The sequence below is a fragment of the Rhodophyticola sp. genome (assembly GCF_965284195.1).
In the GTDB taxonomy this organism is placed as follows: domain Bacteria; phylum Pseudomonadota; class Alphaproteobacteria; order Rhodobacterales; family Rhodobacteraceae; genus Rhodophyticola.
The window spans coordinates 949935-1004320 of record NZ_CBDIRM010000001.1; the positions used below are offsets into that span (position 1 = coordinate 949935).

The 54386-nt window shown below is 61.4% G+C and carries 58 protein-coding genes and 4 pseudogenes (2 of these 62 cut by a window edge); 16 read left to right on the forward strand and 46 right to left on the reverse strand.

Annotation, left to right across the window (positions count from 1 at the left end; translation table 11 throughout):
* The 3 genes from ACQ651_RS04770 to ACQ651_RS04780 all read left to right on the forward strand — a co-directional run.
* Window positions 1–236: the 3' end of an alpha/beta fold hydrolase gene (locus ACQ651_RS04770; RefSeq protein ID WP_430448557.1), read on the forward strand. It extends 556 nt beyond the left edge of the window; 236 of the gene's 792 nt are visible here — the last part of the coding sequence; its start codon lies off the left edge, out of view; it ends in the stop codon at window positions 234–236.
* Between the two features lie 204 nt (window positions 237–440).
* Window positions 441–632, forward strand: coding sequence for a hypothetical protein (locus tag ACQ651_RS04775; protein ID WP_430448559.1), 192 nt, complete (start codon window positions 441–443; stop codon window positions 630–632).
* A gap of 56 nt (window positions 633–688) precedes the next feature.
* A protein-coding gene (locus ACQ651_RS04780) for an IS3 family transposase (RefSeq protein ID WP_430448561.1) occupies window positions 689–1860 on the forward strand; the annotation gives its coding sequence in 2 pieces (ribosomal slippage) (window positions 689–941 and window positions 941–1860; 1173 coding nt in all).
* A 120-nt stretch (window positions 1861–1980) separates the two neighbouring features.
* On the opposite strand, the gene ACQ651_RS04785 is transcribed toward ACQ651_RS04780, so the two are convergent.
* Window positions 1981–2532 carry a TetR/AcrR family transcriptional regulator gene (locus ACQ651_RS04785; RefSeq protein WP_430448562.1) on the reverse strand — a complete coding sequence of 184 codons (552 nt, stop codon included), beginning with the start codon at window positions 2530–2532 and terminating at the stop codon, window positions 1981–1983.
* A 394-nt stretch (window positions 2533–2926) separates the two neighbouring features.
* Here ACQ651_RS04785 and ACQ651_RS04790 point away from each other — a divergent pair.
* From ACQ651_RS04790 to ACQ651_RS04800, 3 genes and pseudogenes are all read left to right on the forward strand, one after another.
* A pseudogene (locus ACQ651_RS04790) lies at window positions 2927–3262 on the forward strand (NAD(+)--rifampin ADP-ribosyltransferase); the annotation flags it as partial.
* A 15-nt stretch (window positions 3263–3277) separates the two neighbouring features.
* Window positions 3278–3652: pseudogene (gene arr, locus ACQ651_RS04795) on the forward strand (NAD(+)--rifampin ADP-ribosyltransferase); the annotation flags it as partial.
* 10 nt (window positions 3653–3662) lie between these two features.
* Window positions 3663–4661, forward strand: coding sequence for a LysR substrate-binding domain-containing protein (locus tag ACQ651_RS04800; RefSeq protein ID WP_430448564.1), 999 nt, complete (start codon window positions 3663–3665; stop codon window positions 4659–4661).
* Here ACQ651_RS04800 and ACQ651_RS04805 read toward each other — a convergent pair.
* The 11 genes from ACQ651_RS04805 to trbB are packed head-to-tail and all read right to left on the reverse strand — an operon-like array spanning window position 4570 to window position 14097.
* A complete protein-coding gene (locus ACQ651_RS04805; protein WP_430448565.1) occupies window positions 4570–4833 on the reverse strand; it encodes a DUF2274 domain-containing protein in 264 nt (87 codons plus the stop codon). The two genes, ACQ651_RS04800 and ACQ651_RS04805, sit on opposite strands and share 92 nt — an antisense overlap.
* Entirely contained in the window at window positions 4833–6032 is a 1200-nt protein-coding gene (locus ACQ651_RS04810) for a TrbI/VirB10 family protein (RefSeq protein WP_430448567.1), read from the reverse strand. Before ACQ651_RS04810 ends, ACQ651_RS04805 begins: the two co-directional genes overlap by 1 nt.
* Window positions 6022–7008, reverse strand: a complete 987-nt coding sequence (gene trbG, locus ACQ651_RS04815; protein ID WP_430448568.1) for a P-type conjugative transfer protein TrbG — start codon at window positions 7006–7008, stop codon at window positions 6022–6024. The genes ACQ651_RS04810 and trbG overlap by 11 nt, the downstream gene beginning before the upstream one ends.
* Complete coding sequence (trbF, locus tag ACQ651_RS04820; protein WP_430448569.1) at window positions 7005–7688, reverse strand: conjugal transfer protein TrbF; 684 nt, start codon at window positions 7686–7688, stop codon at window positions 7005–7007. The genes trbG and trbF overlap by 4 nt, the downstream gene beginning before the upstream one ends.
* Window positions 7688–9004 (reverse strand): P-type conjugative transfer protein TrbL, encoded by a 1317-nt coding sequence (trbL, locus tag ACQ651_RS04825; protein WP_430448570.1) that lies wholly within the window; start codon window positions 9002–9004, stop codon window positions 7688–7690. Before trbL ends, trbF begins: the two co-directional genes overlap by 1 nt.
* Window positions 9005–9007: 3 nt before the next feature.
* Window positions 9008–9271, reverse strand: a complete 264-nt coding sequence (gene trbK-alt / locus ACQ651_RS04830; RefSeq protein WP_430448571.1) for a putative entry exclusion protein TrbK-alt — start codon at window positions 9269–9271, stop codon at window positions 9008–9010.
* 2 nt (window positions 9272–9273) lie between these two features.
* Complete coding sequence (gene trbJ / locus ACQ651_RS04835) at window positions 9274–10047, reverse strand: P-type conjugative transfer protein TrbJ (protein ID WP_430448572.1); 774 nt, start codon at window positions 10045–10047, stop codon at window positions 9274–9276.
* Window positions 10044–12566 carry a conjugal transfer protein TrbE gene (gene trbE, locus ACQ651_RS04840; protein WP_430448573.1) on the reverse strand — a complete coding sequence of 841 codons (2523 nt, stop codon included), beginning with the start codon at window positions 12564–12566 and terminating at the stop codon, window positions 10044–10046. Before trbE ends, trbJ begins: the two co-directional genes overlap by 4 nt.
* A gap of 3 nt (window positions 12567–12569) precedes the next feature.
* Window positions 12570–12839, reverse strand: a complete 270-nt coding sequence (locus ACQ651_RS04845) for a VirB3 family type IV secretion system protein (protein ID WP_430448574.1) — start codon at window positions 12837–12839, stop codon at window positions 12570–12572.
* Window positions 12839–13171: a TrbC/VirB2 family protein gene (locus tag ACQ651_RS04850; RefSeq protein WP_430448575.1), complete on the reverse strand. Its 333-nt coding sequence runs from the start codon at window positions 13169–13171 to the stop codon at window positions 12839–12841. The genes ACQ651_RS04845 and ACQ651_RS04850 overlap by 1 nt, the downstream gene beginning before the upstream one ends.
* The gene (gene trbB, locus ACQ651_RS04855) at window positions 13171–14097 is read right to left on the reverse strand and encodes a P-type conjugative transfer ATPase TrbB (protein ID WP_430450309.1); all 927 of its coding nucleotides are present in this window, start codon (window positions 14095–14097) and stop codon (window positions 13171–13173) included. Before trbB ends, ACQ651_RS04850 begins: the two co-directional genes overlap by 1 nt.
* Window positions 14098–14449: 352 nt before the next feature.
* Between trbB and ACQ651_RS04860 the strand changes: the two genes are divergently transcribed.
* The 3 genes from ACQ651_RS04860 to ACQ651_RS04870 all read left to right on the forward strand — a co-directional run bounded on the left by ACQ651_RS04860 (window position 14450) and on the right by ACQ651_RS04870 (window position 16287).
* Window positions 14450–15079, forward strand: coding sequence for a DUF2026 family protein (locus ACQ651_RS04860; protein ID WP_430448576.1), 630 nt, complete (start codon window positions 14450–14452; stop codon window positions 15077–15079).
* A gap of 55 nt (window positions 15080–15134) precedes the next feature.
* Complete coding sequence (locus ACQ651_RS04865) at window positions 15135–15608, forward strand: hypothetical protein (RefSeq protein ID WP_430448577.1); 474 nt, start codon at window positions 15135–15137, stop codon at window positions 15606–15608.
* A gap of 91 nt (window positions 15609–15699) precedes the next feature.
* Window positions 15700–16287 (forward strand): hypothetical protein, encoded by a 588-nt coding sequence (locus ACQ651_RS04870; RefSeq protein ID WP_430448578.1) that lies wholly within the window; start codon window positions 15700–15702, stop codon window positions 16285–16287.
* Between the two features lie 253 nt (window positions 16288–16540).
* Here ACQ651_RS04870 and ACQ651_RS04875 read toward each other — a convergent pair whose 3' ends face one another.
* From ACQ651_RS04875 to ACQ651_RS04930, 12 genes are all read right to left on the reverse strand, one after another.
* Entirely contained in the window at window positions 16541–17014 is a 474-nt protein-coding gene (locus tag ACQ651_RS04875) for a CopG family transcriptional regulator (protein ID WP_430448579.1), read from the reverse strand.
* Entirely contained in the window at window positions 16977–18962 is a 1986-nt protein-coding gene (locus ACQ651_RS04880) for a conjugal transfer protein TraG (RefSeq protein WP_430448580.1), read from the reverse strand. The genes ACQ651_RS04875 and ACQ651_RS04880 overlap by 38 nt, the downstream gene beginning before the upstream one ends.
* Before the next feature lie 29 nt (window positions 18963–18991).
* Window positions 18992–20731, reverse strand: coding sequence for a relaxase/mobilization nuclease domain-containing protein (locus ACQ651_RS04885; protein WP_430448581.1), 1740 nt, complete (start codon window positions 20729–20731; stop codon window positions 18992–18994).
* A gap of 250 nt (window positions 20732–20981) precedes the next feature.
* Window positions 20982–21734 (reverse strand): lytic transglycosylase domain-containing protein, encoded by a 753-nt coding sequence (locus ACQ651_RS04890; RefSeq protein WP_430448582.1) that lies wholly within the window; start codon window positions 21732–21734, stop codon window positions 20982–20984.
* A 4-nt stretch (window positions 21735–21738) separates the two neighbouring features.
* Entirely contained in the window at window positions 21739–22077 is a 339-nt protein-coding gene (locus ACQ651_RS04895) for a DUF736 domain-containing protein (RefSeq protein ID WP_430448583.1), read from the reverse strand.
* A gap of 12 nt (window positions 22078–22089) precedes the next feature.
* The gene (locus ACQ651_RS04900; protein WP_430448584.1) at window positions 22090–22668 is read right to left on the reverse strand and encodes a S26 family signal peptidase; all 579 of its coding nucleotides are present in this window, start codon (window positions 22666–22668) and stop codon (window positions 22090–22092) included.
* Complete coding sequence (locus tag ACQ651_RS04905; protein ID WP_430448585.1) at window positions 22665–23141, reverse strand: DUF2840 domain-containing protein; 477 nt, start codon at window positions 23139–23141, stop codon at window positions 22665–22667. Before ACQ651_RS04905 ends, ACQ651_RS04900 begins: the two co-directional genes overlap by 4 nt.
* On the reverse strand, window positions 23138–23392 hold the full coding sequence (locus ACQ651_RS04910) for a ribbon-helix-helix protein (RefSeq protein WP_430448586.1): 255 nt from the start codon (window positions 23390–23392) through the stop codon (window positions 23138–23140). The genes ACQ651_RS04905 and ACQ651_RS04910 overlap by 4 nt, the downstream gene beginning before the upstream one ends.
* Window positions 23389–24027 carry a ParA family partition ATPase gene (gene parA, locus ACQ651_RS04915; RefSeq protein ID WP_430448587.1) on the reverse strand — a complete coding sequence of 213 codons (639 nt, stop codon included), beginning with the start codon at window positions 24025–24027 and terminating at the stop codon, window positions 23389–23391. Before parA ends, ACQ651_RS04910 begins: the two co-directional genes overlap by 4 nt.
* Window positions 24024–25115 (reverse strand): replication initiator protein A, encoded by a 1092-nt coding sequence (locus ACQ651_RS04920; protein WP_430448588.1) that lies wholly within the window; start codon window positions 25113–25115, stop codon window positions 24024–24026. The genes parA and ACQ651_RS04920 overlap by 4 nt, the downstream gene beginning before the upstream one ends.
* A gap of 20 nt (window positions 25116–25135) precedes the next feature.
* Complete coding sequence (locus ACQ651_RS04925; RefSeq protein WP_430448589.1) at window positions 25136–25417, reverse strand: helix-turn-helix transcriptional regulator; 282 nt, start codon at window positions 25415–25417, stop codon at window positions 25136–25138.
* Window positions 25418–25529: 112 nt separating this feature from the next.
* A complete protein-coding gene (locus tag ACQ651_RS04930; RefSeq protein ID WP_430450357.1) occupies window positions 25530–25838 on the reverse strand; it encodes a hypothetical protein in 309 nt (102 codons plus the stop codon).
* Here ACQ651_RS04930 and ACQ651_RS04935 point away from each other — a divergent pair.
* A pseudogene (locus tag ACQ651_RS04935) lies at window positions 25740–26447 on the forward strand (endonuclease/exonuclease/phosphatase family protein); the annotation flags it as partial. The gene ACQ651_RS04930 and the pseudogene ACQ651_RS04935 sit on opposite strands and share 99 nt — an antisense overlap.
* Window positions 26448–26622: 175 nt before the next feature.
* Here ACQ651_RS04935 and ACQ651_RS04940 read toward each other — a convergent pair.
* The 3 genes and pseudogenes from ACQ651_RS04940 to ACQ651_RS04950 form a co-directional block, all read right to left on the reverse strand.
* Window positions 26623–27228 carry a DUF2285 domain-containing protein gene (locus ACQ651_RS04940; RefSeq protein ID WP_430448590.1) on the reverse strand — a complete coding sequence of 202 codons (606 nt, stop codon included), beginning with the start codon at window positions 27226–27228 and terminating at the stop codon, window positions 26623–26625.
* A gap of 28 nt (window positions 27229–27256) precedes the next feature.
* Window positions 27257–27394 (reverse strand): annotated as a pseudogene (locus tag ACQ651_RS04945) (transcriptional regulator domain-containing protein); the annotation flags it as partial.
* Between the two features lie 114 nt (window positions 27395–27508).
* Window positions 27509–27772: a DNA -binding domain-containing protein gene (locus ACQ651_RS04950; protein WP_430448591.1), complete on the reverse strand. Its 264-nt coding sequence runs from the start codon at window positions 27770–27772 to the stop codon at window positions 27509–27511.
* A 220-nt stretch (window positions 27773–27992) separates the two neighbouring features.
* Here ACQ651_RS04950 and ACQ651_RS04955 point away from each other — a divergent pair, with 220 nt between their 5' ends.
* Window positions 27993–28205 carry a helix-turn-helix domain-containing protein gene (locus ACQ651_RS04955; protein ID WP_430448592.1) on the forward strand — a complete coding sequence of 71 codons (213 nt, stop codon included), beginning with the start codon at window positions 27993–27995 and terminating at the stop codon, window positions 28203–28205.
* Between the two features lie 180 nt (window positions 28206–28385).
* On the opposite strand, the gene ACQ651_RS04960 is transcribed toward ACQ651_RS04955, so the two are convergent.
* The 6 genes from ACQ651_RS04960 to ACQ651_RS04985 all read right to left on the reverse strand — a co-directional run bounded on the left by ACQ651_RS04960 (window position 28386) and on the right by ACQ651_RS04985 (window position 31245).
* On the reverse strand, window positions 28386–29000 hold the full coding sequence (locus ACQ651_RS04960; protein ID WP_430448593.1) for a hypothetical protein: 615 nt from the start codon (window positions 28998–29000) through the stop codon (window positions 28386–28388).
* Window positions 28981–29391, reverse strand: coding sequence for a VOC family protein (locus ACQ651_RS04965; protein WP_430448594.1), 411 nt, complete (start codon window positions 29389–29391; stop codon window positions 28981–28983). Before ACQ651_RS04965 ends, ACQ651_RS04960 begins: the two co-directional genes overlap by 20 nt.
* A 13-nt stretch (window positions 29392–29404) precedes the next feature.
* Window positions 29405–29725, reverse strand: coding sequence for an ArsR/SmtB family transcription factor (locus tag ACQ651_RS04970; protein ID WP_430448595.1), 321 nt, complete (start codon window positions 29723–29725; stop codon window positions 29405–29407).
* A gap of 370 nt (window positions 29726–30095) precedes the next feature.
* Window positions 30096–30410: an MmcQ/YjbR family DNA-binding protein gene (locus ACQ651_RS04975; RefSeq protein ID WP_430448596.1), complete on the reverse strand. Its 315-nt coding sequence runs from the start codon at window positions 30408–30410 to the stop codon at window positions 30096–30098.
* Entirely contained in the window at window positions 30407–30808 is a 402-nt protein-coding gene (locus tag ACQ651_RS04980; RefSeq protein ID WP_430448597.1) for a nuclear transport factor 2 family protein, read from the reverse strand. Before ACQ651_RS04980 ends, ACQ651_RS04975 begins: the two co-directional genes overlap by 4 nt.
* Window positions 30805–31245 carry a VOC family protein gene (locus tag ACQ651_RS04985; protein ID WP_430448598.1) on the reverse strand — a complete coding sequence of 147 codons (441 nt, stop codon included), beginning with the start codon at window positions 31243–31245 and terminating at the stop codon, window positions 30805–30807. The genes ACQ651_RS04980 and ACQ651_RS04985 overlap by 4 nt, the downstream gene beginning before the upstream one ends.
* A 54-nt stretch (window positions 31246–31299) precedes the next feature.
* Here ACQ651_RS04985 and ACQ651_RS04990 point away from each other — a divergent pair, with 54 nt between their 5' ends.
* Window positions 31300–31899 (forward strand): TetR-like C-terminal domain-containing protein, encoded by a 600-nt coding sequence (locus tag ACQ651_RS04990; RefSeq protein WP_430448599.1) that lies wholly within the window; start codon window positions 31300–31302, stop codon window positions 31897–31899.
* A 200-nt stretch (window positions 31900–32099) separates the two neighbouring features.
* Here the strand turns inward: ACQ651_RS04990 and ACQ651_RS04995 are convergent, their stop codons facing one another.
* Window positions 32100–32420 (reverse strand): DUF736 domain-containing protein, encoded by a 321-nt coding sequence (locus ACQ651_RS04995; protein WP_430448600.1) that lies wholly within the window; start codon window positions 32418–32420, stop codon window positions 32100–32102.
* Between the two features lie 664 nt (window positions 32421–33084).
* On the opposite strand from ACQ651_RS04995, the gene ACQ651_RS05000 reads away from it, so the two are divergent.
* A complete protein-coding gene (locus ACQ651_RS05000) occupies window positions 33085–33576 on the forward strand; it encodes a putative immunity protein (protein WP_430448601.1) in 492 nt (163 codons plus the stop codon).
* Between the two features lie 291 nt (window positions 33577–33867).
* Here ACQ651_RS05000 and ACQ651_RS05005 read toward each other — a convergent pair whose 3' ends face one another.
* A complete protein-coding gene (locus ACQ651_RS05005) occupies window positions 33868–34500 on the reverse strand; it encodes a glutathione S-transferase family protein (RefSeq protein ID WP_430448602.1) in 633 nt (210 codons plus the stop codon).
* 147 nt (window positions 34501–34647) lie between these two features.
* Here ACQ651_RS05005 and ACQ651_RS05010 point away from each other — a divergent pair, with 147 nt between their 5' ends.
* Window positions 34648–35283, forward strand: coding sequence for a TetR/AcrR family transcriptional regulator (locus ACQ651_RS05010; RefSeq protein WP_430448603.1), 636 nt, complete (start codon window positions 34648–34650; stop codon window positions 35281–35283).
* Between the two features lie 19 nt (window positions 35284–35302).
* Here the strand turns inward: ACQ651_RS05010 and ACQ651_RS05015 are convergent, their stop codons facing one another.
* The 8 genes from ACQ651_RS05015 to ACQ651_RS05050 all read right to left on the reverse strand — a co-directional run bounded on the left by ACQ651_RS05015 (window position 35303) and on the right by ACQ651_RS05050 (window position 49021).
* Window positions 35303–36244, reverse strand: coding sequence for a DUF2493 domain-containing protein (locus ACQ651_RS05015; RefSeq protein ID WP_430450310.1), 942 nt, complete (start codon window positions 36242–36244; stop codon window positions 35303–35305).
* A gap of 300 nt (window positions 36245–36544) precedes the next feature.
* A complete protein-coding gene (locus ACQ651_RS05020) occupies window positions 36545–37627 on the reverse strand; it encodes a DUF7146 domain-containing protein (RefSeq protein WP_430448604.1) in 1083 nt (360 codons plus the stop codon).
* Complete coding sequence (locus ACQ651_RS05025; protein WP_430448605.1) at window positions 37627–41961, reverse strand: strawberry notch-like NTP hydrolase domain-containing protein; 4335 nt, start codon at window positions 41959–41961, stop codon at window positions 37627–37629. The genes ACQ651_RS05020 and ACQ651_RS05025 overlap by 1 nt, the downstream gene beginning before the upstream one ends.
* A gap of 264 nt (window positions 41962–42225) precedes the next feature.
* Entirely contained in the window at window positions 42226–44325 is a 2100-nt protein-coding gene (locus tag ACQ651_RS05030) for a ParB/RepB/Spo0J family partition protein (RefSeq protein ID WP_430448606.1), read from the reverse strand.
* Between the two features lie 180 nt (window positions 44326–44505).
* A complete protein-coding gene (locus tag ACQ651_RS05035) occupies window positions 44506–45471 on the reverse strand; it encodes an ArdC family protein (RefSeq protein ID WP_430448607.1) in 966 nt (321 codons plus the stop codon).
* Window positions 45472–46581: 1110 nt separating this feature from the next.
* Window positions 46582–47334 carry a LytR/AlgR family response regulator transcription factor gene (locus tag ACQ651_RS05040; protein ID WP_430448608.1) on the reverse strand — a complete coding sequence of 251 codons (753 nt, stop codon included), beginning with the start codon at window positions 47332–47334 and terminating at the stop codon, window positions 46582–46584.
* Between the two features lie 2 nt (window positions 47335–47336).
* On the reverse strand, window positions 47337–48392 hold the full coding sequence (locus ACQ651_RS05045; RefSeq protein ID WP_430448609.1) for a sensor histidine kinase: 1056 nt from the start codon (window positions 48390–48392) through the stop codon (window positions 47337–47339).
* Window positions 48389–49021, reverse strand: a complete 633-nt coding sequence (locus ACQ651_RS05050; protein WP_430448610.1) for a class I SAM-dependent methyltransferase — start codon at window positions 49019–49021, stop codon at window positions 48389–48391. The genes ACQ651_RS05045 and ACQ651_RS05050 overlap by 4 nt, the downstream gene beginning before the upstream one ends.
* 185 nt (window positions 49022–49206) lie before the next feature.
* Here ACQ651_RS05050 and ACQ651_RS05055 point away from each other — a divergent pair, with 185 nt between their 5' ends.
* Window positions 49207–49863: an SOS response-associated peptidase gene (locus tag ACQ651_RS05055; RefSeq protein WP_430448611.1), complete on the forward strand. Its 657-nt coding sequence runs from the start codon at window positions 49207–49209 to the stop codon at window positions 49861–49863.
* A 1-nt stretch (window position 49864) separates the two neighbouring features.
* Window positions 49865–50806, forward strand: coding sequence for a hypothetical protein (locus tag ACQ651_RS05060; RefSeq protein ID WP_430448612.1), 942 nt, complete (start codon window positions 49865–49867; stop codon window positions 50804–50806).
* A gap of 56 nt (window positions 50807–50862) precedes the next feature.
* Here the strand turns inward: ACQ651_RS05060 and ACQ651_RS05065 are convergent, their stop codons facing one another.
* The 3 genes in view from ACQ651_RS05065 to ACQ651_RS05075 are tightly spaced (at most 5 nt apart) and all read right to left on the reverse strand, a layout consistent with a single transcriptional unit that may run on beyond the window.
* Entirely contained in the window at window positions 50863–51066 is a 204-nt protein-coding gene (locus ACQ651_RS05065) for a hypothetical protein (RefSeq protein ID WP_430448613.1), read from the reverse strand.
* Between the two features lie 5 nt (window positions 51067–51071).
* Window positions 51072–54344, reverse strand: a complete 3273-nt coding sequence (locus ACQ651_RS05070; RefSeq protein ID WP_430448614.1) for an error-prone DNA polymerase — start codon at window positions 54342–54344, stop codon at window positions 51072–51074.
* On the reverse strand, window positions 54341–54386 hold the final stretch of the coding sequence (locus ACQ651_RS05075) for a Y-family DNA polymerase (RefSeq protein ID WP_430448615.1). 1478 nt of this gene lie beyond the right edge of the window; only the last 46 of its 1524 coding nucleotides appear in the window; its start codon lies beyond the right edge, outside the window; its stop codon occupies window positions 54341–54343. Before ACQ651_RS05075 ends, ACQ651_RS05070 begins: the two co-directional genes overlap by 4 nt.

A 54386-nucleotide genomic window follows, 5' to 3' on the forward strand; every position in this document is an offset into this window, starting at 1 on the left:
ACGACTGCCGTTTGTCTGACGCGATGGGGCCAGAGGTTTTGAGTGCCGTCTCAGTACCGACCCTCATCCTAGACAGCGAGGGGAGCAGCGACGACCTCACAGGCTCCGCCGCTACCGCCGCACGCCGGATTCCGGGTGCGCGCCACAAAAGCCTGCCAGGTGAGTGGCACGTTGTCGCCCCGGACCTTATTGCGGCGGAGATTAAGGAATTCTTGCTTGACGAGGCCATGGTGTGACCGCGCCGCATCTTGTCAATTTTGAGGCGTTTGGATGGTCGACCGCGTGACTTAGGAAAGGAGCGTCAAGTTAGCGCAATTCCTCGGACATTCCTGTTACTCGGAATGCCTTACGGGGTGTCTGCATTGCAGGTGCCATTTAAGATGGTTGTGTCTGAAGAACTCGATCAAATTGCTGACTGCGCGTGACCTAAGTCCAAAATAATGGGTGAATTTCGTTCCAGCAAAGGAATGATCGAGATCCCGAACAAGGTTTACGGAAGATCAGATGATCGGAATGAAGCGAGAGCAGAAGGCCGGGATATCGGCGGACTGAACACCTTCGGCTTGGCACTGCCTTTTGAATGGGCGCTCGTTTCGACACGACAAGCAAAATGTGGATCGCTCGTGACGTGACCCCCTGATTTTCCTCCACGAGCGATTAGAGTCTGGCCTTGAAGGAAGGACAGACGATGAAGCGTGTGAGGTTTTCAGAAGAGCAGATTATTGGCGTGCTGAAGGAGGCGGAGGCGGGCGCGAAGACCGCTGATCTGGCCCGGCGGCATGGTGTGTCGGAAGCGACGATCTACAACTGGAAGGCCAAGTATGGTGGGCTGGAGGTATCCGAGGCCCGGCGCCTGCGAGAGCTCGAGAGCGAGAACGCCAGGCTCAAGCGGCTGCTGGCCGACACGATGCTGGACAACGTTGCGCTGAAGGATCTTCTTTCAAAAAAGTGGTGACGCCCGCCGCGAAGCGGGAAGCTGCCGCTCATCTCCAGGCGTGCCACGGGATGAGCGAGCGGCGGGCGTGCCGTGTCATCGATGCTGATCGCAAGAGCGTGCGCTATCGTTCCATCCGGGATGATGACGGTGCTCTGCGCGAGAAGCTGCGCGATCTGGCCAACCAGCGTCGCCGGTTCGGCTACCGTCGCCTGCATATCCTGCTGCGCCGGGAGGGCGTGATGATCAACCGGAAGAAGACCCAACGGCTCTATAAGGAGGAAGGGCTTGCAGTGAGGCGGCGACGCAGCCGCAAGCGTGCTGTGGGCATCAGAGCACCTGCTGCGGTGCTGGCTCTGCCCAACCAGCGCTGGAGCCTGGACTTCGTGCACGACCAGATCATGACGGGCCGCCGGTTCCGTGTGCTCAACGTGGTCGATGACGTGACGCGCGAGTGCCTGGCGGCTGTGCCGGACACCTCGATCTCCGGGCACCGTGTCGTGCGCGAGCTGACCCAGCTGATCGCCCAGCGCGGCAAGCCGGGCATGATCATTAGCGACAATGGCACCGAGCTCACCAGCAATGCCGTGCTCGCATGGTGCGGCGAGATCGGGGTGGAGTGGCATTACATCGCGCCGGGCAAGCCGATGCAGAACGGCTACGTCGAGAGCTTTAACGGCCGCATGCGCGACGAGCTGCTGAACGAGACCCTGTTCCTCAGCATGGCTCACGCACGGGTCGAGATCGCTGCTTGGGTCGAGGATTACAACCAAGAGAGGCCACACTCGTCCCTTGGCTACGCAACCCCGGCGGCGTTCGCCGCTGAACTGCATAAGCAATGGCCTGCTTCGCTACGCCCTACGGGCTCCGCTACGCAGCCCATTGCTTCAACCGCGCTGATGCGCAAAACAACCGCCCGGCTCTAATCCCAGCTGGGGGAAAGCTGGGGGTCACGTCACTCGGGCGGGTATCCGCTTCAAGGAAGAAGCTTCATTTAACGTCTTTCCTCAGACCCTTCGTGAAAGAGCTTTCACTATACACCGCAGTTAGGAGCATAGTCCGTCAATGAAAATGTCGAGGTGTCGATGGGCGATTTCGCGTTCTTCGTTCAAGGAAAGACCAATTGCGAGCGGTCTCGAGAAGCGGATCATAGCGAGCACAATATCCCGCTCAGAGACGTCGCTACGAAAAGGGCCATCTTGTTGGGCGCCTGCAACGATGGTTTTCATAAATGTCTCGGCGCGGGAGCGAAGGTCTGGCCAATCATGCTTTTCTAGAAGCGGGTGAATTATGTTGACTACCCCGATCCCGTTATCAAGTGCGGAGTGCATGTATTGGCGAAGCGCATCCACCCCGTCGGGCGTGCTTTCTACAATATTCTCTCCAGAACTAATGCTCCTTTCCAATACGCAGCGGACAACAGCATGCAGTAGAGACTGCTGATCTGGGAAATGTCGGTAGAGCGTTCCAATGCCGACGCCAGCACGCCTTGTGATCGCGTCCCGAGAAGGTTCACCGCCCACCTCAAGAATCAATTCAGTCGTAACGTCAAGTAGGTGCTGCCGGTTCCTTAAGGCGTCCGCCCGCATCTCGTTCATTTCCCTCTTAATCTTGATCTACGAAACATCCATCATATCGCTCATAAACGCCGACACAGTCTTCGCATTTGTCGCATCTGCCAGATGTCCAGGCTAGTCGCGCTGACGTTTTCTTTGCGGTGTTGTGAACCACGTTGCGCCACCTTGACTAGTCACTAAACGGAGGATTATACTCCGTTTAGTGACTAGTCAAGGTCTTGGAGGTAGAGCGCCATCATGAAACAGCCGCTAGGCAGTCTCCGCACTTTCCCATGAGAGATCATGATATCGGCAGGGATCGGAAGCTTTCATGCGGGAGTACAAGGGATTGGGAAATTTATTCTGAGTGTTGGGCGCGTCGCTTCCTAAGCATCGCGAAATCGTCAATTTGGTGGACGCAAACGAGGACAAAAAGATGACTGGCAATCGAAATTCGGACACTGCAGTTCGATCCGACGCTGAATGTTTTTACTATGGGACGCGCGATGATCTTCGGCCAGGCGACACCGTTTCACCTGCTGATCCGTTTGGACGTCCAAACGGTGGAGGCTCGTCCTTCACGTATATGACGCCCAATCTTGATGCGGCGACATGGGGTGCGGAACTTGCTGCGGGCGATGCGCCGCCGCGGGTGTATGTCGTCGAGTCGGACGATGACATCGAAGACGCATCCGAACTGATTGCGGAAAACGCGCCGCGCCACCCTTTCATGTCGTGGCGAACGAGAGGGAAAGTCCGCGTCAAATCGGAAGTAACGGAGTGGACCTGGTACCACGGAACGCGTGCCAAGCTAAGCCGGGGCGACATGCTCGTCCCTGGGAGTGATCCGAACTACGGCATGACACTAAGTCACGTCTATCTTGCCCGGACGCTCGAAGCCGCCGTCTGGGCCGCTGAGCTGGCGCTCGGGGATGGCCCCCAACGCATCTACATCGTCGAGCCGACCGGCCCAGTCGAAGATGATCCGAACGTCACCAATAAGAGATTTCGAGGAAACCCGACAAAGTCGTTTCGCTCGCGAGACCCCCTGCGCGTGGTCGGTGAGATCACCGACTGGCAGGGGCACTCCGAGGAAGCGATCGAGGCCATGAAGGAGGGTGTCGAAAAGCTGGCGCAGCAAGGCCACGGTCCTATCGACTGAGGGTAGAGAGGTGGCGATCGAACTGAGACATCTGCGCTATGTGGTTGCCGCTTCCAAGTGCGGGAGCTTTCGGCGTGCCGCCGTGTCGTTGGGCATCGAGCAATCCGCCATCAGTCGGCGTATCCGTGATCTTGAAGACGAACTCGGCGCGTCGCTCTTCAATCGTCATTCCGGCGGTGTCATCCTGACCCATGCAGGCAAGAAATTCGTCCGCCATGCCCGGCAGGCGCTGAGCGAAGTCTCCTTCGCCGCCGACGATATCGGGCCAATCGGCCGTGGCGAAGAAGGCGCGGTTCGGATTGGCATCTTTTCGTCACTGGCATCCGGCTTCCTGGCGCAGATGCTGCGTGCCTATAGCGACCGCTATGGCAATGTACGTATCGACATTATCGAAGGGGCACCATCCGATCACATCTCGGCCGTCCGCCGGCATAGGTTAGATGTTGCCTTCGTTACGGGCACACCGTCCCTGACCGATTGCGATGCGGCACAACTCTGGACCGAACGCGTGTTTGCGGTGGTTCCTGATGCGCATCCCTTGTCGGAACGGAAGTCGATCCGTTGGGAGGATCTTCGAGCTGAGACTTTCATCCTCAGCGAGGGCGATCCGGGACCGGAGATCCACGATTTTCTGATCAAGCATCTGGCCGATCTCGGTGTTCATCCTGCGATCGAGCGGCACCGTGTGGGCCGCGATAATCTCATGCAGATCGTATCTTTTGGACGCGGCGTGACGCTGACGAGCGAATCCACGGTGGCTACTCAGTTCCCCGGCGTGGTGTATCGGCAGCTCGAGGGTGAAATGTTGCCCTTCTGCGCCGTCTGGTCGCCGAACAATGACAATCCCGCCTGGCGACGGATGCTCAGCCTCGCGCGGCTAACAGCGCGACGGAATGGCATCTGCGACGGCAAGAAAACTAAGTCTGTCCCGCATTTGATGGCATCGTCGACGCCTTCCGCTCACGGAGCGCGTTCCGCGCCTTCGCGAAGCCGCGATCGGTTGCCATAAAGCGCTCAACCATTGGCGCGATCAGCTTGACGGGCTCCTCGACCGGCTGACCGGTCTCGTGACCGAGGACTTCCGCATAGTCGGCAAGGTCGCGGTGTACAGCGGCCGGCAGTTCGACGGTGAGCTTAACCGGCTTGTCGTCGACAAGGGGGCCGAGTTTCAGTTTGCTCATCACTGTCCCCTTTGCGGCTCGATGATCAGATCGCGGGTGACGATCACACTGACGGGGAAGCCCGGTCGGATCGTGAGCGTCGGCGCGCGCCCGACTTGGCGGCGCACGACCTCTTCACCAGCATCGCCGATCGTGTCCTGCGCCCCGTCGCGGATGGCCCGAGCGATCTCGTCGCTGTCATCGGTCGCAAGCTCCGCTCCGACATTAAGGAGGGTCGAGAGGACCGCGGCTTTGGCGATGTCCCACCAGTGATGGTCGACACCGTCCTCCAGCCCACTGAAGCCCGCGGCATCGGCACCGGGCTGCCGTTCCAGGACGATCGAGCGGCCGCCGGGCAGGATGATGCGGTTCCAGACGAGGAGCACCCGGCGCTGGCCGAAGCCGACTCCGCTGTCATATTCGCCGATCAGGCGTGCGCCCTGCGGTATCAGCAGGTAACGCCCCGACGGGCTGTCATAGACGTTCTGGGTGACCTGGGCGACGATCTGGCCGGGCAGGTCGGAGCGAATGCCGGTCACGAGCGCCGCCGGAATGACGGCGCCCGCCTGAAGGACATAGGGCGAGGCCGGCGGCGTGACGCGGTCCGGCGTCATTGTCCGCCGGTCGGCGGCCTGATTGAGGAACGCCAACTGCCGCTCTTGCGCGGTCGGTGTCCGCTGCTGGCTCGGAAGCGCCGTCGGAATGCCGCTGGCGAGATCGAGACCAGGGCTTGCCGGTGGGGTTTGGGTCCGACCGGCCTGGGTGGCGAAGAAGAGCTCACTGGTGCGGGCCGCTTCCATCTCCGCGAGCCGGCGTTGTTCCTCCGGATCGGGTCCGGGAACGGGTGTTGCGGGCACCGGGCGACCCTCTTCCTGCGCGCGGCGGATCGGCCGACCGAGATCACCGGGAAGCGCGGGCCCCAGCTGCGGAACATCGCTGTAGTCCGACGGCAAGCGCCGCAACTCGTCGGCCGTCGGCCGGTTCTCGGTCGTGTAGAGCTCGTTCGGCCCCTTTCTTCCGTCCCGGCCCTGAAGCGCGAAGATCAAGGCACCGCCAATGCCGAGCGCGGTAACGATCGCCAGTCCCGCCAAAACCTTGCGTGACAGGCGCACGACCCGCGGCGGTTCGGCGCGCACCCGGAATGCCTCCTTCGGATCAGGTCGATCGACAGGCTTCGTAGCCTCGGCCTCCAGGGTCGGGGTTTCGGTTTCATCGGTCATGACGGTGCTCCTCCGATGCGCTGGCTGTCCGGCTGCGCCGCACGCCATCGGTGCGCACGATCCGCACCATCTGCTGGTTCCGTCCGCCGAGGCGGAGTTCGGCGGCGGCGAACAGTCGGTCGACGATCAGGATGTTGCCGCGGACGCGGGTGTTGACGATCTGGGCCTCGCCTTCGGCGCCGATGATGAAGAGCGGCGGCATGTCGCCCTGCACGATCCCGCGCGGGAAGACGATGTAGACCCTGCGCCCATCGTCGAAGACGGTCTGAGGCCGCCAGGGCGGCGTGTCACCCTCGAGGCCGTAGCGGTAGCGCCGCTGCGATGCGGGCGGAATTGTAGGCTGAGTTACAGCGGGCGGTCGCACCTGGCCGCGAACACGCGGATAAGACCAGGCGACCGAGGGCATATACGTGTCCTCGTCAGCGCGCAGCTCGATCAGATAAGTGCGCCGGTCGGTGTTGATGACGAGGTTTGTCGTGATGTCGGGCCGGGTCGGCTTGACCAGGATGTGGACGCGTTGGCTCCGGCCACTGCCGCTTTCGGTGTCGCCGATGATCCAGCGCGCGGTGTCGCCGGTGGCAACGGGTCCGGCGCCGGTTAGTCGCTCGCCTGGTTCGAGCGCAATATCGGTGATCTGACCGGGCGCAGCATAGATCTGGTAGAGCGCGCCTTGGCTGTAAGGAAACACCTGAATGGCGTTGTAATAGCCCTCACGCCGAGGCTGGACGCGGGCGGCGGCATTGGCGTTGACGACACGCGCTTCCGGCGTGCGAGCGCTGTTCCCGCCGCGCGAAGGCGTCCAGGCTGGCGGCGTGTGCACGGGCCTTGGGGGCTGTTCGACGATGGGCGGTGGCGGTGTCGGGAGCGACGGCACGTCGTCGTCATAGGTGATCTCGGGCGGCCTGTAGGTGGCGCAGCCGGACAGGATGAGGGCGACCGCCAAGGCGAGCGGGAGTGTGGGAGTCTTGTGTCTCATTCCTGCAGCTCCCGCGACCAGTTGATGGCATGGACGTAGATGCCGAGCGGGTTCTTGCGCAGCCGCTCGGTGGTGCGCGGCGGCTGCACCGAGATGGTCAAGATCGCCGTCCAGCGTTCGGTCGAAGCGAGGCTGCCGTCGCGGTAGCGCCGCTCGGTCCAGGCAATGCGGAAGCTGTCGGGCGAGGCGCGGATGACGCTGGAGACATCGACCGAGACCTGCATCTCGCCGACCTTCTCGAAGGGATCGTTGGCGCGCGCGTACTCGTTGAGCGCCAGCGCGCCGCGGTCGGTAGTGAAGTCATAGGCGCGCAGCCAGTTCTGGCGCACGACGATCGGATCAGCGGCGATCGAGCGGACGTGCTCGATGAAGCGCGCCAGATGGAATGCGATCTGCGGATCGGTCGGCTGGTAATCGGCAGCCGCAGGCGCGACCGTCCTCGCCTCGCCGAGTGCATCGACCTCGACCACCCAGGGCTGAATCGTGCCGCGTGCGGATTGCCAGACGAGACCGGCCGCAAGGCCCGCCGCGAGTAGCAACGCGCCGAACGCCAGAAGCCGCCAGTTCTTCGCCTGGACGCGAGCGGAACCGATGCGCTCGTCCCAGACCTGCGCGGCTTTCTGATAGGGCGTCTCGGGTTCGGGGGTCTTGCCGTAATGGAGAGTGGGTCGCTTGAACATCATCGGTCGCTTTCGGAAAGGTTGATGGAAGAGCCGCCGCCATGGCTGTCGCCGGAGCGAACGGCGTGTGCAGTGGCGGTCGCGCCATGGTGGAGGGATTGGGAGCGCTTCATGCGCTTGGCCCAGGCGGGCTGTGCGGACGAGGAGTTGGCGGTTCCGACATCGGTAGAACCACCCTGGATGCTCCCGCCGCTCGCCTCGATCGCGGTGTGGGCACCGCCACGCGCGCTCTCACGCATGGCGCCTGCCATCTTCTTGAGGGGCGACATGGCGACGCCGGCTCCAGCCCGGGCAACGCCTCCCATACCACCAGCGACACCGGCAGCGCCGCTCTTCCCAGCCGAACCGAGACTGTAAGCCGCGTGGGTTCCGCCGGTCATCGCCGCACCGCCCCGAGCACCGGCCATCGCTCCCTTGGCGACAGCACCGCCCGCCATCCCCGTTCCGGCCACGGCCGCGGCGGTCACGCCGGCGGCCGCGACACCTGTGCCGATTGCCGCACCCGCGCCGAGCTGCGGGCCGCCCGAGATTAGCCCGTTGGCGATGCCGGGGCCGAAGATGCCGAGGCCGAGCAGCGAGAGCGCGGCGAGCACGATCGCCATCGCCTCCTCGATATTGGGCTGGTCGCCGCCGAAACCAGCCGTGAATTCGGCGAACAGCGTCGAGCCAATGCCGATGATGACTGCGAGGACGAGGATCTTGACGCCCGAAGAGACGACGTTGCCGAGCACCCGCTCGGCGAGGAAGGCGGTCTTTCCGAAGAGGCCGAACGGTATCAGCACGAAGCCCGCCAGCGTCGTCAGCTTGAATTCGATCAGTGTGATGAAGAGTTGGATGGCGAGGATGAAGAAGGCGAGCAGAACCATCGCCCAGGCGAACATCAGCACGATGATCTGGATGAAGTTCTCGAAGAACGAGATGTAACCCATCAGGTCGGAGATGGAGTCGAGAATTGGGCGTCCGGCGTCGAGACCGACCTGGGCGACGCGACCGGGGCGCAGCAGATCGGCGGTGGTGAAGCCGGTGCCGGTCGCTTGTAGGCCGAGACCGGCGAAACTCTCGAAGACGATGCGGGCGAGCGTGTTCCAGTTGGAAATGATGTAGGCGAAGATGCCGATGAAGAGCGTCTTCTTGACGAGACGCGCGAGGATGTCGTCGTCGGCGCCCCAGGCCCAGAAGAGCGCGGCGAGGGTCACATCGATGACGATCAGCGTTGTGGCGAGAAACGCGACCTCACCGCCCAAGAGACCGAACCCGCTGTCGATGTAACGGGTGAAGACCTCGAGGAAGCGGTCGATGACGCCAGTGCCGCCCATGGCTTACTCGCTCCTCGCGGAACCTGTGTCGAGGAAGCGGCGGCGCTTATCGGCCCAGGCATCGAGACAGTACTGATCGTCAAGGGCGGCTTCTCCGAGCGCCTGACAGCGCCGCAGTTCGGCGCGGTTCGGATCGGGCAGATCGATTCTGGCAGGCGGGGGCCTGATCACGATCTCATCGTCACGGCTGAACTCCAGCAATGCGGCGAGGAGCGCGACGAGCACGAAGATGCCCGTGCTGAGCCGAATGAGCACCGCCCGTTTCACAATCAGCCTCCGTTCGGGAACATCTCGGCATTGCCGGGCCGATAGCCCTCGCCGGGTTCGAGGAAGCGGCGGCGCTGTTCGCGCGCCTGTTCCTGTGCGGCGGCCCGCTGGGCGGCTTCTAGGTTCTGTGCCCGTCCCTGTGCGGCGATCACGGCGGTGAGATCGGAGATCTGCTGCGCCTGAAGCGCGAGAAGCTGATTACCGGCCTGGGTCGCCTGCAACGCGCCCGTGGCGGACTGGCTTGCACCGACCAGAGCCGACATTTGCGCACGGTTGGTCTCGATATTGCCCACGACGCCCGCCTGAACACGCATCGCGTCCTGCAATCCGGCTACGGTATTCTGCCAGCGGTCCTTGGCGCCATCGATCAGCGCCTGGTCGGAAGCGGTCATCGACGCGTCGCCGTAGCTCGTCTCGAAGGCTCGATCGATCTGCTGCACGTCATAGGCGATCCGTTGTGCCTCGCTGAGTAGCGCCTGCGTTCTGGCGACGGACTGCTGCAGCTGCTGGAGCGAGGAATACGGCAGGCTTGCAAGATTGCGTGCCTGATTGATCAGCATCTGCGCTTGGTTCTGCAGCGAACTGATCTGGTTGTTGATCTGCTCCAGCGCGCGGGCCGCCTGCAGGACGTTCTGCGCATAGTTGGTCGGGTCGTAGACGATCCGGCCGAAGCCGAACTGCGCCTGGGCCGGCGTCGTCAGGACCGGCGACAGCACCAGGGGTGCGGCCAGCAATGCGGCGGCAATCCGGCGGATGCGAAGTCGTTTGAGTGTCATGGGGTCTTCTCCTTTTCTTCTGCGGCGGTGGGATCATCGGAAAGGTCGAGTGCGATCTGGTCTTCGAGGTCATCGTCGGCTTCGAAGCGATCGAGATTGGACAGCTCGGGAATGAGGTCGGCGGCCCAGGCAACACCGCGTTCGCGCAGCCAAGCGCCGACGAAGCCCTTACGACCGCTGTCGGCGAGAATGCGGGCAATCGCCGCCTGATCGGTTTTGGCCGAAGTTGCTGTGAAGGCGAGCGCCACCTCGCCGAGACCGAGCTCGAAGAGCCGGTTGCCGCGCCGCGACTGGCAATAATAGTCGCGCTTCGGCGTCGCGCGAGCGAGGATCTCGATCTGTCGGTCGTTGAGACCGAAGCGGCGATAGATGGTGGTGATCTGTGGTTCGATCGCGCGTTCATTCGGTAGGAAGAGACGCGTCGGACAACTCTCGATGATCGCGGGCGCGATGGCGCTGCCGTCGATGTCGGAGAGCGACTGGGTGGCGAAGACGACGCTGGCGTTTTTCTTGCGCAATGTCTTCAGCCATTCGCGCAGCTGCCCGGCGAAGCCTTCATCGTCGAGCGCCAGCCAGCCCTCGTCGATGATCAGCAGGGTCGGGGATCCATCGAGTTGACCCTCAATCCGGTGGAACAGATAGCCGAGCACGGCGGGTGCGGCCCCGGTGCCGATCAAGCCCTCGGTCTCGAAGGCCTGGACGCTTGCTTCGCCGAGGCGCTCGGCTTCGGCGTCGAGCAGCCGACCGAACGGGCCACCGACGCAATAGGGTTGCAGCGCGCGCTTCAGATCCTGCGATTGCAATAATACCGACAGACCGGTCAGCGTGCGCTCGCCGACCGGGGCAGAAGCAAGCGATGACAACGCCGACCAGAGATGATCTTTCACCTCAGGTGTTACGGTCACGGCCTCACGCGCCAGGATCGCGGTAAGCCAGCCTGCCGCCCAGCTTCGCGTGGCGGCATCATTGATGCGCGCCAGCGGCTGAAGTGCAACCGGCTCCGACGCGTCGTCCGACAGGGAACCGCCGAGATCGTGCCAATCGCCGCCCATGGCGAGCGCCGCCGCGCGGATCGAACCGCCGAAGTCGAAGGCGAAGACCTGCGAATCGGCATAGCGGCGGAACTGCAGCGCCATCAATGCCAGCAAGACTGATTTGCCCGCACCGGTCGGGCCAACCACCAAGGTGTGGCCGACATCGCCGACATGAAGAGAAAACCGGAACGGGGTCGCGCCTTCTGTCTGGCCGAAGAGCAGTGGGGGCGCTGCAAAATGCTCGTCCCGTTCCGGCCCCGCCCATACCGCCGACAGGGGGATCATATGGGCGAGATTGAGCGTCGAGACCGGCGGCTGGCGGACATTGGCGTAGACATGGCCGGGCAGCGAACCTAGCCAGGCCTCGACCGCATTCACAGTCTCGGCGATGCAGGTGAAGTCGCGGCCCTGGATCACCTTCTCGACGAGGCGCAGCTTCTCGTCGGCGATGCGCGGGTCTGTGTCCCAGACGGCGACCGTCGCCGTCACATAGGCCTCTCCGATCAGGTCGGAGCCGAGTTCCTGCAGTGCTGCGTCGGCGTCCATCGCCTTGTTATGCGCGTCGCTGTCGAGCAGCGCCGCCGCTTCATTGGTCATGATCTCTTTCAAGATCGCGGCGATCGACTTGCGTTTGGCGAACCACTGCCGCCTGATCTTGGTGAGCAGCCGTGTTGCATCGGTCTTGTCGAGCATGATCGCGCGCGTCGACCAGCGATAGGGAAAAGCGAGCCGGTTGAGATCGTCGAGGATGCCGGGCGTCGTAGCGCTCGGGAAACCAGTAATGGTCAGCATTCGCAGATGCGCCATGCCGAGTATCGGTTCGAGCCCGGCGGTGAGCGGCTCATCCGCTAGCAGCGCGTCGAGATGCATTGGCAATTCGGGCACGCGGACCCGCTGGACTTTGGTGGAAATGGATGAATGCAGATAGGTCAGCGTCTCGGCATCATCGAGCCAGGCGCATTCGGGCATGAAGCCTTCGATGAGTTGCAGCACGCGGTTCGTGCGGTCGACAAAGCCCGCCAGGGTCTCGCGGGCATCGGCACCCGCCACCCTTTCGCGGCCTTCATAGAGAAACCGTTCGGCGCGCGCTGCTTCCTCAGCGGGCGGCAGGTACAGCAGCGTCAGGAAATAGCGGGATTCAAAGTGAACGCCTTCCTCCTCGAACTGCGCTTTGCGCTCGGCATCGACCAGGGCCGAGGCGGCGTCGGGAAAGCGGCTTTCGGGATAGGAGCTGGCGGGCACGCGCTGCGCCTCGACAAACACCGCCCAGCCAGAGCCCAATCGGCGCAATGCATTGTTGATCCGTCCTGCGACCGCGACCAGTTCCGCAGGTACGGCGCTATCGAGATCGGGACCGCGAAACCGTGCCGCGCGCTGGAACGAACCGTCTTTGTTGAGAACCACGCCATCGCCGACAAGCGCGGCCCAAGGCAGAAAGTCTGAAAGGTGGTTCGAGGTGCGGCGATATTCGGCGAGGTTCATCATCGATCACACCCCAAGATGGCCGGGGATGCGCACATGGCGGCGCACGACATCGACGAAAAGCGGATCGCGCTTGGCCGCCCAGACCGCCGCGAAATGTCCGATCGCCCAGATCAGGATGCCGACCAGCCAGAGACGCAGGCCGAGCCCGACGGCCGCGGCCAGTGTGCCGTTCAGAATGGCGATGGAGCGCGGCGCGCCGCCCAAGAGGATCGGCTCGGTCAGGGCGCGATGCACCGGGATCACGAAGCCGGGGATGGGATCGGCATGGTCCATCAGATCACCGCCCCGCCGCCGAAGGAGAAGAAGGAGAGGAAGAAGCTGGAGGCCGCAAAGGCGATCGAGAGACCGAACACGATCTGGATCAACCGCCGGGCACCGCCCGAGGTGTCGCCGAAGGCGAGTGTCAGGCCGGTGATGATGATGATCATCACGGCGATGATCTTGGCCACAGGGCCTTCGATTGATTCCAGGATCGATTGTAGCGGTGCTTCCCACGGCATCGACGATCCGGCAGCGTGGGCCGTCGACGCCATCGTGAGGGACACGAACGTCGCGATACAGATCGTATCGACCCGCCGGCGGAAGGGGTGAGCGTCTTGGAGCATCATTTCGATCCTTGTTCTGTTGTGGATGTGAGGCGGTAATCGCCATCGGAGCCGAGACCCTCGACACGGGCGAGTTCGGAGAGGCGGCGGGCCGATCCGCGTCCCGAAAGGACGGCGACCAGATCGATGGTTTCGGCGATCAGCGCGCGCGGAACGGTGACGACGGCTTCCTGGATGAGTTGCTCCATGCGCCGCAGCGCACCCAGCGCGGTCCCGGCATGGATGGTGCCGATGCCGCCGGGGTGACCTGTGCCCCAAGCTTTCAAGAGATCGAGCGCCTCCGATCCGCGAACCTCGCCAATCGGAATGCGATCGGGCCGCAGGCGCAGCGAGGATCGAACGAGGTCGGAGAGCGAGGCGACATTGTCCTTGGTGCGCAACGCCACGAGATTCGGTGCGGCGCATTGCAATTCGCGCGTGTCCTCGATCAACACGACCCGGTCATCGGTCTTGGCGACCTCAGCCAGCAATGCGTTGGTGAGTGTGGTCTTGCCCGTGGACGTCCCACCTGCCACCAGAATGTTGTGACGCTCGGCGACGGAAGTGCGCAAAGTGGCGGCCTGCGCGCCGGACATGATCTCCGATGCCACGTAATCTTCAAGCGTGAAGACGGCGACAGCGGGTTTGCGGATGGCGAAAGTCGGTGCGGTTACGACTGGTGGCAAAAGCCCTTCGAACCGTTCTCCCGTCTCGGGAAGCTCGGCAGAAACGCGCGGACTCCCGGCGTGAACCTCGGCACCGACATGGTGGGCGACCAAACGTATGATCCGCTCGCCATCTGCGGCAGAGAGACGGTCATCGGTTGCGCAAAGACCCTTGGAAAGACGGTCGATCCAGAGATGCCCGTCGGGATTGAGCATAACTTCGACGATCCCGACGTCGTCGAGATACCCGGCGATCGCTGGGCCGAGTGCAGTGCGCAACATGCGACTGCCGCGTGAAACCGCCTCTGATTGTTGAAATGAAGTTGTCATGCTCGTCCCCGTGTGGAGGGACGTCACATGACGGCCCGGTATCGGGGACGATTAAAAGAACCGGAATTAGGGGCAGCGCAACAGCGTCAAGGGCGTAGTAGTGCGCTGGCGTAGAAAGACAGGGAAACGACGAGGTGCGTTAGGTATATGGATTTTCCAAGAGTGATTACGCATCGTCAAATAAGCCGACAATGCACTAATTCTCTGCGCCGGCCTGAATGACTGCTATCAGATGGTTCCGTTTAGCTATAAGCGAATAGACAAATGTGCAGGCCAACTAATTTAACACGGAAACGGAGTTTTTATGGGTAAATTCGTAATCCCAATGACTGAATATAACCGTATACACCAGATTGTGCATGGCGTGATTAAAGACGAGGGCAACGTTGAACGAGGCTGCACATTCTTCGCTATCGTTGGTTCCTATCTTCTGAACAAGCATTATGGAATTAAAGCTACTGCGGTCGCTGGTGGCTTTGCCTTATGTGTGGCCGATGGCCCAAGTTGTATCTTTTACGGGAAAGATGAAGGTGGGAAGTTCAGTTGGGCGGACGACGGCTTCCATATGTGGGTCCAGACCGAAGAGCACATCATAGACTTTATGGCTCCTATCTACGCAGAGTCGTTCGCAATTGCTCAGCCAGACATGGTGATCCCGCGCAAGATGTTTCAAAAGCGCATTGAGGATGACAAACAGAACCTAGATGATTTGGAAACAGTAGGCGATTATATGGTTTTTCCTGATCCTAGCTTGAGCGAAGAACTGATTGATCGTTTTCTAAACCGACAGACCAACACTGACCTCCTCAACGTCGCCGAAACTTGGTTCGGTAGCCGTCGTGGCAAGCAAAAGTCCAAAATCAATATGGGCAGTAATGACGGCATTATTCGTCATCTCACTTTACCTGCAACTATTGCGCGCAGCACTTGGTAGTGTGGAATATGCAGATCAAGTTATTTTTGATATTTGAAAAATGTTTGGAGAAGTAATGAGGCGCGAAGAAATACCTCCGGAAATTCCCAGCCTTGCGTTTGAGTTTTTCTACTGGTTCTCTCGTTTTGAATTTGCGCTCAAAGAGTGCAACTATCTGCGCAGCAAGACGCCGGGCCACAAGGCCGAAGCAAATTGGCAAGAATTCATTGATCGGTGGGAGGACACTTATATACCCTCAAAAATGGCGCAGGCGCTAATTGCTGCAAATCCCCTGCGACAAGTCGTTGATTCCTCGGGTAGCGATTTGGAGTTCGTACCACTAATTTTCTCCCCAGATGTGTCTGACTTTAAACGAGTTGTGCGGCTTGCGCAGGCAGTACGGAATAATCTGTTTCATGGAGGTAAGCACGGGTCGGAATATTGGGACGACCCTGCGCGTGTTCGTGAGCTTCTTCCGTTGGTTGTGACCGTTTTGGACGAGATCGCGCAAGCTACTGATCTTGAGGCCGACTACCGTAGTATCTATTAGTACAGTATGCGCAAACCTAAGACGGGGCTGGCTTGGGATGAGCGTTTATCTGGGATGAAACGTGCTTTGGATATAGAAGGAATGAAATTTGATGCCCCATCAGTATTCCGCCGAAAACCATGACTGGGACTTAACGCTACACGCCGCCTTCGAGCTGTTTCAAGTTGGTAAAGCCATGGATCAGCGGCCTCGCACAGGCAACATGAGCATGGGGTTTTCTGCGTTTACAGGATCAATGCTTTTGTCTTTTTCTGCTATTGAGAGTTTCTCAGCATCAGTTGCGTTCTCAATGCCCCAAACTGACAAGTTCAATGGCTTCGATTTTGAGGCTTATCGCCGCGAAAGAACATTCTGGGGAAAGCTCAACATGCTGTTCACCGCGACCGATCAGACTGTCGATAGGTCAAAAGGCTTGTTTCAAACCGTTTCTGACATGCAGCGTTGGCGAAATCTCGTCACACATGCTTCGCCGTATCGGATCGAAAAAGTTGAAATCGAAAACACCACTACGGCGGTTGGTAAGGTTCACAAGCCCAAGCACATCAAGGAGTATACGCGTGGTGTTGATGTTCAGACGGCGTCTAAATTCTATCAGGCAGCTTTCGATTACATAGAGTTTTTAAAGTCTGGTTCTGGACTAGAGCCACGGGCGCAGGCGGTCTTTAAGATTGGTGGATAAAGTCCGGCACAGCTCTCCTTTAGTTGCATTCCAGAAACGCTTTTTTGGAACAAACGCGAACAACCTCGTTTGACAGCAACACAAACTCTGTACAAAACCAAAGCAGTTGTTGATGGTTATCGCCTCTCCCTTGATAGCAACCATCCGTCGCGGTGCAGAAGATCGGTAAGAAGGGCTCGATCCGGACCTTCGCTACAAAATACTTCGACGTCCGATTTGAGTCGCAGTTGCGCAACGCACTCCTGACCACGGGTCAGGTCTCTTGATCCGCTATGTCCTCGGGAATCTCCTGCCGCAACTTCGGTCCCCGCGCAATTCGTCGTCCCAGGGCAGTGATGAACGTATCATACCGCTTGCCGGCTTGAGCCTTGGCTGCGATCTGTTGGGGTTCGGGTAAGGGAGGTGTCGTTGCCAACCAGAACCGAATAAAGACCGCCAGAGTTTCAACTGATATACCGACGTCGCGCTCCATCCGCATCATACGGCGGTCGATCTGATCGAGCCGTTTTGTGGTCGCTGCTTCCTGCCGTTCCGCCGCATCAGGTGACAGAAACGATGCAATAGCAGCCTCGGCGACCAGCGAACGGGAGTGATCACGACGAGCTGCATATTCGGTCAACGCGGTCATGATCTCTGGATCGAGATAGACGGACAGGCGCTGCTTTTTGCGTTGTTTCATAGCCAAGAACTCACAATTCGATACCGTCATCAGGATCGAGCGCGGCACGTTGGGCAGCCTGACGCGCCTGATGGTCGAACAGACGGAGTTGTGCGACACGGTCAGCTGCTGGCCGTTTCAGATCGGGTTCGAATTCATTGTCCATTGGCTTGCCCTGATCGGGCGCGCCTACTTGATCGAGTTCGGCTTGTTTGCGCTTTTCATGCAGCGCTTCGCCACTTTCATCCCGATCGTTTTGAACTTCCGAATCGGCGATTTCCGGTCGCGGCGGCAGCGACCGCGCGGTCCAATCATCGGGGCATCTCTTTGCCGATGTCGCTTGTGCTGGCGGTGCAAGGATGCGCGCCTGGAACTGCGCATCCTCAAAGTAGCGCGCCTTCTTCGCGCGGATCGGCGGTGTCCCTGCCACCATGACGATCTCGTCGGTAGGCGGAAGCTGCATGACTTCGCCGGGTGTGAGGAGGGGCCGCGCGGTCTCCTGTCGGCTGACCATCAAATGCCCGAGCCAGGGTGAGAGTCGGTGCCCGGCATAGTTCTTCATCGCCCGTAACTCGGTCGCCGTTCCGAGGGCATCGGATACACGCTTGGCCGTGCGTTCGTCATTGGTCGCGAAACTGACCCGCACATGGCAGTTGTCGAGGATCGAATTGTTGGGACCATAAGCTTTTTCGATCTGGTTGAGCGATTGCGCGATCAGAAAACTCTTGAGGCCGTAGCCCGCCATGAAGGCGAGCGCGCTCTCGAAGAAATCCAGACGGCCGAGCGCGGGGAACTCATCGAGCATGAGCAGCAGACGGTGTCGCCGGTGGTGGCCAGTCAAGTCTTCTGTCAATCTGCGGCCGATCTGATTGAGGATCAGGCGGATCAGCGGCTTGGTGCGATTGATATCCGAGGGCGGCACGACGAGGTAGAGCGTGACGGGCTCAGCCCCAGTCACCAGATCGGAAATACGCCAATCGCAATGGCGTGTGACCTTGGCGATAACCGGATCGCGATAGAGGCCGAGAAAGGACATCGCTGTCGACAGCACGCCGGAACGCTCGTTGCCGGACTTGTTCAGCAATTCGCGTGCGGCACTGGCAATCACGGGATGCGGACCCGCCTCGCCGAGATGGGCCGTGATCATCATCGCATTGAGCGTCGCCTCGATACCCCGTTTGGGATCGGACAGAAAATTGGCGACCCCGGCGAGTGTCTTGTCGGGTTCGGCATAGAGGACATGCAGGATCGCACCCACCAGCAACGCATGGCTGGTCTTCTCCCAATGGTTCCGCTTCTCCAAGGAGCCTTCGGGGTCCACAAGGATATCGGCGATGTTCTGGACATCGCGCACCTCCCATTCGCCGCGGCGGACTTCCAGCAACGGGTTGTAGGCGGTCGATTGCGCGTTCGTCGGATCGAACAGCAACACCCGACCATGCCTGGAGCGGAAACCGGAGGTAAGTTGCCAGTTCTCACCCTTGATGTCGTGGACGATCGCCGAGCCAGGCCAGGTCAACAGTGACGGGATGACGAGACCGACGCCCTTGCCGGATCGCGTGGGCGCAAAGCAAAGCACATGTTCAGGGCCATCATGGCGCAGATAGTGGTGATCGAGTTTGCCGAGCACCACACCATCCGGATCAAGGAGCCCGGCACGTTCGACATCCCTGCGATCTGCCCATCGCGCTGATCCGTAGGTATCGACGTCCTGTGCTTCGCGTGCGCGCAAGACCGACATGAAGATTGCTACGCCGACCGAGATGAATCCACCCGACGCCGCGATGATGGCGCCTTCGATGAAGATCGGCGGCGCATAGGCGTCATAGGCATACCACCACCAGAAGAAGGCCGGCGGGTAGTACACCGGCCAGCCGAAGAGCTCGAACCAGGGTTCGCCGAGCTGCGGCTGAAAGCCGAGGCGAAACGCTGTCCATTGCGTCGCCGTCCATGTCGTCGTGAACACGATCAGCGACACGACAGTAATCTGACCCCAGAGTATTTTCGTCGCGTGCATGTTCCTATCCTTTCCGGCGATCGCCGCTGCTACAGGCTCAGCCCTCGGCTCCTACCGAAGTCCCAATCCACACCTCCGTTGCCGCGCGCGACACCTGAGATGTGTTTGCCGAGATGCTTCTCGACAGACGGCGTCCAGGGCACGAGCTGGAAACCGAGGCCGTCATCGATCATGGCGAAGCGGCCCGAGGCGAGCGCTATGCGTCGCTGATACGTGCCAGCAACATATTCCCCAGTCGTTGAAGGCGTGTACGGACGGCCAATCTCGTTTGCGAGTTTTTCACCGACGGCATCCAGCTCGCGCTTGCGCAGCGTGTTCAGCAGATCGCGATTGAAGATCACGCGCTGACCCTGACGTCTCGCCAAACCTTCTCCGATCAGATGGTCGGCGCGCCGGTCCATGGCATCGCTGACCTCGGCACCAAACCCTCCACCGCCAAGCGGCGTCGGTTCGCGCGCGATCGCCTGCCGGTCGATCCAGGTCGCACCGGTCGCCGTCACCTGCCGTTCGATCGTTAGGTCGGAGCGGACCGCGAGCGCCACGCGGCGACGGCCCCTCGCATCGTCGAATTTCCGCAGTTCGACGATCGATCCGGGGGCGCCGTCTCCCGCCGCATCGATGTGCGGCAACCGGACATGGTGGGTGCGGCCGTCAACGCCGTCGATAACCGCGTAGGCCGTCCCTTTGAGTTCATCGTCCAGACCGCGATCGACCAGTCGGCCGATGACCGGATCGCTCAGGCTTTCGCCCGCCAGCACGTAGCTTGACGCGCCACGCTCAATGCCGCGCTCGGAGAGCCCGCGATGGATGCGCTTGATGATGTCGCCGCGCTCGCCAAGTTCGCGCAGGGTCGCCTCTGCGCTCTCGTCCATCACCCACTGACCAGGGCCGATCTGACTGACGAGACCGAGGGATTCGAGCTTGCGCATTCGTCCGACCTTGAGCGCGTGGAGTTCGTCGGGCTGGGGTTCGCGCCGGGGCGCGAGGTCGATGATGCCGTGGGGATTGGCGTCACGTTGGAGTTGGCGGTCCAGTTCGGTCCAGCGTTCGCTATCAATCTGGCGTTCGAGCGTGTTGTGAATGTCTCGATCGGTGCGATAGCCCAACTCCCGCGTGATCAAGTCTTGGGCGCGGGCGCGCATGCCTTCCTTGATGTAGTCGCGGGATATGACGAGGTCTTCGCCATCGTCGGCGCGGCCGCGCGCGATGACATGGATGTGCGGGTGCTCGGTGTTCCAGTGATCGACGCCGACCCAGTCGAGCTTGGTGCCGAGATCCTTCTCGGCCTGGTGCATCAGATCGCGCGTGAAGGTTTTGAGGTCCGTCATGTCGATGGCGTCTTCTGGCGACACGATGAAGCGGAAGTGATGCCGGTCGTCCTCACAGCGTTCGGCAAACGCCTTTGGATCGATCTCGTCGGTGTTCGGTCCGAACAGCCGCGCCTTCTCTGCGTCGCGCGTGACGCCTTCGCGGCGCAAATAGGTCAGATGGGTGGCGAGCGGTGCTCCGTGCCGCCCATGCCGGACCACGCGCGTCTTGATGACGGCGATGCGAGATCGGCTGGTCACCCAGCGGTTGGCCTGGATGCTGGCGCGCTTGCCGCGTCCGAAATGGGAGCGATGGCCGGACGTGATCTTGCCCGAACGGGAGACGTGTCCACCGGCCCTCTGCGCCGAGGCAAGTGCTTGGGCGATGAAGGGCCGTGCGCGTTGGCGAGTCGAGGAGCGGATGCGGCCGGGCCGGATGCGGAAGTCGTCTTCGTCGCTCATGTCCGGAAACCCGCACATCGCACGAACGCATTGAATTCATTGCAATAGTAGCAGAAGCGCAGGTTGCACCGTGATCGCGCACATCGCGAATTCATCGCGTAAGTCGCTGAAATCACTCCCCACAACCGAGGCGCACATCGCGCCCTTTTATCTCGCCATCCCCTTCCCCTGTCTACTGCCACTCCCCTCAACATACGCCATACTGCGCTGCGATGTTCGGAACTGCGAGATGCGCCAGCGGTCGTCATGGTCACTGATCCACACGCGATTGAGCGACGAATACGGAATCGGGCTGCGCGCCTTGCGCGCGGTTCCGCTGCGCCGGTGGTGATGCTGGATCGTCAACGAAGCGGCGTTTGTCTTGCGGTCGATCCGCAGCCGAATTGCGTTCGGAACGGTCCACGAAGAGTGGAGCTTCACGCCAATCGGGCGGTGGTGGAGCAGCAGTCGCGGCGTTCGCGCGCGCGTCAAGCCCGATCATCGGCAGAAGCGTCGCCATGTAGACGCGGGTCTCGCGAGGGAGCGCGCGGCCGGTATCGAGATGCTGCTGATAGCGTTCCGGACCGGCATTATACGCCGCGAGGAAGCCGGGCGATCCGAAGCGGTCGTACATCTCGCGCAGATAGGCCGTGCCGCCGAGAATGTTGTCGCGCGGATTGAACGGATCGCGGCTGAGACGGTGGCGGATACGCAATTCCGCCCAGGTGCCGGGCATGATCTGCATCAGACCCATCGCGCCGGCGCCGGAGACAGCGCGCACGCGGCCCGCGCTTTCGACTTGCATGACGGCGCGGATCCAGCGCTCGGGAATGCGAAAGCGTTGCGCGGCCTCGGCAATGTGAACGCTATAAGGATCGTGTACTTGCTGCACGGTCGGTGCGCTTTGAGCGATTGTTGCCGTTGGCAGAGCGGCAGCAACCAGAAGACCGGTAAGGAGGGAGAGGGCAACCAACCGGACGGCGCAAAGCCGTCCGGGGCTCCGGTGGTGGCGGAACACGCGCATCGCCTCAACTCTGTTCGCGGCGTTTCGGCGGCCGGTTCCAGGTGAGCAGATACGTGTCGTTCTCGCTTACCGAATGGAACAGGTTGGCGTGGATCGGCTTTGACAATGTCGGGTCGTCGATCAGCACGGAAACATAATCCCCGGCCTTCTCGCCGGTACGTTTCCAGCCCGCGCCGATTTCCTGGGCCTGCTCGTCGGCGCCAATGTGGACGCGATAGTCGGGCGCGTTCTCGGTGTCTGTTTGCTCCGCCGGAACGAGCGTCAGCTCGGCGTCGAGCGTGAGCGTTTTGAGGTGGCCGCGATAGCCGTCCTTGGTGCGGGTGAAGTGTCCGATATGTGCCATGGGAATGTCCTTTCAGTTGGCGTTGGAGGGCGGTTTGGTTTGCGGTTCTCGAGTTGCGGCGCGCCATCGGTATCGGCCTGTGCCGTCTTCATCGGTCCACAGTGGGACTGCCGAGCCGATGATCGAACTGGCGGGGATCGGGCCGAAATATCGTCCATCGAGGCTGTTCTCGACGTTCCAGTTCATGAGGAAGACTTCGTCTGCCGCGATACGCTGGCAGCCCTGCCAGACCGGCATTGGTCGCCCGACCATGTCGTGTTTAAGAGCGTCTCCCATCGTGACGCCATCGACGGTGATGGTGCGGCCGGTACGGCAGACAGTCTGGCCCGGCAGCCCGACGACGCGCTTCAGGAGAGGAATGTCAGGCGGCAGATAACCGCGCTCCGTGACAAAGCGTTCGAGCCGCTTGGGCGGATCGGCGGCGACGAGGTCCGGCACTTCAAGCTGTTGGGCCTCCTGCACCTGATAGAATCCGATCGGTGCAGACGGGCTGGCGTTCCAGATAATCCGCGTCGGGAAGTCGACGAACGCCGACGCAGCAATCGCACCGATCGACACGGCGCCGACAAGGAGCAGGGCGTGGCGATTCATCGACCCACCTCCCGACGTTTCAACCAGGCGCTATGGCGCGCTGGCGTGTAGTGCCGCGGCACCAAGCGGGCGGCCATCCGGTTGTGAACGTGTCGCCAGTAGTCCGGCGGAACATCTGCGGGGTCGACGTCGATCCCATCAATCGCGTCGATTGTTTGCAACACGCGTTCGACCTTCGACCAGCCCTGGATATGCAGAAGGATGTCAGCGCCCGGGCGCACGTAAGGGAGCGTCTGGAACGGTTTGCCGGGTTCGACCGCGCGCAGGATGTCGATGTTCGACTGGACCGTGCCGTACTCGTTGGACGCCCAGCGCACGAAGGCGAAGACGCTATCGGGCGCGAAGCTGACGATCCGGCGACGGCGATCGATGATCCGTTCACCGGCCTGACGACCGAAGCGGATCCAGTATTCGGTCTGCTTTTCGATCCAGGTCAATTCGACCTGTGTGTGATCTGCCGGAAGTGCCGTCATCGCGGTTCACCATCGTTCTCAGGAAACCCGCGCGCGAGCAGGTCACGCAGCATCTCGGCGACAGTGATGCCGCGCTGGAATGCGGCGATCTTGATGCGCCCGCGCAACTCCGGCGTGATGTCGATGGTCAGTCGGGCGGTGAATGCGGCGTTGTCCTGGCTGCGTTTCGATGCGCGGTCCGCTTGCTTCACCCAGCAATCCGCGCCGCTAGGCCGCTCTGCGAAACGGTCGTTTGAAGAACCGCGCTTCATGGTGCCAGCCTTCCGGCTTCGGCCGCCAACGTGGTGATCTCGGTCGCAGCCTGGCCACCGGGGTTGGCATCGAAGACGAGGCGACCGGTCAGGGCGGTCTCCGCGAAGGCGACACGCTGGCCGACCGTGGCGGCGAGGACCGGCGGATCGTGATCGGTGAGCGTCTCGGCTGTCTCGCGGGCGATGACCGTGCGGGCTGCACAGCGGTTGAGCACGAAACGGGCGGCAAGGTCCGGGCGGTAGATACGCGCCTCGTCGATCAGCGCCAGCATCTCGGCTGAGGCCCAGCCATCGAAGGGGGACGGTTGCACGGGAACGAGAACGAGATCGGCGGCGAGCAGCGCCGAGCGCATCAGCCCTGCAATCCGGGGCGGCCCGTCGATGACGACATGTTCGACATCTTTGGCGAACTCGGGCGCTTCACGGTGGAGCGTGTCGCGGGCGAGGCCGACAACACCAAAGCTACGGGGCAAGCCTTCTCTGGATCGCCGCTCCGACCAATCGAGTGCCGAACCCTGCGGGTCCGCATCGATCACCGTGACGCGCTGTCCCTGCCGCGCCCATGCGCCGGCAAGGTGCAAAGCGAGCGTCGTCTTGCCGACACCGCCCTTCTGGTTGAGCAGCGCCACGATCATTGCCCCGTTCCCGGAGATGAGCCTGAATGACGGTGCAGATGCGCTTCGGCCGCTCGGGATTCCTCCCCCTCGGGAGGGTTTTCCACATCTCCACGCGCACAACAGAAGTTAGATTCTTGGTTAGACTCTAAGTTAAGGGCACGATTTTCGGTTCGATCTGAGGAAGTTAGGCCTGGTTTCGGTTCCCGATAGCACGACACCCCGGTTCCCGATGGCACGATAGGCCGGGTTCCCGATAGCACGAGGCCGTCAACATCCTGTCCACAGGGCGCAGGCTCGAATGCGAGCAACGTCTTGCCGCCAATTTCGACCTCGATCGACAGGATGTATCCGGGGAGTGGCTGGCGGCGAACGATGTCACGAAGTTCAAATGCGAAACGTTTGAAGGGCGAGAGGCTGCCGGATTTCAGATAAAGGTGTCGGAACTCGAACCGCCATCCGCCGCGCTGCTTTCCGCCATGCTTGCGCACGATGCGGTAGAGCCAGCGGTCAAAGCCTCCCGTGAGGGAAAAATAGGCGCGGTCGATGGTGAGGATCAGCGCATCGTCGAGGACGGCGCTGTAGAACCAGTCCGGTACGATCAACTCGATCCCTGCAGGATTGCCGCGATGGTCGGTGCGCTCGACCCATTCGTTGATCCAGGAGAAACGATGCCGCCGTCCAGACGCCGGCTGGCGGATCGTCGTCGCCACGGTCGTCGATTGCAGCCGGTCGAGCGCGGCCTTGAGGCGCTGGTAGTCGCGCGCGCTGACGCCGCGGCCAATGAAGGTGAGAATCTCGTAAGGCGTTGCAGCCATGAGGCGCGACGTGCGCAAACCAGCGTCGCGCGCCTCGACAAGCTGGCTCGCAGCCCAGATCAGGATGTCCGCATCCCAGATGGTGGCCATGCCATGCTCCGGCACAGCTTCAACCCGGATCACCACGTCAGCCACAGCGTACTGGATGGGCTTGACCCGATGCGATTTGGACAAGCTGAAGAACGGATAGGCCATCAGGTCCTGCGCATCGCGTGGGGCGGGATCGGCGCTGCAAGCATAGAATAGCTCGAGCTGTGCGCGGTCGGACGTGGTTGGCTGCTTCTTCGTCATGACGAAATCTGCCGAATTGATCAGCGAGACCAGTCGCCGGAACCGGCGAATGTTCTTTCGTCATGTCGTTTGGCGGGCAGAACCGATCCTCGTGGATCAGACGTCGAAGTGACGGTGCCGCGATCGGCCCAGGCCTGCAGGTCCTCGATGGAATAGACGACGCGCCCGCCGAGCTTGCGATAGGCGGGACCGGTGCCATAGGTGCGGTGTTTTTCCAGCGTCCGGCCTGACAGGCTCAGGAAACGGGCGGCTTCGGGAGTACGCAGATAGCGTGGCGGCAAGCCGGTGGGATTGGCGGACATGATCGGACCTCCGTGGATTGCGTTCAAGCCGCTGAGAAACAGCGGCGGATTGCGGCCACGATGGCGAAGAGAAGCCGGAAAGGGGGATGGGGAAGTAGCGGGGGGTAAAATCTCACCCCCGCGATTTGGTCAAGTCCTTGGCCAGATGCTCGGAACGCGGTTGATCGACGCTGCTTGCGCAGGCCAGCATTATTTCCAGACGTTGCCCAAAACTTAGAATGTCACAGTTCAGGAATGGCGGTACCGAGTCGATCTTGCAGATCTTCCGGAGAGCCGCGAATGTCACCTTTCGATACTGACGAAGGATCAATTTATGAAGATCATGTGTTTGAATGGCTGGGGTGGCAAGTTGCATGAGGCCTTGCTGCCGTATCTCCAAACCTGCGCCCCTGAAATCCTTTGCTTGCAGGAAGTCATTCATAGCCCGAGTTCAGATAAGGGTTGGCTAACATATCGCGATGGTGATCATGTCTTGCCGCAGAGGGCGAATTTCTTTCGCGATGTGTGCAGAGCCTTGCCAAATCACGTCGCAGTGTTTTGTCCGGCAGCGCAGGGTATTCTTTGGGACGAAGACCAGTCCATCCCCTCACGATTTGGGCTGGCGACATTTGTGCACGAATCGGTCCCGATTATCGATCAGGTTCAGGGTTTCGTCCACAAGGGCTATTCGCCGGTCGGATATGGTGAGCACCCGCGGTCGCGCAACGCCCACGGCATTCGGGTCTTTGACTACAGTTCAAATCGTTCAATTAGCATAACGCATATGCATGGTCTGCGCGACCTTAATGGAAAGATGGATACGCCGGAGCGAGCGAAGCAGGCACGTCGGCTTCTGGACCTTTCTCGGAATGTATCGGAGCCGGACGACCTGGTAGTGGTTTGTGGTGACTTCAACGTCGAACCTGACAGTGAAACGCTTCGAATACTGAATGATGCAGGACTGTTCGAATTGGTGACAGGGCACGGGTTTACGAGCACACGGAACGCACAATACAAAAAGCCCGGCAAGTTTGCCGACTACATCCTGATCAGTGACTCGGACGCCGTGCAAGGGTTTGAAGTGGTTTACGATGTAGAAGTTTCGGATCATTGTCCGCTCGTTCTCAGCCTTAGTAACGGTTGTGACCAATGCCGTAACTCAAATTCCTACATCAAACGCCTGGCAAATCCAGAAGGCGCTGTGAGGGCTCGCAATTGCGCACTAATCACGACCGTCTCCGATGGCGGAGGAGCGTGCGATATCCGCCGTCGATCAAAGCGCGCCCGTCGGTCACAAGGCCGATCGTGGCGTCGCGCAATGCGGACGTTTTCCAAGGCTCCGTGGACACCCGCGACGTTCCGAAAATCACATTGGCAATTTCGCGGTAGGTCGCCCCGGTTTGACGCCCGTCAATGGCCTGAAGCATGCGGCGCAGGCGACGGCGGCGTTGCGTAGTTAGCCGTGTGTCGGCGGTCAGTCGGCGATCCCGCAGAAGAAGTGAAAGCCGCTTAAGCGCCTCCATGCGGTCAATGCAGCTGTCATCGATCGGGATGAGTGCCGCGAGTGGCATCCCCGGCTGCGCTCCGTCGATGAGCAGTAATCTGATTCTTTCTCCATTATCGTCGATCCGCAGGCTCAGTCCATTCGGGTCATGACGCGTGTCGTTTTTATCGATTTCCGGCAAAGATCCGGGTTTCTGCCCCGAAATCGGTGTGTTTGCAGTGAGGATGACAGTGCCCGGATCGACCTCCGGTTGCCAATAGACGGCAGCCCGCAACGCATCGTGAAGCGGATCGATCGGGAAATCGCAACCCCCAAGACCGGCGCACAAGTCGCGTCAGGTCTTGGGGGTCCTCTTTCCTCCGTTTGGCGTTGGCATAATCGTTCTGATAATCGACGTTGCGGCGTAGCCATTCCCAGGCAAGGTCCGGCGCAGTCAGGGTCTCCACATATTCGTATTCGGATGCCGAACGCCACTGAGATGGGTCAAGGGACATGATGATCCTCCAGACTCGCACATCTGATGCGTCTCTGCAGTTTCAACTCTAGGGGGAATTTAAGGAAGTCAGCGGGGCAACAACGTGTGATGCCGTGGCGGCATCACACGCTTGTCAGTGGCTTGCACCGCGCAGAAGCTGCCGATAGCCGTGCTCGGTCATCCAGCGTGCGCGGGCGAGGTGAGCTTCGTGGATTTCGTGCGCACGGCTGGGGTTTTCTTCGGGGTCGATTTCGAAAAGGATGGAAACGACTTCCCGCCAGTCCGCTCCATCGGCGGCGGCATCGAGCAGGCGCATGTAGAGCGTCGCATGTGCCCGGTCGTATTCTGTCAGTGCCGCGCTTTCCGGCGGCTTGTCGAGGAACTTATCGTTCGACACCCTGATCCCCCCTTTTTTTCGCAAGATAGGCGGAAACTCGCCTCATGTTAACTGGTAACTGAATTGCTATTTGCCGATAGCCATGTTGGCGGCATCGCGTGATGAGTGTATGGCATCGAACGAGCAGCTGGATCGCCGTGACAGACGATGCAGGCCTTCAATTACATACTATAGTTGATAAACTTATAGTGTGTAAACTGCGAACCGTTTGTGCATGGATATGCGCAAACTGGTCGGCCGGAACTTTGCCCGCCTGCGACGGGAGAAGGGCCTGACGCAGGAGCAGGTGGAAGAACGCTCTGGCTTCAGCCAGCAGTATCTCAGCAGCCTCGAGCGGGGCCGGCGCAATCCGACAGTGATCACGCTTTACGAATTGGCTCAGGCGCTCGAAGTGTCACACTTGGATTTGGTACAGCCGGACGAGCGTGAATAACGATTGGAGAGCGGGTTTGCGGCATGGAACGGTACCTCATTTCCCAACGTCGACTGCTGACAATAGGACAGATGCCACAATTGCTCATTCTTGCGTGACTTGCCATAGGCGCCGGACATCAAGGCGAAGGACCAAGGCGGCTGTCGCAGCGAAACCTGGGCAGGGCAACCCGGAAGCGAACTATCGGTCGATCAAGTCTCTCCAGACACCGGAGTATTTCTTTCGGTAGGTGGGATCATCTTCAAGGGAAATCAGGTCTCGCGCCGTCTGCAATAAGCTATCATCGCCGGTCTCATCAAAGAGGGCGCGCAAGCCGGTGACGATGTCAAACCGGCGCAATGTGGGGTTCTTCTCGGTACCACTGATGCGGAACAAATCGGCAAATTCGGCAACCAAGGCCCTTCTAACCTCCTTAGTTCCGAGACCGAACTTCCACATGGACTGAAGGACGTGACGCGCTGTGACGAACATCTGATCGCGGGTCGCCGCACTCACTTTGTCAAGATCACGCAACGCGGTCTCCGGCGGGACAGATTGCGCGAGGTTGGACAGCACTTGGCCCGCAATCGAGCGGGCGTGATTGTTGTCGTGCGCCATCAGCGTAATGAATTCGTCCCAGGCAGCTTCTGCCCAATCGACGGGTTGCGGTTTGTCGGTGCGCAGACAGCCCTGCCTGCCAAGGACCGCGTCCTGCAAGAGATCGTGCGCGTCGCCGACCTTGCTCTTTTCGCCATCCCTCAGCGACGCAATCGCTATGGTCACCGCCTCAGGAAGCTCAGTTTGCTTGCGCACCATCACCCCCGTGATACTGGATCAACTGAACAAGATTACCGCAGGTGTCGTCGAGTATGGCCATGCGCACCGGCCCGGCGTCCGTCGGTTCGCTGATGAATTCGACTCCCAATCGCGTCAATCTTTCATACTCGCTATCCAAGTCATCGACCTGGAACGAGGCAGCGGGAATTCCATCTTTCACCAATGCCTGCTTGTAGGGCGGGACTGCTGGATGCTCGCTGGGCTCGAGAAGCAGTTCCGCGCCATCGGGTTGCTCTTTTGATACAACGGTTAGCCAGCGGTGTTGGCCCATCGGAATGTCATTCTTCAACTCGAAGCCGAGCTTGCCGGTATAGACATCCAACGCTTTGGACTGATCGTCGACAAAGACGTTGGTGATGTAGATGCGCATTCCCATTTCCTTTCTAGAGGTATGTTCCGACCGCGTGGCCAATCGCTTCCCGAAGCGGGCCGAGGTTGACCGAGTGAGCCTTTGTCCGACCTTTCCACGAAACGTCGATCAGGCCCGCTCGCTCCAGCATGTCGAGATGTTGCGTTACTGTCTGCCGGGCCAAGGGTTGGCCGCTCTCTGCATGCGAAAACGCGCATATCTCAAACAAGGACTGTTCGCCCTGCCGGTGCAGGAAGTCCAAAATCCGCCGCCGTTCAGGATGCGCCAGCGCCTTAAAAACGAAGTCGATCTGGTCTTCATCCATTCCAACTGTTATGCAGTAAAACTGCTGCATGTCAACCGCATTGGTAGCAAGGCCGAAGGTGGCTGCGGTGCTAGGAGGCCAGTGGTTGGCTTGCGAGCCGTACTTGAGAGCCGATCTTTCGGCCTGGATCTTGAGGTTCTTGAGCCGCGTAGGCAAATCTCGTCGCGGAGGCAGCAAAGGTCACTCCGGACTCCAGATTGCCGTTCACCAATGCGGAAAGCCCGTCCCGGAATATCCGGGCGGGGCGTCAATGTGTTCGAACAGTCGCTGTTTGGGTAAATGGGGTGGGACCAGATAATGTAGAGGCTTAGCCCCATGAGTCATAGAAGACGGTGGCTTAACTCGGCACCGTGAAGTGGACTTCATCGATCCACTACCGAGAACCCTTCAACAACCCGCTTCATTCGGCACCACCACAGTTTGACCATGCGGCACGCAAAGCCGCATGAAGATCGTCCAATTTGATGTGAGCAAGCCAGACCTGCGTCCAGCCTCTGGAGCCCCATTTGTTGGGGACAGGCGCGAATGCTCCGGGAACGATGTCGCACCACTGCTCTTGCTCTGGCGGTGTGAGGTAAAGGTTTGCCGTGTCCCCGTTCGGCTCAAGCGAGGCGAATATTCGGCGAACCTTGAAGGCCCGCCTGTCGAAATGTGCCACTTCCTCCGTGCCATGGAGTGAAAGCGCCAGTTCACGAAACTCCTCCTCCGTTGTCATTGGACGATCTGCCCATCGGGCGTGGAAAGGGCAGGTGCAAGATGGGTCAACACGCAGCGCCACGTGCCATCCACCTTCTGGTAGACATCCGTGATCCATTCGTCCGCTGATATGGGTTCGCCATGAAACCGGCCGGAATTCTGACCGCGACCGGTGACAGTCGCGACGTCGCCCAGGATGTGCCTGTGATGCGTCGTCTTGGTCATCGTGTCATGGGTGAGATTGCCCGCAGCGATCAAGTCCAGAAGCTTCTCTGCTGATACGGGGCCGCTTTCCGGGGTGACGAGTATCCAGTCGTCCGTAATGCATTGCCGGATGGCATCCGGATCATTGCTGATCATGGCTGCGCTGAAAGCTTGCTCGGCGGCCTCAAGCTGCTCATTTATTTCCTTGTTCATGCCGAGGTTTCCTCGTCCCAGCGTGACTGCATTTCGGCTGGTGTGATCTTCTCGATTGTCTGGGAGAGCATCCAGCGGTGGCCGAAAGGGTCCTGCAGGATCGCACTGCGTTCGCCAAAGGACTGGTCCTTGGGTGCGCGTAAAAGCAGGGCGCCGGCCGCGACGGCACGTTCCACATCGGTATTAACCGTTTCCGTCGACAGATGAAGTGTGACCGGCGAGCCGCCAATGGTGTCCGGGCTGACCGCGCCGAAATCGGGATACTCGTCAGCCAGCATGAACTGACTGTCATCAATGGTGAGTTCCGCATGTCCGACGCGCCCATCACCAGGGTCGACCATCTTGAAGACTTCCACCGCTCCAAACGCCTTGCGATAAAATTCAATGGCGCGCGCGGCATCCTTTGCAACGAGATAAGGGACGAGAGTTCTGACCATCGAGTAATCCTCCTCTTGATGTGATCTTATATTTACGTTACGACTCGTAATGAAATGAGTCAAGACAGTCACAAGCTCCGCGGTCGTCCGCCCAGCAAAGCTGCCCGGCGCAAGGCGCTGGCGGCCGCGTACGACATATTGATGCAAGATGGGTTGGGCCGCATTTCGATTGAGGCGGTCGCGGCTCGGTCCGGTGTGGGCAAGCCAACCATCTATCGCAATTGGGCCAATGCCAGCGAACTTGCCATGGCGGCACTTATGGAGGGTCACCCCGAAATTGCAGCCGCCAAGATGCAGAGCGGCCTTGGCGATGCCCTCATGCGCCAGGTCAAAGACATCGTTCAGGTTTTCGCAACGACCCGCGGTCGGCAGATTGCGTTGGCTTTGGCCTCGGCGGATCCGGACAGCGAGATGACCCGTGCGTTTCGCAACCGGATCATCCTCTCGGGGCGCGAGGCAGGTCGGCAACTGCTTGACGCGGCAGTGCAGCGCGGCGAAATCCAGGCGCCGTCGGATATCGAGGTCTTGCTGGACATGATCTACGCGCCCATTTTCTACCGGCTACTTGTTGGCCATCGTCCGTTGGACGTCGGTTTTGCGGAAGCGCTGGTGGAGAAGGCGGTCGAACTCTTGAAATGCCGATCGGGTCCATAGTCTGGCCAGCTGGAGTCGCTCGCTCAGAGCAATCAGGTGATCGAGCGCCGCGCTGAACTCTGCCTTTGACTTGTCGCGATGCGACGTTCCAATAGCCAGCTTATTGCCCGCAGGTCAGACAGTGGATGAGCTGCGGCAAGTCCTTTGGAGCATAGGAATGCCCCGCCCGGGTAATCCGGGCGGGGCGTCGCGCTGGTCGCTCAGTCGCCGTTGCGGCGGCTGGGGCGGGACCAGATGAGGCTATAGCCGTCGTCCTCGTCGTCGAAGAGGTTGGCGTAGATCGGAGCGGTGAAGCTCGGATCGTCCAGCTTGAGGCCGAGATAGGCGCGACCTTCGTTCGAGGTCTTCGACCAGGCGGCGCCGATTTCGGCGCGGCCGACCAGAACGCGGTGGCTGGGGGCGTTCTCGCTGGTCTGGCTGGTTTCGGGAACGATGCGGACGTTCTTGGCCTGGACGTTGAGGGTGACGATTTCGCCGGTGTATTCGTTGCCGGACTTCTTGAAGGTGCCGATGGTTGCCATGGTAGTTCTCCTTGATCAGATGTTCTCGAGCCCGCACCATTGCGGCCTCGATGGGGATCGGCGGGCCGGAGGCGACCGACGGCTCACCCGCAGGGCCGGAACGTCAGAGGAGGACAGTGACGGAAGACTTTCTTGTCGTGCGAGGAAGGGCGGCGTAGCCGACAGGGGAAGAAAGTGGACCGGCACCGTTGAGCCTTAGGCGGTCGAGGTGCAGCCGTCCTTCGGCCAGATCAGCCCATTGAAGAGGCCATTTGCAGCGGTCGACCCGAATAGAGATGTTCACGGAGAATTCGGCCACTCTCGGACACCGAGGGATTCCGGCTACACCAGTGTTCACAGGCGTTCGTCGCCCATGTAAGGCACGAACCGTCGTTTCGGAAGCCATTCCCTTAGACCTTGAAAGAATGCGTACACTACATGTCCTGACAACCTGCGCTTTCGGAAGCCGACACAACGACCTTGAAAACAATGGTTAGCGTCTCGACCCTATCTGGACTTCCGTTCAATCATCGCGGTAATGCGAGCCAACGATTCCGCGTGAACGAATGTTCAGTTAACTACACCCAGTTCCGGGAGCACTCGACAATTAAGTGCCTCTAGCGAAAGCAGCCGTCACTTGAGATTAAGCCGCAGCGGGAGGACTATTGAGTCTGGAAGGTGATTTATGAAAAAATATTCGGAAGACGATCAGGTGGCATTAGCGGTTTGGGCGCTCGACTGCGCCGAAAGAGTTCTTTCCTTATTCGAGCGCAACTATCCTGAAGATGGGCGTCCAAGAAACGCGCTCAAGATAGGCCGCGAATGGGCAAATACTCGTGTTTTCAGCATGCCGGTAATTCGGAGTGCTTCTCTTGCGGCGCACGCAGCCGCCAAGGTTGCAAAAGCTGATATCGCAGCCTGCGAGGCGGCTCACGCGGCTGGTCAGGCGGTCGCGACGGCACACGTTCCTCAGCACGCCTATGGTGGCGCCTATTATGCGCTTAGGGCTATCATTGCAGACGGCTCTGAAGCGGCCCGAGAATCGGTTAAAGATGAATTGGCTTGGCAATCAGCTCGCTTGCCCGGCCATCTCCGCGACGAGATCATGAGCAGGATCGTTGTTGAGCCGCGTCGGAAAGGCTTGTTTGTGTCTATTCGAAAAGGGCCAGGATTCTAGCGCGTCAGCCATCTGTACACATTTGGCTTGTACCCGTTTGTACCGTAACAACGCGCCATGCAGGAGGTCCATTTCCCGCCCTAGCTTGCGAATCTATTGGTTGCGCGGCCACGAACGACAGGCTCGCGATCTCTACCTTGACTTCGTTAGCTAGCGCGCTCCTCTCCCGACTCTGGCGGAACTGCGGCATGCTCGAAGAAAGCTGGCATGGCTCAATTTGAGCCCGGCGGGGCTTTGCGGCCCTTGGGTAGGTTTCATTTACAAACCTTTCGTCTGAGCGCGCGCAAACCGTCACGCGATCTGACGCTTCAACTCGGCCCAGGCTTCTTCGATGGTCGGGGGCGCTTTGGGGCGCGCGTACATTCTCTCTACATAGGCGTTCAGTCTCGGCGCATCGCCCAGGATGCCCCCTTCTCTGGCCCAGTTCAGGGTATAGGCGGCATTGAAATCGGCGACGCTCAGCCGCTCGCCCACGACAAACTCCCGGTCCTTCATGTGATCTTCGAGGACAGCGATCATGGCCTCCCCGTCACGCTTCGCAAGAGGCACGTCTGCTGCAAGGCGCTCGTCTTCCGGGTACATCCTTGTGTGGAGCCCGACGCGCCAGAGAGGCTGCTCGATCTCGGTGGCGAGGAAGAACATCCAGCGATAGATCTGCCCGCGTTCCGACAGGTTGGCTCCCATGAATCGCTTCTCGGGAAATTTCTCCGCGAGATAGAGCTGGATCGCGCATGATTCGCTGATGACATCGTCGCCGTCGACCAGAAACGGCAGCTTTCCAGTGGGGTTCAATGCAAGCATATCGAAGTCTTTGTGTTCCCCGATACCCATGTCGACCTCGACGATCTCGCAGTCGATCTCCAACTCGTTGATCAGCCAGATCGCACGAAGGGCGCGCGTTGGGGGTGTGCCGTAGAGTCTCATTCAGACAGGTCCTTTCGCAATGGGCCTGACTGGCCCAAGCTCCAAGCGCTTGAATCCAGCCAACGGCCGTTATAAACTAGAATGATCGTTCCATTTAGTAGTGTCAACTGGATGCAGCAAAGTTTGTTCGCGAGAGGAGAGCCCAAGGTGTCGAACGGCGCGAAAACACGCATTGAACGCAGTCGCGCCAAGATCGTCGCGGCTGCGGCGGACGTTTTCCTGAAGGAGGGCTTTCTTGGCGCGACGATGGATCAGATCGCATTGCAGGCAGACGTGTCGGTTCAGACCATCTACAGCCGCTTCCAAAACAAGGAGACACTGTTCCACGAAGTTGTCGATGCCTTGGCGGGCGGTGCGACGCGGAAGATCAACCGCGACGTGGATGAGCTGCCGGACGAGATCGATCCGGAAGTCTGGCTTCGCAGGTTCGCCATCAAACAACTGCAGACAGTCCTGACGCCACGATTGATGCAGCTACGACGGATGGTCATCGGCGAGAGCGGCAGGTTTCCGGAACTCGGCGTGGCGCTCTACAAGGAGGGGCCGGGACGCGCGATAGAGCGTCTGACAGAGGCCTTCACGCATTTCGCAACCACAGGAGAGCTCTCGATGACCGACCCGAAGCTTGCGGCGGAGCAGTTCAATTGGCTTCTCATGGGTGGTCCGACAAGCGAGGCCATGTATCTCGGCGACGCCGCGATCCCGGGGAAGCGACGGATGGAAAAACACGCGGAGCAGACCGTCGATCTATTTATGGCGAGATACACGGTCGCTGATCGCTAGGTTGAAAGGCAGGTGGCGCTCACGCGCCACCTGCCTTTCGAAAATCGAAGGCCGTGATACCGAGCTTCTTCGCCTTGTCTGCGAAATTGTCCTGGATGCCGGTGCCGGGGAAGACGATGACGCCGATCGGCAGGACATTGAGGATCGCATCGTTGCGCTTGAACGGCGCGGCCTTGGCGTGCCGGGTCCAGTCGGGCTTGAAGGCGACCTGCGGCACCTTGCGGTTTTCCGCCCATTTGGCGGCGATCAGTTCGGCGCCCTTGGGCGATCCGCCATGTAGCAGGACCATATCGCCATGCTTGGCATGGACCTTGTCGAGTGTATCCCAGATCAGCCGGTGATCGTTGAAGTCCATTCCACCGGTCAGGGCGATTTTCGGTCCATCGGGAAGATGAACTTCGGTATCGGCGCGTTTCTTCGCAGCGAGGAAGTCCCGACTGTCGATCATCGCCGAAGTGAGGTTGCGGTGGTTGACCCGCGATCCGGATCGCTGCGACCAGGGTGAGCCCGTCAGTCTGAGATAGTGATCGGCGGCCCTGTCGCGAAAGACTTCCATGCAGTCGCGGCGTTCGAGCAGGGATTGGCCGACGCCGATAAGATGTTCGAGCTGCACGGCCTTGACCTCGCTGCCGTCCTGTTCGCGCTGGCCGCGTTTCTGCGCCTGTTCGTTGTCGTCGAGCTTGCGCTCGATCCGGTCTATAGCGCGGTGGAACATGTTGACCGTCGACCAAAGCAGTTCGTCGAGATCGTGATCGAGGCTGGTATCCGCCATCGTTGCCACGAGAGAATCAAAGATGTCGGCAACAGCGCCCTCGATACACCGGTCCTCGGGCACCTCGCGCGGATCGGGATCGTTCTCGGAGGGACGATAGCCGTGCAGTTGTAGCTCGGTGCAGATGGTGTCGGTGGGCGATGCGCTGTGGTGGGGCTCATTATTGGTGTCGTCGGGATCGGTGAACATGGGATGCTCCTTCGTCGGGTGACCGCGACCGCCGCGGCCTTCATGGCGACGAAAGACGGCGGGCGGGACGCACCTGCACCCGGAAGCGCCAGCGTAGGGCCGAAGCGGCAGCGGAGGATGGCGGAGACCGGTTCTTTTGGCTCGCGATGGAACGGCCCGAAGGGCCGACGGAAAAGAACCGGGCGCAGCCATTGCGGGTCCAGCCCGTTTGCCGTTCTGTCGCCCTCTCGAAGAAGGCCGAGGTCGCGGTCCTTTCCGATGAGGGTGCTCTCTTCCCATGACCGGTCCCGACACGATCGGTCAGACCCGCTCCGCCTCCCTCCCGGCGATCCCTGCGACGCCCATGAAACGGGCGACATCGTCCGGTGCGATTTGAGTGCGAACGCCGTCCCGGACAGCATCGGCGCCGAACTGCCGAACATCCTCGTTGAAGTCCCCGAGGCAAGGGATCAGCGGAATCGCCTCGATGCCAGACTCGGTTGCCCGGTCGATCAGCGTCTCCAACGCCCCATCTCCAGCCGGATCGTTGTCGCGGGCGATGTATAGTCGGCGCAAGGATGCCGGAAACAGGATGGCGGCCAGATGAGCTGCGGAAAGCGCAGCGACCATCGGCATTCTGGGCAGGACGATCGTCAGCGACAGCATGGTCTCGATGCCTTCGCCCGCTGCCATCACATCTTTCGGAATGCCGAACCGGACGGCATGGCCGAGCAGATGGCCCATGGCGCGACGTGGGGTGTCGATCGGCGCCTTGCCGAGTATCGCCTCGGAGAAGCCATTCGGATCAAGCCAGGTGCGATGCGCGCCGGTGATCGTACCTTCGAGATTGGTGACGGCAGCAATAAGTGCAGGCCATGTCTCAGTTTCGGAATAGCAGTCGGGTCGATAGTAGCAGCGCGGGTGAAATCGCAAGTTTGCGGTTTCGTGCAATTCCGTAATGCCGCGATTGCGCAGATACGTTTCTGCGAGCGTCCCCGCAATCGGCTGCGCCATGGCAAACAGCCGCCGCGCGGCTTCCGGCGATCCGGTGGGGGCCGGTGCGTGTCGCCGTTTTGGATCGATGCTCGGTTCCGGCTGCGGCAGACTGAGAAACCGCCACGCTTCTTCGGCAACGTCCTTGAAATCAACCAGCCTGCAACTCTCGCGAATGATGTCGAGCAAGTCGCCATGTTCGCCGGTGGCCGCATCGGTCCACTTGCCTGCCGCACCCTTGCCGCTGTCCGATCCTTCCAAGCGGACGAACATCGAACGGCCAAGCGTATTTCTGACATCGCCGATCATCCAGTAGCGGCCTTCACGGCGACCGTTCGGAAGATAATGCCGGCAGACCGCCTCGGAGTTGCGCGCGAGGCGGCGGGCCAGCTCTGCTGCGTCGCGGGCCATCACACTGCCTCCCGCTCGGCGATGCGCTCGACCGGATAGCGTTCGAGCAGCTTTGCCAGGATCGCGGGACCATGATCGTCGGTCGGTACGAACAGGCGCAGCTTCCAGGAGATTATTTCGGCGAACAGCCCATCGGCTTTCAGGCGCTCGCGCATCGCATCAGTGAAGCCGGATAGCTCGATGCGATTGGCGCCCATGACACGCACACGCAGCAGCTGCAGGCCTTCGGTCAGTTCGAGGATCGTCCGGCCTTCGCACAGCGCGGTGAACGCCTCCTCGGCCGTAGGGCTCGCAGGACCCGTCACCGAGACCGTTGCCGCCCAGGCCGCCGACACGCGGCGGCCGATGATCCGCTCGCCGTCATCGGTCTGGAGCCGGTAGACCCGCGTCGAATCGGTCGGCAGGCGCTTCCAGATCGGCAGCAACAGACCGGCGACGATATGGATCGTGCTGTCGGTGAACTCCGGCACATCCGCCAGTTCGGTCCGCCATGCCTGAGCGAAGCGGTCCCGGTCGGCCTCTTCCCAATGGGTTTGCGGCATGTCGGCCCGCGCGACCGCCAGATGCTCCATAGGCCGGATTAGCCGCACTCGGCGCTCGACACTGCCGTCGTCACGCATGAGGCTCGTCGTCGGCACCTGCACGGCGGCGCGGTGCGAACGGGTGTTGACGAGCAAGACAGCGCGCGGATCGGCGAGGAGATCGAGCGCCGCTTCTAGAGTCACCGGGCGGTTGCGCTCGCGCCGCGCGATCGTCAGCAGCGCGGTTTCGGCAGATGTGCCGGGATGGGCGTGAATGACCTGCCGGTCGGTGACGCGGAAGCTCTCGGCTGTGAGTGTCTCAAGGCCGATGTCGTAGACCCCGGCCGCGATCGCGCCCTCGATTCGGGCTGTCAACAATTCCTCAAAGGCCGCGAAGAGGACGTTCTGCATGTCGATGGTGAGCGCGAGCAGCCGGTTGAGGAAGGTGGTAATCGGCGGCAGGTCGTCCTTGATGCCGTTGGCATCCATCAATGACAGCCCGGTCGACGCCTCGAAGGTTTCGAGCGAACAACCCTCGATTTTGCCGGCGACCAGGAGAAGATAGAGCTGGCGCAGCGCGTCGCGCGCGTAGTGACCTTCGAGATTGTCTTCGGCGCGGAACAGACCTTGGCCGCCTGTCTGGCGCTGGCCCTTCGTGATCGCGCCGAGCGTGTCGAGCCGCCTTGCGATTGTCGACAGGAAGCGCTTTTCCGCCTTCACATCGGTGGCGATCGGCCGGAAAAGTGGCGGTTGCTGCTGATTGGTCCGGTTGGTCCGTCCCAGGCCTTGGATCGCGGTGTCCGCTTTCCAGCCCGCTTCGAGCAGATAATGGACGCGCAGCCGCCGGTTCCTTGCGCCGAGATCGGCGTGATAGGAGCGGCCCGTCCCACCGGCGTCGCTGAACACCAGCACCCGCTTGTCGTCGTCCATAAAGGCTTGTGCTTCGGCGAGGTTGGCCGAGGCGGCGCGGGTCTCGACGGCGAGCCGGTTGATGCCGTTGCCGCTCGACTTACGCACAATCCGCCGCGACCGGCCCGTGACCTCGGCCACGGTGTCGGTGCCAAAATGCTGCACGATCTGGTCGAGCGCGCCGTGCATTGGTGGCAGCGAGGCGAGCTGCTCGATCAGCCGGTCGCGCCGGGCGACGGCCTCGCGGCTTTCGACGGGCTGCCCGTCGCGGGTGACGGGACGCGAGGAGAGATTGCCCTCATTGTCGGTATAGGGCTCGTAGAGCTGGACCGGAAAGGAGTGGGCGAGATAGTCGAGAACGTACTCGCGCGGCGTGATGTCGACCTGTACGTCGCCCCATTCCTCGGTCGGGATTTCCGCCAACCGCCGTTCCATCAGCGCTTCGCCGGTCGAGACGATCTGGATGACGGCGGCATAGCCGGCTTCGAGATCGCCTTCGATCGACCGGATCAGCGACGGCGTCTTCATGCCGGTGATCAGATGCGAGAAGAAGCGCTGCTTGGCCCCCTCGAAAGCGGAGCGGGCGGCAGCCTTGGCCTGCGCGTTGAGCGTCCCCGTAGAACCGGTGATGTTAGCGGCCCGCATCGCCGCATCGAGATTGTTGTGAATGATTGCGAACGCCCCGGCATAGGCGTCGTAGATGCGCGTCTGTTCGGGGGTCAGCGCATGTTCGAGCAGTTCGTATTCGACGCCGTCATAGGAGAGCGAGCGCGCCGCGTAGAGACCCAGCGCCTTTAGGTCGCGCGCCAGCACTTCCATCGCCGCGACGCCTCCGGCCTCGATTGCCTCGACGAATTCGGCGCGGGTGGCAAAGGGGAAGTCTTCGCCGCCCCACAGGCCGAGCCGCTGGGCATAGGCGAGATTGTGCACCGTGGTGGCGCCGGTCGCCGAGACATAGACCACGCGTGCATCGGGCAGAGCATGTTGGAGCCGCAGCCCGGCACGGCCTTGCTGCGAAGCGGCCTGGTCACCGCGTTCGGTGGTCCCTCCGGCGGCATTCTGCATGGCATGGCTTTCGTCGAATATGATCACTCCATCGAAGTCGGAGCCCAACCAGTCGACGATCTGCTGGACGCGGGAAAACCTTTCCTCGCGTGCGTCGGAGCGTAGCGTGGAATAGGTGGTAAACAGGATGCCTTCGTTCAGGCAGATGCTGGTCCCCTGGCGAAAGCGCGACAGAGGTGTCACCAGCAATCGCTCCATGCCGAGCGCCGACCAGTCGCGCTGCGCGTCCTCGATCAACTTGTCGGATTTGGAGATCCAGACCGCGCGGCGGCGGCCCTTGAGCCAATTGTCGAGCAGGATGCCGGCGACCTGTCGGCCCTTGCCAGCACCCGTGCCGTCGCCGAGGAACCAGCCGCGGCGGAAGCGGACCACGTCTGCCGCATCGTCGGGCGCGGCCGCCACGAGGTCGTAGGTCTCGTCCACCGTCCAGGACCCGGCGAGGTGATCGCCATGAGCTTCGCCGGCATAGATGACCGATTCGAGCTGCGCGTCGGACAATATGCCGTCAGCGACGATGCGCGCGGGCAGATGTGGCCGGTAGCTCGGCTTCGGCGGCGCGACCGAGGCCATGGCCGAGGATTGGACGAGCTTGGTCGGATGCGCCTGAGATCCGGATATGCGGATCGACTGCAATCCGTAGGTCTCATAGAGCGCCTCGGTAATCTGTCCGTCATCGGCGGGCGCCCAGTCGACGGTGTCATAAGCGAGCGCGTCGCCTTCGGGCGTCATGAGCGCCGAAGCCAGGACCGCCCGACGGGCGACGCGAGCCGGCACAACCGGCGTCGAGAGTGGCGGGGAGACCGTTGCGGAGGATGGGGTCGCCGAGAGGCGTGGCGGGACGTGCTCGGTCACCCATTGCAGAAGCGTCGTCGCATCGGGTGCCAGACCGGGTGATTTGGGAAAAGCGGCGGGATCGTCGGCGGGAGATTTGTCGATCACGGTCAGGCGGGTGTCGATGGTAGTGCCGTGGCGCGCATAGACCGCGCCTTTGATCGCGGCGGTGAACACCACCCGCCCGCGCTCCTGCAACGAGACGAAGGCGTCGCGCCATTTCGGGGTATCGGGTGCGAAACCCGCGCCGGTGATCGCCACGAGACGGCCGCCATCGGCAAGGCGCGCCAGCGCCGAAGCGATATGGCGGAAAGTCGTGTCGGCCATGCGGCCCGACACATGCGCGGCCGCCGAAAAGGGCGGGTTCATCAGGATGACGGAAGGACGGATCGCCGGGTCGAGATGATCGTCGGTCTGCGCCGCGTCGAAGCGGGTGATGAGAACTTTCGGAAAGAGGTCGGCGAGCAGTGCGGCGCGTGTCTCACCCAGTTCGTTCAGAACCAGTTTGCCACCGGAAAACTCGGCGAGGATGGCAAGCAGGCCGGTGCCCGCCGAAGGTTCCAGTACCAGATCGTCCCGCGTGATCGCGGCGGCGGTGCTGGCCGCAAAGCCGAGACCGATCGGCGTCGAGAATTGCTGCAGGGTCTGGCTCTCTTCGGACCGGCGCGTATGGGCGGGAAGGAGGCCCGCAATCCTGTCGAGCAAAGCGAGCAGGTGGGCCGGAGATGCGGCTTTGCGCTTCAGCGCCTTTGCGTATTTGCGCAAGAAGAGAACGGTCGCGGCCTCGCAGGCGTCATAGGCCGTCTTCCAGTCCCAGGCGCCGGTGGCATCCGACGCGCCGAAGGCGGTTTCCATGGCGGATCGCAGCATGGCAGCGTCGACACGCGACCCGCGTTCGAGATGAGGGAGGAGAAGTCTGGCCGCCTCGACGCTTTCAGCGGCAGGATTGGGCGCGGACGGAGCTGGACGGGATGCGGTGGTCGCCGCAACGGGAGATGTGAGAGACATGGGAGGGCCTTTCGCGAGAGCGGGAACGGATCGAACCGGCGGGCTCGCTCTCTTCCCCGCACCGGCTCAAACCCGTCCCGGCCTTCCTCTCCCTCTCATGTCCCGTCCGAAGCCTCACTGGACGGGTCCGGCGGCAGATACGCATGGTAGGGATTGCCGTCGGCCATATCGGCCTCCGGACATGAGAAAACCCAGCGCGATGGCCGGGCTTTGGGGGATCTGAATGCAATTGGCCGGGGCGGCCGAAGCCGCCCCGATGGCGGTCTATTCGGCCGCAACCATCGCCTCCGGCTCGGCCTCGCCATCTTCGGCGCTAGCATCCTCGTCATCGGCCAGGAATTCCGGCAGCGCTTCGCCCTCATCGTTATCTGCCTCGGCGGCAGGGTCGTCGATCTCACCGGATCGCAGCGGTTCGGGCAACCAGTCGCTGTCGGCCAGGAGCCGTTCGGCCTCCTTGGCCATATCGCCCTTCTTCAGATGATCGATCAGTTGGGCAGTCTGCTCGCCAACACCCTCGCGCACCGCTTCGACGATGCGTGCCTTGGTGACGCGGCCGAGATAATTGTCGACGGTCGGTTTCCAGCCCGCGTCGATCATGTCGAGTTTGACGGCCCCGGCGATTCGGTTGGCCTGGCCAAGACGGCGTTCGAGACCGGCCTGTGACAAGCCGGCGCCATAGCGGTCGACCTTCTCGTGCAGCGCGTTGATCCCGAAGGAGACGCAATGTGCGAGCAGGGCCGACCGGCTGGCATGGTCCAGCGCGTCGATCCAGTCCCACCGCGCCTGATCGTCTGCCGGGATATCGGCCTGCCAGGCTTCATGCCGGGCTTCGATCGCCTTGGACGAACTGCTATCCGCCAGATCCTCGGCCTGGGCGGAGAAGTGCACATGGCGGACCGAGGCTTCGAGGCAGCCTGCGGATGCGGCATAGGTGCCGAAGGCATCGCCGACCAGCTTGTGCAGCAAGGCGGTCATGGCGACATGTGGGTTCTCCGCCACGGCGTCGCGAAGCGCCAGTGTCCGGTGGGCTGTCAACTCCGAGACCAGACGATCCGGAAGCGGTTTGATGCCATCGTCTTCCTCGTCCTCGGGAGTCTCGCCGCCGACCGAGATGGTCGTGCCACGGTGCGCCGTATCGGTGCCGGCAGCGTTGCCCGCATCATCGCCGTCAGGTTCATCCGTCACTTCGTCTTCGGGCCGCACGTAACCCCGCTCGACGACGAGTGCGCCATTCCCGGCAATGCTGACGAACACCCCGGCGCGCGCGATTTCTTGCGCGTCATAGATGACCGGCCGCGCCGCGAAGGCTTCGAGGGCCGTTTCGATCTCGCCAAGCCGTTCGTCGACCTCTTCGGGTAGTTCCTCGGCTTCGGCGTAGTCCGCCTCGAGCTTGGCATATTCGGTTTCGAGGCTGTCGATCTGCGCCTGTTCATCCTTCGTCAGATCGACCGGTTCGCCGTCTATCCGGCGCAGGCCGTAGGCGGCATCATAGGGCATGGTGACGTCGAGCCTGACCCATTTCCAGCCTTCCTCCGCGATCTCCTCGGCCGCGGTCTTGAGCTTCTCGGCAACCAGTCGGTCGAGCAGCGCGGCATCCTGCAACCATCCGCCATCATCGGACTGGAAGAGATCGCGCAGGATCGTCCCACCAGCCTCTTCATAGGCGTCGAGGCCGACGAAGACGGCACGCTTGTCAGACGCGCGCACCGTGGTCTCGGTGAGCATGCGGCGGATCTGATAGGGCTCCTTCGACCAGGACGATTCGAGAGCCTGCCAGACTTGTTCCTGGCGGTCATGGTCAGGATTGATGGTGAAGGCCATCACCTGATCGAGCGTGATCTCGTCCTGCTCATAGAGGTCGAGCAGCTTCGGCGAGACGGCCGCGAGCCGCAGCCGCTGCTTGACGATATTGACCGACACGAAAAAAGCCGCGGCGATCTCCTCCTCGCTCTGACCCTTTTCGCGCAGAGTCTGGAAAGCTCGGAACTGGTCGAGCGGATGGAGCGCGGCGCGCTGGGTATTCTCGGCGAGCGAGTCGTCCTCGGCGAGGATGTCGCTGTCCGCATCGCGCACGATGCAGGGCACCGGGGCCGTCTTGTTGAGACGCTTCGCCTTGACCAGCGCTTCGAGGGCCCGGAAACGGCGGCCGCCGGCGGGCACCTCGAACATGCCGGTCTCCTTTCCGCCCTCATCGACCACGGGGCGGACATTGAGGCCCTGGAGGAGGCCGCGCCGCGCGATGTCCTCGGCGAGCTCGTCGATCGAGAGGCCGCTCTTGATGCGGCGGACGTTGGACTGGCTGAGCACCAGCTTGTTGAAGGGGATGTCGCGCGAGGACGGCAGGATGAGTTTCTTGGTGGCCATGATGGTTTCTCCGTGATGGGGTGACGACGGGTGCCGGTTTGGCAGGAAAAGCCCCGGGTGGGGCTTTTCCACGGAGAAACGGGAGCCTCTCTCTCGGCCTCCAACCCGTCACGAAAACCCCCTCCCTTCTCTCCCTCTCAGGCACCTCGGCCGCGGAACCGGACAGGCGCAAATCCGGCATTACGCTTCCGCGTAAGCGGCCTGCGGCATGTGTCGCTCCTCTTCAGCCGTCACTGCTTCGTGTTCCGGCAGGAAGCCGAGCAGATAGTCGGCTGCCTTGCTGGCCTTGGATGCGGCCCGGACGATGGCGCGATTGTTCTCGCGCAGGACCTCCAGCCAGGAACCGATATAGTCGGCATGCCGCACGGTGGGCACGATGCCGAGCGAGGCGCAGCAGAAGGCGGCGTTCATTTCGGCGACGAGTTCTTCGAAGGCGTATTTTTTCGAACCGAACGAGCCGGTCAGGTCGCGATCGAGACGGCTTCGATGACCGCTCGCATGACCAAGCTCGTGCAGCGCCGTGCGGTGCCAATTGATCGGCTCGGAATAGGCCTGCGGCGGCGGCACCTGCACATAGTCATGCACGGGATCGTAATAGGCGCGATTGCCGCCGATGCGCATGTCGATACCGGTCGCGTCGATCAACGCTTCGACGCGCGGTTCGATCAGGCCCGATGGGACCGGCGGTGCGGCTGTCGCGACCTCCTCGGGCAGATCCTCGCACTGGTCGGTGTTGAACACGGTGAAGCGCTTGAGGAACGGGATCGCCTGGGCGTCTTCGCCGGTCTCGCGGGCGCGTCGCTTCTCGTCTTCCGGCACGAAGCGGTCGGCATAGACGACGGTGGTGCCGCGCTCGCCCTTGCGGACATGGCCGCCAAGCGAGAGCGCCTGGCGGAAGGTCAGCCAACTTTGGCCGGAATAACCGCGCTCGATCACTGCGCCCCAGAGCAGGAGGATATTGATGCCCGAATAAATGCGGCCGGTGGCGGCGTTGCCGGGCATGGCGAGCGGCGCTTTCGCCACCGCCATCCCCCAGGGTTGGACCCAGGGCAGGCGGCCAGCTTCCAGCTCGGCGATGATCTTGGTGGTGATGTCGTCATAGAGGTTCGTGCGGTCCGTACGGGACCGGGATCGGCGTCGGGGCATGGCGGGATACTCCGCGACGGGCGCCGGAGGCCTCTCCTTCGGTCCTCATCCCGTCACGGCAAACCCGTCCGCACTCTCACTCTCAAAAGGGGGCGTTGCGGGGGAAGCCCCCGCAGAAGGGGTTGGCCGAGACTACAGGCTCGGCCGCAGGGGAAGGCCTTCCCCTCCCGGATCAACATTGCTGTACGTCCGCGAAGGCGGAAATCCGGACACACGCATCCTTGATCTGTAATGGCACCAAGGGACGCACTTCGAAGCATGGGGAATGACGGTTTGGAGGCAGGTGGCGCAGTCTTCGTCTCTCAGCGCGGGCGAAACGCGCTAGCCTTCGCCCGGCGGTATGACGGATGGTCCCCCGATTTCGCGGCATTTGAGATCGATCGTGCGCCAGGCAAGCCGGCTCGGAGAGCCACCCAGGCGGTCAACTTCTTCGTCGACACACCGCTGAACCCGGGTGCGCATGTCGCGCCAGTAAAATCTTCCGCGGCAGCGGAATAGCCGCCGCCCCTCACTGTCCTGGGACACCCGCACACAATGACGCCGTCGCCACGTTTCATCCTGTAACAGGTGGTCTGTTTCCACGGATGGTGTGCCTTCACCATCCTGCGCTGTCATCTGACCGTCGATCGCGACGACGGCGGGTGTTTGCCCGTTCGCAGCCTGGGTCGAGGCAGATTGAGCGCGGACCGGAGCGGTGGCAATGATTGGCATCGATCCGAGTAGTACGGCCATCAGCGCGAGGTGTCGCCGATGCCGTTCGCCCGGATTTATTGGATGGCACAGGGAAGCGACGAACTTCATGTTCGTACCATACAAGAGCAACATGAATATTTGCCGAATGGGCTTCGACCCCTGAAACCGTCACGCCTGTTGGATCAGCTCTCTATGGGTTACGTAAATCCGTAAACTCGGAAACACGAACAAGCGTAACTTTCTATGCGCGTTCTCTACCCCATGACCAAGTGCCAGGCCGCTATCCGCAATCTTTTGGACACGATGGAGGAGGAGACGGGCAATCTTCCGTCCATGCCTGGTATTTTCTGGCTCAATTGCTATCCGGAAGTGCTGCAGGCGTCTGGGTCACAGGTTCGTATGCTCAACAGCGCTTGATCACTGGCCGTCGAGGACATGCAGGACGGCAGTCTTTCGCGATCTGGACACCGGCACCGGCTGTCCATCGGACATTTCAAGGGTCGTCCGCCCACCCGTCACCGAACAGGCCCGGATGTAATCGGCATTGACGATGTGGGACCTGTGAGTACGGATGAACGGCGGTGACAAAACGGTTTCGAGCGCGGCCATTGTCACCGAGAGCAGATGCGATGACGTCGCCAGGTGCGCTTCGACATAGTCGTCCAATGCCTGAAAGCGTATGATATCGGTGGGCGGGACCGAGATGAATTCAGCTCCACTGCGCAAGGTTATGCGCTGCGGGCGTTCCGACCCCAATGCGCCTTTCAGCCGGACCAGTGCATCCGCGGCCATTGACGCCTGTGCGATGGCTTTTGCGCGGTCTACGGCGCGCGTGAAGCGCTGTGTTTCCACCGGCTTCACCACATAGTCGATGGCGGAGAGTTCAAAAGCGGCGAGCGCATGCTCACCATAGGCGGTCACGAACACGACAACCGGTGGCTGACGCAACTCCGATAGCCGCTCGGCCAATTCCAGACCGTCGAGGCCGGGCATCCTGATGTCGAGAAAAGCGATGGCAGGTTCCAGGTGCCTGATCAACGCCAATGCCTCCGTTCCATTGGCGGCCTTTCCTAAGACCTGCAAGCCCGCCTGCGCTGCCAATTCCGCGAGCCTTGTCCGAATATGAGGCTCGTCGTCCGCAACTATGCAGGTGATCCTGGTTTCGCTCATTGTCATTCGACTTCGATTGCGGGGAAGGAAAGCCTTACAGAGACGCCATGGCCCGGCGAGGCAGCCACGTCGAACGCAACCTTGCCGGGAAATTGGGTGTCCAGCCGCTTGCGCAAAAGTCCGATCCCGAGCCCGCCACGTGCAACCCTCGACTCCTCTGCGCCAACACCGTCATCCGCCACCATCAAGACGAGTTCATTGCCGTGACGCGCGGCGGTCAGCGATATCGTCCCGCCCTCCGACTTTCCAGCAATCCCGTGCACGATCGCGTTTTCGACGAGCACCTGCAAACCCAGAGCGGGAACCCCAAGGTCGCGCGTGTCGTCGTCAATCCGGTCGATGACTGTCAACCGGTCACCGAGGCGAAGCTGCTCAATCGCGAGATAGTCGCGCACCAGGGTCAATTCCTCTTGCAGCGGGACCAGCGGGTCGCCGTTCTCGTCAGTCGGAGCATCGAGCACGCGGCGCAGCATTCGGCCAAGTCGGCCAATCGCGTTCTCTGCCGCTGCCGGATCCTGCCTGACCAAGCCGGAAATGGTCTCCAGCGTGTTGTAGAGAAAGTGTGGCTCGACACGGGCGCGGACCGCTGCCAGTTCGGCTCTTGCTCGAGCAGCTTCGCTTTCGGCGGCGCGTTGTCGTGCTTGCGTCAATGCGAACACGAACGCGATGGCTGCATAAAGGATAATGCCTGAGAAAAATGTCCCCAGACCGGCTTTCTGAGCGATCTCCATCACGATATCCGGCTTGGCCGCGTAGGTGACGGCGAGCATCATCGCCAGCCAGAACAGGCCGGTAGCGACCGCGAGAAAGCCATGCGTCAGCCAAAGAGGACTCTTGCGTCGCACCCACGATTGAAGGCGCCATGCGGTGATGCCCGCGACCGCGCCGGGCGCGACATGTGCAAATGCTGCGCCAATGGCATCGATCCAGGGAAAAGAAGCGGACCGAAATCCAAACATGTAAATCATGAAGGCAAGGCTCGCGAGCGTGATCGTGACGAACCTCCCATCGTGCCAGAAACGATGGGGTTGGCGATCGGACGTTTCGGAAGCGGTCATGTTCGGACCCCCATTCTGGCCAGGATGGCGGTTACCGGTCCGCGGCAACCCAGCGTGCGAACACTCTCAGCGCCGTACGCTTTGAGCGCGTTTGTGAAGAATGCGGGTTCCAGAAACCGGCCTGTGCGCTTCCGCTTTATGCTCCATTCAACCGCGCGGTCGATGAGGTCGACATTCTCCCGCTGCGAGCAAAACAGCAGGCAGATGTACCCGCCATCCTTCGTCACACGGGCGAGTTCGCACACCGCTCGTGTCGGATCGCCGCTGGCCTCGATTGCCCACAGCGCCAGGGTTAGATCGAACTGCCCGTCCGCTAATGCAATTTTCGTGATGTCGCCATGGATGCGGCGGACCGGCAGGCCGCGAGAGGCCTGTAGCAGGCTCGGATTGAAATCCAGCAGCGTGACATCTAGGTCCGGTTCCGAGATCAGCAATCGACGCGCCAGGCGGCCCGTTCCGCTGCCAGCGTCGAGAACCCTCAGGCCGGGCTTCAGGAGCGCGGTGATCGCGCCTTCGACGGCGCTTTGGCCCTCGCCGCCGGACAGGCGCAGGAAGCGCGCATGGAGCCTGTCGTAGAGCGACGGGCTGAAATCGTCATAGGCCGTGATGTACGATTGACGTGAGGTCATCTATGCTTTCTCTCATCGTGTCATGCCCAATGAATATTGAGATGCTGCGATGTTTTCGAGATCGGATCGGGGAATGGCCTTGTAGGATCGGTGAATTGCAAGGGTGGTGCGCGCACATTGCTCACGGTTTTACTTGATTCCCCGATGCAGTAGAGACGCCGAACAGAGAATTCACGGAACTGGTCATGTGCAATCTTTATTCAGTTACCAAGGGCCAAGCCGCTATCCGCGATTTGTTTGACGCGATGGACGACAAGACGGGCAATCTTCCGTCCATGCCGGGGGTATTTCCGGATTATTTGGCACCGATTGTCCGCGCAGGCGCAAACAACACCCGTGAATTGGCGCTTGCGCGCTGGGGCATGCCGTCGCCTGCATTCGCTCTCGAAGGCAAAAGGACCGACCGGGGCGTCACCAATATCCGCAATACGAAAAGCCCGCACTGGCGGCGCTGGCTGTCGCCATCTTCGCGTTGCCTCGTCCCGTTTACTTCGTTTTCCGAGCCGGGCCGGTCGGCCGATGGCAAGTCGGAACCCGTCTGGTTTGCGCTCGGCGAAGATCGTCCGCTCGCGTTTTTCGCCGGGGTTTGGACGACATGGACGTCGACGCGGAAGGTCGCCGAGGGAGAAGTGACCTGCGATCTGTTCGGCTTTCTGACGACCGATGCCAACCGTGAAGTCAGAGAGATTCACCCGAAGGCGATGCCCGTCATCCTCACGGAGAAGAACGAATGGGAGGCTTGGCTCGACGCTGCGTGGGACGAAGCTCAGATGCTACAACGACCTTTATCCGACGGCGTGTTGAGCGTGGTCGCGCGCGGCGAAAAAACAGACGAGGGCTGACATGCTGCCATCAAGTGAAGAGGAAGAGGTGGCGATCGCGGATTATTATCGGTCCCAGTCACCTGACGCGTCGGTTGAATTCTTGCAGAAGGTTTATTCGGAGTCGGTGATCGGTCACCGACATGACGTTTGGGACGTTCACGCAAGCGATGGTCGTTGGTGGGTCATTACGAAACCGACCAATTTATACTCTCAAGACCAGTTTCCGAACATGGATCTCGCGGTGACGTTCCACATGGGCCTTTGCCTGCGGATTCCGCGGGGCCAGCGCCAGCAGATCGAGGCGACGAGAATTCACCCATTCGGCTCTCTCTTTTCGGCGATATCGGAAACGGGATCTGCGCTGGCACAAGCTGATGATGCGGCCGCGTTTAGGACGATCGGAGTGCGTTGCCGCGAGAATCTCCTCGAATTCATACATGCGGCGCAAGATGTCGGTGACTGGGGCGACGACCGACCCAAGCGTTCAGACTTCAGGGCGTGGTCGGACCTCATCTGCAACACGATCATGCCGGGCTCGAAGTTCCGCGAGCGTCGGCGCCTGTCAAAAGTTGCTCTTGAATCCGCGTGGACGTTCACCAACTGGCTCACGCATTCACAGTCTGCGACCTGGCACGACGCGGAGGCGGCGCGAGATGCAACGGCTTACGCTATCGAAACGACTGTGTCGGTCATCCTTCGGCATCTTCGCGGTGTACCGGAGCAATGCCCGGATTGCGGCTCCTTTGGCTTGGCTCCCGAAGAAGGCGTGAACACCGAAGCGCCGGAAATCGTTTGGGAACGCCCCGTCTGTGGCGACTGCGGTTGGACAGGAGAGGCTATCCGTGTTGGCGAACGCTCGCCGGAAGACTTGATGGAACTGATCAAGCGTGAAGGCGAAACCGGCGATGAATGCGGGGTCTTGGCTCGGCCGCTGACGGGTATAGTAAGGCCCAGCGGATGAATCGTTCAGGTTTCAGGGGATGATGGCCTGTTGCCCCGCGACATTATGGGACGCCGCTATTCGAATTTTGGCGAATTGACCTGGCTCAGGAAATACGCCCGCTCGGCGTCCAGGGCTGCGAGCACGTCCTCTGGCTCCATACCGTCCATTAACGCCGCGTAGAGCGGGTCGCCGATGCGCTTACGCAGTGCGTCATCGCTCGGGCTTTCTGTTTCGAGCGGCAGGCGCGAGGGTTCAAGTAGTTTCTTGTCGTCGTTCATGGGTCTCACCTGAAGTCTCGGGTTTTCACTTTGATGCTGTCGATATGCAGATCGCGCACATACATGTCGCGCGGTGGCGGCAGCTTGGGCGGCAATGTCCTGCGATCCGGTCCCGCCGTGCCGCCGGTGCGGGCCTCGTCGCCACGCCCGTAAGGGAGCGGAAACGGTTCGTCCCGCTTACCGACGGCGGCAAGCTCGGCCGAGAGGTCGGTGATCCGGTGCGCGACGAGATGGACTACGTCGCCTTCGCGCTGGATACGACCGCGCACCGCCATCATTCGCGCGGACAATACCGTCCGCCGGTTCGCTTCGAAAACCTTTGGCCAGACGACGAGGTTGGCAGCAGACGTCTCGTCCTCAAGGGTGATGAACATGACGCCCTTGGCACTGCCGGGCCGCTGGCGGACGAGGACGATTCCCGCCGCTTCCAGCCAGCGGCCGTTTGGGGCCTCCATCGCATCCCGGCAGGTGACCATGCGGCGGCGGCACAGATCCTGGCGCAGGAATGCGAGCGGGTGGGCGCGCAGCGACAGTCCGACATGGCCATAATCCTCGACCACCTCGCTGCCGACAGTCATGGGGCGCAGCGCGATTGCCGGCTCGGAAACTTCCGGCACGGTCCGCTCTTCACGTTCCGTCGCGGCGGCAAAGAGTGGTAGGGGCTCATCGCGCAGCGCCTTGATCGCCCAAAGCGCCTCTCGCCGAGCGAGTCCGAGTGCCGGTCCAAACGCATCGGCTTCGGCCAGTTGAACCAAGGAGGCCGTCGGCACACGGGCACGGCGCCAGAGATCGTCGATCGACGCGAAGGGGTCATCCGCCCGAACGGCAACGGTCGTGGCCGCATGGGCGTTGGCCAGTCCTTTCACCATGCGCAGCCCGAGCCGGACCGCGAAGCGGCTTTCATTGTCGGTGGGCTCCAAGGTGCAGTCCCAGCGGGAGGCATTAACGCAGACCGGACGGACCTCGACGCCATGGTCGCGCGCGTCCCGCACGATCTGCGCAGGCGCGTAGAAGCCCATCGGCTGAGCGTTGAGCAGTGCGGCGCAGAAGACGTCGGGATGCCAGCATTTGAGCCAGGAACTGGCATAGGCGATCAGCGCGAAGGAAGCGGCGTGACTTTCCGGAAAACCGTAGCTGCCGAAGCCTTCGAGCTGCTTGAAGGTGCGCTCGGCGAATTCGGACTCATAGCCGTTCTCCACCATCCCGGCGATCAGCTTGTCGCGGAAATGCGAGACTCCGCCGGTGAACTTGAAGGTGGCCATGGACTTGCGGAGCATGTCGGCCTCGCCGGGGGTAAAGCCGGCGCATTCGATGGCGACGCGCATGGCCTGCTCCTGGAAGAGCGGCACGCCGAGTGTCTTGCCGAGCACCTTTTCGAGTTCCGGCTTGGGATAGTGAACGGGTTCGATCCCCTCGCGGCGGCGCAGATAGGGATGGACCATGTCGCCCTGGATCGGACCGGGCCGGACGATGGCGACCTGCACCACAAGGTCGTAATAGGTGCGCGGCTTCAGGCGCGGCAGCATCGACATCTGCGCGCGGCTTTCGATCTGAAAGGTGCCGAGCGTGTCGGCCTTGCGGATCATGGCATAGGTGCGCGGATCCTCGGCCGGGATCGTGGCGAGGTCCAGTTCGATCCCCTTGTGCTCTGCCAGGAGATCGAAGCCGCGCTTCATGCAGGTCAGCATGCCGAGCGCGAGCACGTCGACCTTCATGAAATGCAGCGCATCGATATCGTCCTTGTCCCATTCGATGACCTGCCGGTCGTCCATCGCTGCCGGTTCGATCGGCACCAATTCGTCCAGCCGGTCCTGGGTCAGGACGAAACCGCCGGGATGCTGCGAGAGATGGCGTGGCGTGCCCATCAGCTGGCGCGCGAGATCGAGGGTCAGCCGCAGCCGGCGATCCTCCATATTGAGGTTGAGGCCTTCGACATGCTCGGGCTGAACGCCTTCCTCCGACCAGCCCCAGACCTGACCCGACAGGGTCTTGGTCAGGTCTTCGGGCAGACCGAGCGCTTTGCCGACGTCGCGCAGCGCACCCTTGGTGCGGTAGCGGATGACGGTGGAGCAGAGGGCGGCGTGGTCCCGGCCATAGGTCTCATAAACCCACTGAATGACGATCTCGCGACGCTCGTGTTCGAAGTCGACATCGATATCGGGCGGCTCACGGCGTTCTTCGGAGACGAACCGCTCGAACAGGAGGTCGTTGCGGCCCGGATCGATTGAGGTGATGCCGAGCACGAAGCAGACTGCGGAGTTGGCCGCCGACCCGCGCCCCTGGCACAGGATGTCCTTTGACCGCGCAAAGCGCACGATGGCATCGACGGTGAGAAAATACGGCGCGTAGTCCAGTTTCTCGATCAGCTTGAGTTCGTGCTGAAGCGTGCGGCGCACGGACCCCGGCAGCCCTTCCGGATAGCGCTCCGCAGCACCTTCCCATGTCAGCTTTTCCAACGCCTGTTGCGGCGTCAGATCGGGATATTGGCGCTCTTCGGGGTATTGGTAGGCGAGCTCGTCGAGCGAGAAGCGGCAGCGCTTCGCGATCTTCACCGTATTCGCAAGCGCCTCCGGATAGCGGGCGAAGAGCCGGTGCATCTCCTCCGGTGGTTTGAGATAGCGATCCGCATGGCGCTCACGGCGGTCGCCGAGTTCGTCGATCGTGACATTGTGGCGGATGCAGGTGACGACGTCCTGCATGAGCCGCCGACCGGGTTCGTGGAACAGCACGTCATTGGTGACGACGGTCGGCACGCCCATGTCGGCGGCAAGATTGGAGAGCTGCCAGAGGCGGAGCTGGTCGTTGGGCCGGCGCCGCAGGGTCAGCGCCAGATAGGCCCGATCACCGAACTCATCGCGCAATCGCCGCAACCGCAATCCGCACAATTCATCGGCTTCGTCCGGCAGAAGGACGACGATCAGACCCTCGCCATAGGCGACGAGATCTGACCAATCGAGCATGCATTTGGCTTTGCCGCCACGCTCCTTGCCGAGCGAGAGCACCCGGCAGAGCCGGGCATAGGCGGCCCGGTCTGTGGGATAGACGAGGATGGAGAGGTCGCCCGCGAGATCGAGGCGGCAGCCCACGATGAGCCGGACGCCGGTGGCCTTGGCCGCTTCATGCGCACGCACGATCCCGGCCAGTGAATTGCGGTCGACCACGGCGAGCGCGTCGATCCCGACGGTCGCCGCTTGACCGAACAGCTCTTCGGCTGACGATGCCCCGCGCAGAAAACTGAAATGCGATGTGACCTGCAATTCGGCGTAGCGGGCGCTCATCCGAACACTCCGTGCAGGAACCATTGGTGCGAGCCGGTCGCA

Bases quoted from the DNA above. Each gene is read 5' to 3' on its own strand.
- trbL (WP_430448570.1), bottom strand. From the start codon at position 9,004: ATGGGCGGCACTGGCGTCATCGACCGCTTCCTCGAGGTCTTCACCCGT.
- ACQ651_RS04890 (WP_430448582.1), bottom strand. From the start codon at position 21,734: ATGCGCGTGTTCCGCCACCACCGGAGCCCCGGACGGCTTTGCGCCGTC.
- ACQ651_RS04955 (WP_430448592.1), top strand. From the start codon at position 27,993: ATGCGCAAACTGGTCGGCCGGAACTTTGCCCGCCTGCGACGGGAGAAG.
- ACQ651_RS04990 (WP_430448599.1), top strand. From the start codon at position 31,300: ATGAGTCAAGACAGTCACAAGCTCCGCGGTCGTCCGCCCAGCAAAGCT.
- parA (WP_430448587.1), bottom strand. From the start codon at position 24,027: ATGATCGTGGCGCTGCTCAACCAGAAGGGCGGTGTCGGCAAGACGACG.
- ACQ651_RS04885 (WP_430448581.1), bottom strand. From the start codon at position 20,731: ATGAGCGACGAAGACGACTTCCGCATCCGGCCCGGCCGCATCCGCTCC.
- ACQ651_RS04995 (WP_430448600.1), bottom strand. From the start codon at position 32,420: ATGGCAACCATCGGCACCTTCAAGAAGTCCGGCAACGAATACACCGGC.
- ACQ651_RS05040 (WP_430448608.1), bottom strand. From the start codon at position 47,334: ATGAGCGAAACCAGGATCACCTGCATAGTTGCGGACGACGAGCCTCAT.
- ACQ651_RS04810 (WP_430448567.1), bottom strand. From the start codon at position 6,032: ATGACCGATGAAACCGAAACCCCGACCCTGGAGGCCGAGGCTACGAAG.
- ACQ651_RS04785 (WP_430448562.1), bottom strand. From the start codon at position 2,532: ATGAACGAGATGCGGGCGGACGCCTTAAGGAACCGGCAGCACCTACTT.
- ACQ651_RS05030 (WP_430448606.1), bottom strand. From the start codon at position 44,325: ATGGCCACCAAGAAACTCATCCTGCCGTCCTCGCGCGACATCCCCTTC.
- ACQ651_RS04805 (WP_430448565.1), bottom strand. From the start codon at position 4,833: ATGAGCAAACTGAAACTCGGCCCCCTTGTCGACGACAAGCCGGTTAAG.
- ACQ651_RS04895 (WP_430448583.1), bottom strand. From the start codon at position 22,077: ATGGCACATATCGGACACTTCACCCGCACCAAGGACGGCTATCGCGGC.
- ACQ651_RS04870 (WP_430448578.1), top strand. From the start codon at position 15,700: ATGCCCCATCAGTATTCCGCCGAAAACCATGACTGGGACTTAACGCTA.
- ACQ651_RS04920 (WP_430448588.1), bottom strand. From the start codon at position 25,115: ATGACGAAGAAGCAGCCAACCACGTCCGACCGCGCACAGCTCGAGCTA.
- ACQ651_RS05060 (WP_430448612.1), top strand. From the start codon at position 49,865: ATGCTGCCATCAAGTGAAGAGGAAGAGGTGGCGATCGCGGATTATTAT.
- ACQ651_RS04960 (WP_430448593.1), bottom strand. From the start codon at position 29,000: ATGGTGCGCAAGCAAACTGAGCTTCCTGAGGCGGTGACCATAGCGATT.
- ACQ651_RS05015 (WP_430450310.1), bottom strand. From the start codon at position 36,244: ATGTTCACCGATCCCGACGACACCAATAATGAGCCCCACCACAGCGCA.
- ACQ651_RS04865 (WP_430448577.1), top strand. From the start codon at position 15,135: ATGAGGCGCGAAGAAATACCTCCGGAAATTCCCAGCCTTGCGTTTGAG.
- trbF (WP_430448569.1), bottom strand. From the start codon at position 7,688: ATGTTCAAGCGACCCACTCTCCATTACGGCAAGACCCCCGAACCCGAG.
- trbE (WP_430448573.1), bottom strand. From the start codon at position 12,566: ATGATGAACCTCGCCGAATATCGCCGCACCTCGAACCACCTTTCAGAC.
- ACQ651_RS04930 (WP_430450357.1), bottom strand. From the start codon at position 25,838: ATGAATGACTTCCTGCAAGCAAAGGATTTCAGGGGCGCAGGTTTGGAG.
- ACQ651_RS04880 (WP_430448580.1), bottom strand. From the start codon at position 18,962: ATGCACGCGACGAAAATACTCTGGGGTCAGATTACTGTCGTGTCGCTG.
- trbB (WP_430450309.1), bottom strand. From the start codon at position 14,097: ATGTTGCGCACTGCACTCGGCCCAGCGATCGCCGGGTATCTCGACGAC.
- ACQ651_RS04975 (WP_430448596.1), bottom strand. From the start codon at position 30,410: ATGACAACGGAGGAGGAGTTTCGTGAACTGGCGCTTTCACTCCATGGC.
- ACQ651_RS05005 (WP_430448602.1), bottom strand. From the start codon at position 34,500: ATGAGACTCTACGGCACACCCCCAACGCGCGCCCTTCGTGCGATCTGG.
- ACQ651_RS04980 (WP_430448597.1), bottom strand. From the start codon at position 30,808: ATGAACAAGGAAATAAATGAGCAGCTTGAGGCCGCCGAGCAAGCTTTC.
- ACQ651_RS05055 (WP_430448611.1), top strand. From the start codon at position 49,207: ATGTGCAATCTTTATTCAGTTACCAAGGGCCAAGCCGCTATCCGCGAT.
- ACQ651_RS05070 (WP_430448614.1), bottom strand. From the start codon at position 54,344: ATGAGCGCCCGCTACGCCGAATTGCAGGTCACATCGCATTTCAGTTTT.
- ACQ651_RS05025 (WP_430448605.1), bottom strand. From the start codon at position 41,961: ATGTCTCTCACATCTCCCGTTGCGGCGACCACCGCATCCCGTCCAGCT.
- ACQ651_RS04985 (WP_430448598.1), bottom strand. From the start codon at position 31,245: ATGGTCAGAACTCTCGTCCCTTATCTCGTTGCAAAGGATGCCGCGCGC.
- ACQ651_RS05035 (WP_430448607.1), bottom strand. From the start codon at position 45,471: ATGCCCCGACGCCGATCCCGGTCCCGTACGGACCGCACGAACCTCTAT.
- ACQ651_RS04925 (WP_430448589.1), bottom strand. From the start codon at position 25,417: ATGTCCGCCAATCCCACCGGCTTGCCGCCACGCTATCTGCGTACTCCC.
- ACQ651_RS04905 (WP_430448585.1), bottom strand. From the start codon at position 23,141: ATGACGGCACTTCCGGCAGATCACACACAGGTCGAATTGACCTGGATC.
- ACQ651_RS05050 (WP_430448610.1), bottom strand. From the start codon at position 49,021: ATGACCTCACGTCAATCGTACATCACGGCCTATGACGATTTCAGCCCG.
- ACQ651_RS04845 (WP_430448574.1), bottom strand. From the start codon at position 12,839: ATGGACCATGCCGATCCCATCCCCGGCTTCGTGATCCCGGTGCATCGC.
- trbJ (WP_430448572.1), bottom strand. From the start codon at position 10,047: ATGACACTCAAACGACTTCGCATCCGCCGGATTGCCGCCGCATTGCTG.
- ACQ651_RS05045 (WP_430448609.1), bottom strand. From the start codon at position 48,392: ATGACCGCTTCCGAAACGTCCGATCGCCAACCCCATCGTTTCTGGCAC.
- trbG (WP_430448568.1), bottom strand. From the start codon at position 7,008: ATGAGACACAAGACTCCCACACTCCCGCTCGCCTTGGCGGTCGCCCTC.
- ACQ651_RS05020 (WP_430448604.1), bottom strand. From the start codon at position 37,627: ATGGCCCGCGACGCAGCAGAGCTGGCCCGCCGCCTCGCGCGCAACTCC.
- ACQ651_RS05065 (WP_430448613.1), bottom strand. From the start codon at position 51,066: ATGAACGACGACAAGAAACTACTTGAACCCTCGCGCCTGCCGCTCGAA.
- ACQ651_RS04860 (WP_430448576.1), top strand. From the start codon at position 14,450: ATGGGTAAATTCGTAATCCCAATGACTGAATATAACCGTATACACCAG.
- ACQ651_RS04850 (WP_430448575.1), bottom strand. From the start codon at position 13,171: ATGCTCCAAGACGCTCACCCCTTCCGCCGGCGGGTCGATACGATCTGT.
- ACQ651_RS04775 (WP_430448559.1), top strand. From the start codon at position 441: ATGGGTGAATTTCGTTCCAGCAAAGGAATGATCGAGATCCCGAACAAG.
- ACQ651_RS04965 (WP_430448594.1), bottom strand. From the start codon at position 29,391: ATGCGCATCTACATCACCAACGTCTTTGTCGACGATCAGTCCAAAGCG.
- ACQ651_RS05000 (WP_430448601.1), top strand. From the start codon at position 33,085: ATGAAAAAATATTCGGAAGACGATCAGGTGGCATTAGCGGTTTGGGCG.
- ACQ651_RS04900 (WP_430448584.1), bottom strand. From the start codon at position 22,668: ATGAATCGCCACGCCCTGCTCCTTGTCGGCGCCGTGTCGATCGGTGCG.
- ACQ651_RS04970 (WP_430448595.1), bottom strand. From the start codon at position 29,725: ATGCAGCAGTTTTACTGCATAACAGTTGGAATGGATGAAGACCAGATC.
- ACQ651_RS04910 (WP_430448586.1), bottom strand. From the start codon at position 23,392: ATGAAGCGCGGTTCTTCAAACGACCGTTTCGCAGAGCGGCCTAGCGGC.